Source organism: Rhizobium sp. 62_C5_N11_2, assembly GCF_051811185.1.
Classification (GTDB): Bacteria; Pseudomonadota; Alphaproteobacteria; order Rhizobiales; family Rhizobiaceae; genus Rhizobium; species Rhizobium leguminosarum.
Genome location: NZ_JBPWPW010000001.1, coordinates 2457708 through 2513300 on the forward strand (window position 1 = coordinate 2457708; position 55593 = coordinate 2513300).

Consider the following 55593-nt stretch of genomic DNA (forward strand, 5'->3'; position numbering starts at 1 on the left):
AAACCGATGTCAACAACATTCCGATTTAATCGGATACGATTTGTTTCTCCGACAAACTCATCGCATCAAGGCAATCCTCGACGGCAGCTGCGCGAGCAGACCTACCCGCTGAGCAAAGTCACGTCTTGCCCGGGAACAGAGCCCTCTATAGGTTCTGCCGGCAAGCGCGAGGTGACGTCCATGAAAAGCCCGGAGAGATGACATGTCCTCCATAACAGCAGACAATGCGGGACAGTATGGCGACAGCCGGAAGCTCGCCGCGCGGGCTCGACTGCATAGCCAATACACCATCGCCGAGACGGCCTGGTTTCCATGGGTTGCGGCGCGGTTGTCCCTGAAGCCAGGCGCTCGTGTCCTCGACGTCGGCTGCGGGCCGGCCTGGTTCTGGGCAGCAACGGCAGGTCTGCTGCCGGAGAATCTTGACCTGACGCTCGCCGACCTTTCACAAGGCATGGTCGACGAGGCGGTGGCGCGTTGCAGCGCCCTGCCATTCGGCTCCGTCCGGGGTTGCCAAGCCGACGCAGCCGCACTCCCCTTCGAAGATGGCGTGTTCGATGCCGTGGTCGCGATGCATATGCTCTATCACCTGCCCAACCCGGCCGCCGGCATCACGGACATGTCAAGAGTGCTGAAACCAGGCGGCTTACTCGCGGTCACAACCAACGGCGCCGGCAATATGCGCGAGATCTACGAGCTAACGACGATATTCGGCAGTGCCCCATCCGATCCGGCTGCCGAAGCCTTCGGATATGACGCTGCCGAACGATTGATGCGGTCGCAATTTGGAAACGTGAGCATGTCGCAGCATCCGGCAAGCCTGCGGATCACCGAGCCCGAGGATGTATTCCTGGCGCTCACCTCCTATCCACCCGGCGATGGCGCCGGCGAACTGCAGCTCACCAGGTTCCGTCAAGCCATTGCCGATGCGTTCAGGCAGTGCAACGGCGTGCTTGAGGTCCGCAAGGAAACTGCGCTGTTCTTGAGCAGGAAGACGGCCTGATCCGATCACTGCATCTGCTGCGACGTTACGAGCGCGGCCGGCCGTCGTCGAACAGCGTGGCGAGCCACTGGTAGTATCGCGGCTGCTGCTCTCGCAGCTGGCTGCGCGAATAAGGCGGCCGATCGATGTCACCGAACAGGTAGACGCTGGCCGTGACCGCGAAGAACTCGTGACCATTGCTCATCATGTAGGAATCGCCCGGCCAGACCCGCCGGCCGATATCGAAGAATTGCTTGACATCGGGATTGTCGAATCCGCCCGGAAGCATCCGGTCGTGGTAGGCATGCAGAAGTTCATGCAGGATGATCGGCTTGTCGGGCGCAAGACTTTTGACGCGCAGGTCGATGCCGGTCTTGCTGCTGTAATGGCCGGGCCCGGCTTTTGCGGCGGCTGGGTTGGCCCAGATCCTGATCGTGCGCATGAAGGTGAGAACATCGGGTTTAAGATCGACATGCTCGACAATGTCGAGCTGCCGCTTGACGGCCGCGACCATCTCCCGGTCGGGCTCCGCGCCCTTGGCGTTGGTGAGATCGACCTGCCATCCATGATAGTTGAAAACCAGCGGATCGGCTGACGCCGCCCCCGCTGCCGAGATCATGATGGCGATGGCGGCGCAAAGCGCCAGAATTCTCGAAATCGGTCTCACGGCCCCTCCTCAACATGTCCGACGCGGACTGTTGCACAGGCACCCTGAAGGCACAATCGCGTCATCACGGCGTTGATGTCGCGCGCATAAAGTCGGGAAAATGCCGATGTCGCCGAGCGGCGCTCAGACCTTCTCTCTCTTCCTGATTTTTTCCTTCGGTTCCACCGGCGCATCGGGCGTCGGGGCCAGAAGTTTGCGCAGCGATCCGATCTTGTCCTTCACCAACGGCCGGAAGCGCGTCGCGCGATAGGGCATGTCGGCAGCACCATAACCCTCCGGCCCGTCGTCATTGCCGCGATTGATTTCCGCAAGCTTCACCCCGATGAAGGTGCCGTCGATATAATGGGTATATTCGCCCACCCAGCGGATCGTATAGATCTCGCCTTTGCGGATGAGCTGGTCGATGCTGACATGCTTGAAGGTATCGTTGATGCAGACGACCTTCTGGCCGACGTGGAAATCATAGCTCATGGATCAAACTCTCGAAACGGCAATCCGCCTGGCCGATCTATAGCGTGCCCTGCGGCGGGGATGAACCGTTTTCTGCCAGCCGGCCCAATTGCGGCCGCAACATCAGCATCCGCCGCATGGTTCAGGAGGACATGCATCAGTCGCAATAGGCCTTGCCGCTTTTGCGGGAGCGAAGATCGAAGTGGAAGTGGTTCCAGTGCTCCGGGTTGCTGCCAGGCCCCAGCACGGTGTTGAAATAGCGGCAGCTGTCGCTGCGCACCGCCTTCAGCAGCCGCCCCTCGCGCAGCGAGAACAGGCCCTTCTTGCGCACGTCGATCTCGTGGCCGTTCTTCAGCACGAACTTGCCGACGTCGATGGCGTTGCCGCGGGCGTGTTCCGACATCGGATTGTATTTCTGCCGGCTGTTGTTCATGCGCCGGCAGGAATAGCCGCCGAGCGGCTGGATCGTCTTGATGCCGGACCAGTAACGGTAGCGGGCGGACGGTGCCAGTTCGTTCTTGACCCATTTGGCGAAGGCGAGCGTCACCTGGCAGTTCAGCGTTACAGCCGGGCGGACGCCGATATTGCCGGAAAGCCCCTTCAGCGACACCGGATAAGGCACCTGGCAGGCCGGGCCGTTCGAAATCGGCGGCTTGTCGTCGAAGAGCACGCCCATGCGCTTCAGCTCGCGCCGGCAGGCAAGCTCGGACGATGGCATGACGCTGGGATCGACGGGTGCCGCCGGCTCGCTCATCATCGGATTGTTCGGCCGCAGCATCGCGACCTCTTCGCTCTCGTCCTCTTCGGGAACACGGGTCGGCGCCACCACCGGGCTGCCGTCGTTCCAGGCGGGCGCCCGGCTCATCTGCGTCTGCGCAGCCGGCTGCGGCATTGGTTGCTGCGCGGGCTGGCGCATGGGCTGGTTGAGCTGCGTCGGATTGTCGGTGCCGATGCCGTCGACAACAGGCTCGGTGGCATTGCCCTCGGCGATCTGCTGCTGTTGTTCCTGCGCCAGCCCGACGACCGGCTCGGCTCCGAGCTCATCATCCATGTTGACGCCGCCGGATGGGATCGCAAGATCCTGCGTGCCGCCCCAGTTCTGGTTCTGCTGCGCCAGCGCCTCGTCGCTGTCGATCATCGGCAGCTTGCGCCCCGGTGCGGTTTGCGGCGGAGCGGCTCGTGCAGCGTGGCCGGTACCGGCAAGGTTCGGCGTGTCGAGGTAATCGACGGAGCCCTGGCTATTGCCGACGGGCGCGCTGGAAACTGGATAGGAGGCCTGACTTTCCACAGGTGCCATTCGGACCGAGGGCGCCATGCGCGCCGCTGGCGCCCGCGCGGGCGAGATCGAGCTGACCCTGGTGCCGTTGTCGACATTGGCCGGCGGCACCAGTCCGTCGCTGATCGAACAGGTCGTCAGCGCCGCCGAGAGGATAACGGGCAAAAGGGTTCGCCGAGGAAAGGAAACAAACGCCATACTCTTATCGCTTCCGCAGGCTGGCTGGGCAGTGACCGAAAAAACTCACTCTAATTTTAATTAAAAACGGTGAATGAAAACTTACCGGCACAATCTGAAGGCGACGGAAATGAAAAAGGCCGGTTTCCCGGCCCTTGATCTCTCCGTTTCCTCACGCAGCCCGTGTGTATCGGGTGACTGCTGACTGCTCCCCGCGCAGGCGGAAATTCGCAAGCAGCGTCTTCAGCTGGGTGCTCTCGTCTGCGAGCGTGCGGCTCGCCGCCGTCGTCTGCTCGACCATCGCGGCATTCTGCTGGGTCATCTGGTCCATATGGTTGACGGAACCGTTGATCTCGTTCAGCCCGGTCGACTGCTCGCGTGCCGCAGTGGCGATCGAGGCGACGTGGTCGTTGACCTGATTGACCAGCGCCTCGATTTCCAGCAGCGCTTCGCCCGTCGAGCGCACCAGCGCCACACCGCCCTCGACTTCCGTCGCCGATCGGCTGATCAGTTCCTTGATCTCCTTGGCCGCATTGGCCGAACGCTGGGCGAGTTCGCGTACCTCTTGCGCAACGACCGCAAAGCCGCGGCCCGCTTCGCCGGCGCGTGCGGCCTCGACGCCCGCATTCAGCGCCAGAAGATTCGTCTGGAAGGCGATCTCGTCGATGACCGAGATGATCTGACCAATGCGGTTGGAGGAATCCTCGATCCGGCCCATCGCCGTCACCGCATTGCGGACGATCTCGCCGGATTTTCCGGCACTTGCCTTGGTCTCGGCCACCATCTCGCGCGCCTCGTTCGCCCGTTCGGATGCCGTCTTGACCGTCGCGGTGATCTCGTCGAGCGCTGCCGCCGTCTCTTCGAGTGCGGCCGCCTGCTGCTCCGTGCGCTTCGACAGGTTGCCGGTCGCCTCGCTGATGTCGGAAGCGCTTTCGTTGACCACATGGCTCGATTCGGCGATCGCATGGATCACGCCGTTCAGTGCATCGACAGCGGCGTTGAAATCGCCCCTCAGCTTGGCGTAATCCTCGCCGATATCGCCGATCGCAACCGTCAGGTCACCGCCCGCAAGCTTCTCCAGGCCGACGCCGAGCGCCTGCATCGCTAGAGTTTGCCGCTCGGACGCCGAACGCAGACTTGCCTCGTTGCCGCGACGCTCTTCCTCGATCTGCCGCTGCCTATCGTCTTCCCGCCCGCGCAGCGCGCTACGCTCATCGACGGAGTCGCGCAGCACCAGCAGCACCTTGGCCATCTGGCCGATCTCATCGCGACGGTCACTGCCGGCGATCTCCACCGATGCTTCTTCGGCGGCAATCGCGTTCATCGCTGCCTTCAGCCGGGCGATCGGCGCCGTGACGCTGCGCACGATGGCATAGGCGATCGCGATCGTGGCGGCGGCGCCAAGCAGGCAGAGCACTGCGGCCCACATCGCATTCTGGCGATAGAGCGCGGCAAGATCATCCGCATAGACACCGGTGCCGACGATCCAGCCCCAGGGCTCGAAACCGGCGACATAGGAATACTTCAGCACCGGCTGGTCGGCGCCCGGCTTCGGCCAAAGATAATCGACGAAGCCCTTGCCGTCCTTCTTCACCTTGTTGACGAACTCAACGAACAGGAACTTGCCCGTCGGATCCTTCATCTGGGAGATATCGGTGCCGTTCAGCTGCGGCTTGATCGGGTGCATCACCATGGTGGGACGCATGTCGTTGATCCAGAAATAACCGTCGGCGCCGTAGCGCATCGCGCCGATCACGTCCTTGGCGGCCGCCTGCGCCTGTTCGCGGGTCATCGTGCCCGCCTGTTCCATCTTGTAATATTTGTCGAAGATGCCGAGCGCCGTCGCATCCATTTGCGCCAGCCCCGCCTTCCGCTCCGCTTCCAGCTCGGAATAAGAATAGTTCAGAAAGAAGACCATCGTCGCCGCAAGCACGGCAAGCGTGAATCCGACGAGGCAGTAGAGACGGGTGGAAATCTTGACGTTGCGCATGAGGTTCCCGGCGATTCTTGTATTTGAGATCGATCGCATTCTGAATTGCCGGAATTACTGGAGCGTAAAGCTTAATTAGAAGGCCATTAAATAACGTAAGGTCAGGTGACAGCCGTAAAATTCAACCATTTGAAATCGAATGAAATTTCAATCGGCAAAGGCGGCAACATTTTTCCCGCCGGCTGCCTCTAGCACCCGGCATTGCTGTCTTTTACAGCCCACGGCCTTTGCACTAGGGTGCTCTCCAGTGAATCGCCGGCCCGACGCCGCACCCAGATGGAGAAAACTTGATGACCGATGCCGCCAAGCCGAGAGGCGAACTGACGCTGCGCACACTTGCGATGCCCGGTGATGCCAATCCGGCTGGCGATATCTTCGGCGGCTGGGTCATGGCGCAGATGGACCTTGCCTCCGGCATCCGCGCCACTGAGCGCGCCAGGGGCCGTGTCGTCACTGCCGCCGTCAAGGAGATGGCTTTCGAGCTGCCGGTCAAGATCGGCGATACGCTGTCTGTCTATACCGATATCGAGCGCGTCGGCCGCACCTCGATCACGCTCTGCGTCGAAGCCTGGGCGAACCGCGCCCGTTATGCCAAAATGGAAAAAGTGACGGCCGGCACCTTCATCATGGTGGCGCTCGACGAAGAGGGCAAGCCCAAGCAAGTCCCCGAGGAGTGACAGGCCGGGGATCGACAACATGGAAACGGTCAGTTCGCCGGAGGTCTTCCTTCACATCAAGGTGGTGATGGGCATGGTCATCAGCCTTTCGCTCGCCAGGGTGCTGACCGGCGTTGCCGGCATCGTCCAGCATCCAGCCAAGGCCAAGGTCTACCCCATCCATCTCGGCTGGGCGCTGTCGATGTTCCTGTTCATCATCCATATCTGGTGGTGGGAATATCGCTTGCAGGCCGTGCCGGCCATCGGCTTCGGCATCTATCTCTTCCTGATCTGCTTCTGCAGCCTGTTCTTCCTGCTCTGCGCCCTGCTCTTTCCTGCCTCGCTCGACGAATATGGCGGCTACGAAGAATATTTCATTTCCCGGCGCAAATGGTTCTTCGGCATCCTCGGCCTGACCTACGCCGTCGATATTCTCGATACGGCGATCAAAGGTCATGAACGCATCCTCTCTCTCGGCTGGGAATATCCCGCGCGCAACATTGTCTACATCATCCTCTGCACCATCGCCGCCTGGACTCCCAACCGCCGCTTCCACGCCACCTTCGTCATCGCCAACCTGATCTACCAGATAAGCTTCATCTTCCGCCTCTATGATGTTCTTGGGTGAGACGTGGTCCCGCGAAGCGCGGGGCAATCGATCCAGTGAATCGATTGCAAGGTCGAACGCCCAGAGCCCAAGCGAAGGGCCGGGCAGCCGCAAACTCCATATCCCCACAGCCGTCACAAACATCACTGGCCGGCATCCGTCACCCGACGCATCGCACCTGCCCATCGAAGCCAGACAGCCGCATAGTAAGCAGCACATGCACACGCCCCCAGTATCGCGATGTGATGCAAAAAGAACGCGATCGTGGACTCCTGGAAGTCCCAGAAATCGATCGACGGCCGGGCCATGAGCCGGTCTCCGATTCCCATGACGAATATGCTGTGAATGCCGTATGCCGCAATTGCGCCCGCAACGGCACGAAGGCATGCGGTCCGGATCGCGTTTGGCGGCCCAACCCGTAAGAGCTTCCCAGTGACCACCATGATCATCGACCAGTGAAGGCCAAGATGGACGGCTGCGAGGATGAACGCCCAATAGGCCGCGAGGATGTGAATTTCGCGCGCCGTCGGCCCACCGCTCAAGGGAAGGAAAGCAAATACCGTGCGGGAAATCGGCATGCTGGTCACCAGCAATGCTGATATCGCCAAGGCGATCGAGATATTCGAAGCGATTGTCAGAAAACTCGGCCTGCCGCGCGCCGCCTTCGGAAGCCTCGCCCACCAGCGTCTGTTGAAGACGTTGTGCGAGACGAGAAGAATGAACATACCCGTGCCGATCAATTCATGCGTGGTGTTGTCGAGCCACCAGTAGGCGAGCGCGACAAAAAGTAGTCCGGCCGCGGTGAAGTCGAGCACGAGGCGGATCACGAAAAAAGGACTCACGATGCGACGCCCTCGCCAGGGGTTCGATCCGGCCTAGTCAATGACGGCTCCGTCAAATTCCTTGAGAGCGTCGAGAGTGTAGAGGAAGTCTTCGTCGGCCCTGGACGAATGACAGGACTGACACCGCGCCGTGTTCTCGGCCATGTTGACGCTGCCGTCCGGCTTGAACCATTGGAACTGCCAGTCGCCAGTGCGACGATCTTCGTCATAATCGCCGCCCCAGCCGGAACCCTTTTCCATGACGAAGGTGCGATAGACTTCCCCATCGCGGTAATCGACCAGCACGAAGTGCGTACCGTCTGGAACAGGTTGCCCGTTCTTCACCGCCTGGATCGCTTCATTCGTCGTCATGATGTGCTCGGTCACGTTGCCGCGCCTGACGGTCGTGTAGTGAACAAGGCCTGCCAATTCGGGCAGCGTCGTCCGGTTCGGCTCGGCGTCGACCTTCCAACCGACCAGAACTACGGCGCCGGCCATGGCAAAGAGAATGGAAATGCGCTTGATGAGATGACGCATGGATGTCTTTTCCTGGTTTTGTGCGGAAGATTCGGGCGACCGGCTTCGGCAAAAGCGGAAGGCCGCTCGTCTCATTCACGTCCGAACACGTCTTTCGCGACGGCAACGGCCGAGACCGCATTCGGCCAGCCGGCGTAGAAGGCAAGGTGGGTGATCGTCTCGATCAGCTCGTCCTCGGTCACACCGTTCTGGCGGGCCATGGCAAGATGGGATCTGAGCTGGTCGGGCCGGTTCATAGCGATCAGCGCGGCAACAGTGACCAGGCTGCGATCCCGCTTCGACAGCTGCGGGCGCTCCCATATGTCGCAATAGAGGACGTCGTCGGTCAGTTCAGCCAGCTTCGGCGCGGTCGCGCCCATCAGCTGCTGGGCGCGTGAGCGCCGTGACTTGTCGTCCCCTTCTGCCGGTGTCTGAGCACTGACGGCGCCCGGCAGAACGGCCAGCATCATGCTGGCCGACAGCATCAGGTTTCCCAACAGTTGTTTCATGGTCTTCACCTCATGGTTTCCAGGATCAGACGAGATGCCTCGCGAAGAAATCCTTCACCTTCGCGGCAGCGCGTTCAGTCGAGTTTCTTCTCGCGGAGGAACGTCGAGACCAGATCGGCGATCTCTACGTTGTTCAAGTCGGAGAACGCGAAGTGGGTGTTGCCGCGGATGCCGATCTCGGGAAGGTGCACGACGGTGACATCGCCGCCATGCCTGTTCACCGTGTCGCGCCACAGACGCGCCATTGCCAGGCGCACCCGCCAGCTGTCCTGCGCCGGCATCGTTGTCGGCTGGTCGGGAATGTTGTCGCCGTAGTAGATGACGATCGGGATCTTCGTCAGTTTGAGAAAGTCGTCCATCGGCACCGGCACGCCCTTCAGCGTGTCGAAGGCGCTCGGCATATCGGCAGGGACCTCGCCTGCCGGAAACACAAAGCTGCTGCCGGGTTCGAAGGCGATGATGGCTTTAACCCTGTCGTTCTTGATGGCCGTTAGCCAGCCCGGTCCGCCGCCCTGCGAGTGAGTGAAAAGAATGCCGGGACCGATTTTCTCGAACAGCTTTGCCACCGCATTCGACACGACGTCCATGTCGAACGGCCCGGTGTTCGGCGTCATCGCGCGAAAATACTGGTTCAGCGCTTCCGGATCACGGGAGAATTGCACGCCGTCGAAATAGTTCGGCCAGATGCCGACACGGAACTGGTTGAACCAGAGCTGCTCGTCTGGCGTCGGCTTCACTGTTGTCTCGGCCATGCTCCGTCCCGCCCCGCCCCGGCGCGGCTGGTCGACGAGATAGGTGGAGAAACCTCGACGCAGGAAGATGTTCTGGAAGCCTTCGCGGCCGTCGGGCGTCGTCTCCCAGGTCTTGGAGAATTGTCCGGCACCGTGCCACATCACGATCGGGTACTGACGCGGGTTTGCCGGCACCTGATAGAAGGCAAAGGCATGATCGCCGTGATAGGTCTGCCCTGCGGGATCGAGAGGTTTCAGCGGGTCGAAGGTTCCGGGCGCCGTTGTGCTGGTTCCTCCGACGGCAAAGCTGCCCTGCTCCTGGATGACCAATGGCTCAGGCTTTACCGCATCGGCAGCCGTCGCCAATGGCGCGGCAAGCTGCGCTGAGGCAAGCAGCAATGCGGCCAGGGTGTTGGACAATCCATATCGCATGTAGGCTTCTCGCTTCGTTTCAGATGGCGAGAAGGTAACGGCATCGGACCGAAAGGATTAGACGCCTCGGACAGCTAGGGTCTATTAGGCAGACTAATTAATCACGAGCTGTTGATAAGCCGTGATGGAATAAAATCGGCATTACTTTCCTCTATAACGGAGCGCATCGACGAACAGGGTGAAGGCGGGAGATGCATGCCGCCTGTTCGGATAGTAGAGATGGTATCCAGGGAAGGGTTGGCACCAGTCCTCCAGAACCCGAATCAGCCGCCCGTCTTCAATGTAGGACTGAACCTGGTCCTCGGGCATGTAGGCCAGTCCCAGCCCGTCCAGCACGGCGCCGATCCGCATGGCGATGTTATTGAACACCATTTGGCCCTCGACACGGACGCGCAGTTCACGTCCGTCCTTCTCGAACTCCCAGGGATATATCGTCCCGTGCGTCGGCAGCCGCATATTGATGCAGTTGTGAGCCGTCAAATCTTGCGGGACATCAGGGCGCGGATGGTGGTCGAAATAGGAGGGCGCCCCAACGACTGCCATGCATACCTCGGGACCGATCCGGACCGCGATCATGTCCTTTGCCAAATGCTCGCCGAGCCGGATGCCGGCGTCGTAACGCTCCGCGACGATATCGGTCAGGCCGTAGTCGACGATCACCTCGACATTGATATCGGGATTATCAGGAAGAAATCGCGCCAATGCCGGGGCGAGAACGGAAATCGCAGGATGCTCGCCCGCCGTGAGGCGAATGGTGCCAGCCGGCCGCTCACGCATTTCGCTCAAGGCGGCGATCTCGAACTGGATTTCCTCAAATCTCGGTCCAACCCGTTCCAGCAGACGTTCCCCTGCCTGTGTCGGCGACACGCTTCTGGTCGTGCGGGTCAAGAGGCGAAGCCCCAGCTTCTCTTCGAGGCCACGCACCGTCTGGCTCAACGCCGATTGCGACACGCCGAGCTTGGCGGCGGCCCTGGTGAAGCTCCGTTCCCTGGCGACGGTGAGAAAGGCGACGAGTTCGTTGAAATTGTTGTCCTGGGGCATTCATTAGTCCGCCTTATAGGTCCATGCGCATTACAGCATCTAAACGAAAGCTGACACGAGGACTAAGTTCACGTCAACTCAACTGCGAGACCTGGGGCAGCCGCTGCGTCCGATGACGCTTCTTCGCCTTCGCCTCGCAAAACAAGCGCGGATACGACCATGAAAATACGCAATATCGGCGATCTCCAAGTCTCGGCACTCGGCCTCGGCTGCATGAGCATGAGCGTCGCCTACGGCCCGCCCGCCGACGAAGGCGACATGATCAGATTGATGCGCACCGCCCATGAGCAGGGCGTGACCTTCTTCGACACGGCCGAAGCCTATGGCCCTTTTGCCAATGAAGAGCTTGTCGGCAAGGCCCTCGCACCGATCCGCGACCAGGTGGTCATCGCCACCAAATTTGGCTTCGATATCGATCAGCAAACCGGTGAACGCCGCGGCGGCACGAACAGCCGCCCCGATCATGTCAAGGCGGTTGCCGATGCCTCGCTGCGCCGACTGAAGACGGATCGCATCGACCTGTTCTACCAGCACCGCGTCGATCCCGACGTGCCGATCGAAGACGTGGCGGGCGCCGTCAAGGACCTGATCGCGGCCGGCAAGGTCAAACATTTCGGCCTTTCCGAAGCCGGCGTTCAGACAGTCCGCCGCGCCCATGCCGTTCAGAAAGTGACTGGCGTCCAGAGCGAATATTCGCTCTTCTGGCGCGGCCCCGAAGCGGAACTGCTGCCCGCCCTTCAGGAACTCGGCATCGGTTTCGTGCCCTTCAGCCCGCTCGGCGCAGGCTTCCTGACCGGCAAGATCGACGAGAACACCAAGTTCGATGCGAGCGATTTCCGCAACATCGTGCCACGCTTTTCACCTGAGGCGCGCAAGGCCAATCTTGCGCTCGTCGACCTGATCAGGCGGATCGGCGATCGCAAGGGCGCAACACCCGCACAGATCGCCCTCTCCTGGCTGCTGGCCCAAAAGCCATGGATTGTTCCGATCCCGGGAACAACGAAGCAGCATCGGCTGGAAGAGAATCTCGGGGCGGTAGACGTCGACCTGCTCGCCGACGACCTCGCCGAGATCGACGCAGCCCTCTCCGGCATCGAGGTCCAAGGCGAGCGGCTTCCCGAGGCAGCACTGAAGATGACCGGCCGATAAGGCTTGTCGCCGATGCCGCCCGCCCTTTCGCTTGGGCTCAGGGCGTTCGGCCCTGCGATCGATTCACTGGATCGATCGCTCACGCTTTGCGAGATCGGGCCTCACCCCCGCAGAAACTGCGATCCCTTGTCGAACCCCAGTCCCGGGAAGATCTTCCCCGTCAAATCATCGGCAGACACATCGAACTGCCGGTAGAGCATCGCCGCGGCGAGCTCGCGCACGTCGGCGGTCGGCATCAGGTCGCGGTCGTCGAGCAACTGGCCGTCGCCGATGCCCGGCCAACGGCCGAGGATGCGGCCGCCGTTGATGGCGCCGCCGGCAAGCAGCGCGCAGCCGCCGGTGCCGTGGTCGGTGCCGCCTGAGCCGTTCTGGCGCACGGTGCGGCCGAACTCCGTCATGGCAAGCACCAGCGTCTTTGCCCAGATCTCAGGCCCGAGCGTGGTCTTCAACGTATTGATCGCCTGCGAAAGGTCCTGCACCGGCCGCTTGAACTGGCCGGCCTGGCCGATATGCGTGTCCCAGCCGCTGATCGAGAAGCTGGCGATGCGGTAATCGCCCTTCAGCATGTTGCCGGCGAGCGCCGCCACATCGGCGATCTTGGCGCCGCGCTGCCCCTCCGGCTCGACCATCATCGAGGCGCTGTCGGCCCGCGTCGCCTCGGCAAGCGCTTCGGCGAACGGCGGATCGCCGGCATAGAGCCGCGCCAGGAACTGCATTTCGTCGCGCGCCGGCGCCAGATTGGAATCCGACGCCCAGACATCGACATTGTTGGGTCCGGAGAGGATCAGCTCCGTCGAAGTGTTGATGTCGATCGCCTTGCGCGCATCCGAGCGCGGAATGACGGCGAGCGCCCGGTTCAGCCAGCCGGTCTTTTCCTCGGCGACATGCTCGCCACCGGATTCCAGCATGTCCTGCCCGTCGAAATGGCTGCGCTGGTCGCGGTAGGGCGTCGACACCGCATGCACGAAGGCGAGCTCCCGGATCTTCCACAGGGGCATCAGCTCGGCGGCCGCTGGATTGAGGCCAAAATGGCCATCGAGATCGAGAAGCCCGGTATCGGGCGTCAGCGCCAGTGTCGGCCTGAGCGCCGCAAAGCCGGCATCGCCATAGGGCTGCACAAGATCCAGCCCGTCCATCGCGCCGCGCAGCACGATGGTGACGAAACGGTTGTCACCCGGCATCGCCGCGAAAGTGACCGGCGTGAAGATGGGGGCGGCGGCAAGACAGCAGGCAGAGGTCAGAAAGCCGCGGCGGGACAGCGAAATCCGGTTCGTGGGCAGCGTCATGGGCGGGGCCTCCTAAGCAGGTTCCGGAAAAGTGTCCAACGGTTTTCCGGCCAGAACCTGCGACAAAACCAAAAAGCTAAGCAGACGAAGCGTTGGCTTGCCAACGAAGGTCTGCTTAGCGGCGATTGAATTCGGGCGATGCCAGCACCAGCGTCAGCCCGCTGATCTTGTTCGGCGCCTGCGATACCACGCGGATCGTCTCGTCGCGGGCGGCATCGGCAAGCGTCGACTTCAGGAATTCACGCGGATCCTGGTCGCGACCGAACTGGGCCGCGGCCCGCCTTGCCCAGGCCAGCCGCTCGGCGAGCTGGCTGCCGGTGATCCAGGCGGAGAAGCCTTCCTCGAAACCGGCCGGGCTCGGCGGCAGCCAGGTCGGCTGCCCCATGCGCTTGAGTGCCCCCTGCCCCAGCGCCCGCGCCGTCTGGAAGGCTTTGAGGCGCTTCTCCCTCGCCTCGCCGGCGGGATCCGTCGGCACCGGCGCTCCTGCCATGCCAGGCGTGTTCGCTGCCATGTCGCCCTCGTCGGTACCCTGCTGGTTGGCGGCCAGGAAACTGCCGACAACGCCGTTGACCGGTCCCGCATTCAACGCCCTCAGGCCGGCGACGACGTAGTCGAAAGGCTGGCGCGCCTTGGCGCCCTCGTCGCGCCAGGCGGCGGGATGGTCGAGCATCGCAGTGTAGACGGCGGTGAGGTCGCCATCCGTTTTCTTCCAGGCTTCGGCCATGTCGGACACCATCCCCTCGTCGGGCTGGTCGGAGATGAAATGCACCGCGAGCTTGCGGCTGATATGCGCCGCCGTCTTCGGATGGAGCGCGAGATCGTCGAGCATGTCGAGATAATCGTCGCGCGAGCGCCTGCGCCCGCCATAGCTGACGCCGAGCACCTCATGCGAGCCGGGTTCTGATATATTTGGCCGGAAGGCAATGTCCATCTCCTTGTGGTCGATGGTGAGCCCCGTCAGTACCATGGCAGCCGCCGTGACGTCCGCCTGGCTATAGCCGCTGCCGGCGCCGAGCGTGTGCAGCTCCAGCAGTTCGCGGCCGAGATTTTCGTTCAGCCCCTTGTTGCGTTTCATGCCGCCGGCCGAATCCGGCCCGAGTGAATCCGCCTGGTCGAGATAGATCAGCATGGCCGGATGGGCGGTGGCATTGCGCAGCAGATCGCCGAACTTGCCTGATATGAACGGCCGGACCGCCTCGGCCTCGTAGAGCGGCACGATGAGGCGCATCGGCAGGCTCTTGTTGGCGCTGGTGGAGAAATGATCGGTCCAGAAGGTCGCCAGCCGCTCGTAGAAGCCGTACGGCGACAACACCGCCTGCATCAGCCGCAGGTTCGCATCATGTTGAAACTGCTGCTGCGCCTGATGCTGCACCCCTTTGCGGATCTCGCGCTGCGTCGTATCGTCGGTCACCGTCTTGGCGTCCTGCCGGATCTGCTTGAGCTGCTGCTGCAGGCTGAGAATCGCCTGGTGGCGCATGTCTGGGCCGCCGAGGGGAAAGTCCGGCATCGCCGCCTCCCCCTTGCGCAGCTGGCCGATGAGCTCGTCCTTGCTGCTGGGCGGCGCCTCGCCCGGCCGGAAGCCATAACCGAACCGGATCGCCGCCATGGTTGGGAAAGACAGGCTCATGGCCGTTCACCTCATGATCACCGCTTAAGCAATTCCAACAAAAGTGCGTCGCGTTTTGTGTCCGGAATTGCGTCAAACAAAAGCCAGAGCATTTCCGTGCCCGGAAATGCTTGAGGTGACAGGCTGCCAGCCGATTGCGACGCCAATCTGTAGGAAATGTGGCGATATCTAGACATGGACGATTTGTAATCTGTTGAAAAGGCTAAAGTTTATGCACGGAAGATGAAGGATGCGCCAATTGCGATCAGGGCAAAGCCGATCGCATGGTTCCAGGTCAGGTTCTCGCCGAGCCAGAAAATCGAGAAGCCGGAAAAGACGATCAGCGTGATCACCTCCTGCATCGTCTTCAACTGAGCCGTCGTATAGACCGCCGATCCGATGCGGTTGGCCGGCACCGCCAGGCAATATTCAAAGAAGGCAATGCCCCAGCTGACGATGATGGCGAGGAAGATCGCGCTGCTCTTGTGCTTCAGATGCCCGTACCAGGCAAAGGTCATGAAGATGTTGGAGGCAAACAGCATGACGACGGGCCAGACGGCGGCGGGAGAAAAGGACATGGAGAAACTCGGGGGCTGTGGAGGAAAAACCGATCCGGCAGGGAGATGCCGGCAGCCCTTACCTAGCATGCCGCCGCGCGACGGCAAGTCCCGGAACGCCCGAGGACGGTTGCCATATCGTCACGCCACCGAGACGACCCGGATGGCCCGAGAATCGCGGCGGCTCGCCTTCCAGCATGACCGTGCTGCGACCGGCCAGCTTGGCCGGCTAAAGCGCGAGTCGGAAAAGCAGACGGCGGCCGAGCGTAAAATCGCGTGGGAACAGAGCATACGAGCCTGATGGAGTGCAAAACACTGTATTAAACACCGGGATATTCGTACTTATCGTCGGAACGATTCAAAGCGTCGGATCTACAGGGGCACATGGATAATACAGCTGCGGCGCAGGAACCCATCACGTTAGCGTCGAGCCACTTCTGGCGGCGCTTCGCGGCCTTTGCCGTCGACGTTATCATCTTTCAAGCTGCTATCCTCATAACAGTCCACTACATCTCAACGGTGTTCTCGCTGGACTTCCGTTTCCCCCGTTGGACCTCCATGGAGTGCACAGAGAAGGTGCCCGATCAGCTTGCAAAAAGAGTTGACACAGGTTGGCCGTTGAAGCCGAACGAATTTCGCACCAACCAGATCTGCGAAGTGCGCCAACTTGGTTTCGGAAAGCAGAGATATCTCCAGGTAGCGGTTCAGATCGAACCGTGGGACTACGTGACGCCAGCTCAAGTGCTGACCATGCCTGTAGACGCAGACAACAATCCGGTAACCAAAACCTTACCAGCCTATGCCGGTTTGATATCCGGCATAGGCAACATTGGGCTGATCGTGCTGGCTTTCGCCTGCTTTTCTGCAAATGGCCGTCGCACATTCGGAAAGGCGGTTTTCTTCCTGAGAGTGCAATCGATCGATAGGAAAGATCTCAACCTCGGCTCCGCCCTTAAACGCGAAATTCTGAAATTCGGCCCGAATTTGCTTTTCAGTGCTACCATTTTCGCAAGCTCGCTGTTTCCGATCTATCCGACGCAAGACTTCGACGCATTGCTTGCCATGTTCCACGACGGATACATACCTTCCGACAAGGGTACGACTGGGTTGTACGTCATCTGGACAATAGCGGCCATGGTCTGGTGGCTCTTCCCGTTCATCGTCTGGCGGGGACAGGCATTTTATGATCGAGTCTGCGCCTGCGACGTGGTGAGCGCCTAACGGGCGGCTGCGATCAGATATCAGCCCGCAAGGAAAGGCCGGCGACAAGGGCCGCCGGCCTTCGTAACCGCAGGCAGCGCTAGATTCGCATCGCGCCATGCGGTTCCTCGGCCTCCTCCGTGCCGAAGCGGACATCCTTCTTCTCGTAGCCGAAGCTGGCAAGGGCCGCGACGATGAGCGCCACCACGGCCGCGACGATCAAGAGCGCATAGGCATAGTCGCCGTCCCAGCGGGCGGCCAGCCCCGCCTGCAGCGTTGCATTGCCCGAGGCGAGCAGGTTACCGAGCTGGTAGGCGAAGCCGGGAAAGGTGCCGCGCACCTCGTCCGGGGACAGTTCGTTCAGATGCACCGGCACGATGCCCCAGGCGCCCTGGACGAAGAACTGCATCAGGAAAGCGCCGATGGCGAGCAGCACCGGCCCGGGCGCATAGGCCCAGAGCGGCGCGACGGGCACGGCAATCAGCGCGGCGATGACGATGGCCTTCTTCCGGCCGATCCGCTGCGACAGTGCGCCGAAGAACAGCCCGCCGCAGATCGCCCCGATATTGTAGACGATGGCGATGGCGCCGACCGTATAGCTCGAATAGTTGCGCTGGGTTTCGAGGAAAGTCGGGTAGATATCCTGCGTGCCGTGGCTGAAGAAGTTGAACGCCGTCATCAGGAGCACTGCCCAGATGAACAGCGGAATATTCTCGCGCAGCACCGTCAGGAATGGTCGCCGCCCCTTGGCCTGCCGCTTCAGGAAGGCTGGGCTTTCCTCGACATTGCGCCTGATGTAGAGCACCAGCAGCGCCGGCACCGCGCCGACAAAAAACATGCCGCGCCAGCCGATGGCCGGGAAGAGCAGGAAGAACACGATCGAGGCGATCAAATAGCCCGAGGGATAGCCCGCCTGCAGGATGCCGGAAACGATGCCGCGGCTTTCCTCCGGCACCGTCTCCATAACAAGCGAGGCGCCGACGCCCCATTCGCCGCCCATGGCGATGCCATAGAGCGCCCTGAGCATAAGAAACATCGTGAGCCCCGTGGAAAAGCCCGTCAGGAACTCGAACAGCGAATAGAGCAGCACGTCGGCCATCAGCGTGATGCGTCGCCCGTAGCGGTCGGCGGCCAACCCGAAGATCAATGCGCCGAGCGCCCGCATGGCAAGCGTCAGGAAGATCGCCACCGAGACGGCGGGAACGTCGGTATGGAATTCCTCGGCGATATATTTGAGAACAAAGACGAGAATGAAGAAATCGAAAGCGTCGAGCGTCCAGCCGAGATAACTGGCGATGACGGTATTGCGCTGCTGCGGCGTCAGCCGGCGCAGGCTTTCCAAAGCGGACATCTGATATTCCTCCGTCCGAAAGCGGCGGCGAGGCGGGCAATTCCGGATGCCGTCGGAAGGGGTGCCCGAAACGGGCGGGTGATGCTGTTACGGCTGCGTTTGCAGTCCGAGACAGCGGGCAATAACGTCAGCAATGCTGCCCCTGTTCCATCACGAATGCCGTGATCGGGTGGCGTCCCACGCGGCTCCTTGTCGCAGGCATACGACCGTCCAGCGCCCTCTGGCGTTGGCGCAACGGGCTGCCACGAATCTCTTCTCCCCAGTGGGGAGAAGGTGCCGGCAGGCGGATGAGGGGGTGAGCGGTAACCGCGAATGCACTGAGCGCAAGCGAAGGGCAATCAATTAACCGAGAGAAAGCGACGAAAAATCAATAGGGTAGTGCCGTTCCGCCCCCTCATCCGACCCTTCGGGCCACCTTCCCCCCGCTGGGGAGAAGAGGGAGCAAGCAGCACGCCTCCCGCTCTAAAAGGGGCGGCGCTACCCATCAACCGCAGCCGGTTCACCAGCGCTAACCGCCGCCCGGCACCCTGCCCCGGCACGCCCACGCCACCGATGCGAACGACCGTGGCCCATCGGGCTCGCCGGCCTCGTAAGCGGCCCTGACGGCGCTATCGACCGCTTTTCGCTTCGCCGGGTCGAGCCCCGCGACATATTTGCCGAGCGGTCCCTCGCCTGCGGCGATGGGATCCCAGTAATCCTCGAAGGAAAGATATTCCATCCGGATCAGCAGCGAGGTCTCCTCGACATCGGCCAGGCCCTGCGCGATGAAGCTCTCCTGCATTTCCCCCGGCCGCATCATCGGCTGGAAACAATATTTGCGCCGCAGGGGCAGAGCGTTTTCGTCGAGCATCGCCACCGTATCCCACATCATCCGCATGCCGGACATGCCGCCATAATGGTCCCAGACGGCGGCGGCGACCACGCCGCCCGGGCGCACCACACGGCGCATCTCGGATATCGCCTTTCCCGCCTCTGGCACGAAATGCAGCACGAGCAGCGACATCGCTCTGTCGAAGCGATTATCTTCGAACGGCAGTGCACAGGCATCGGCCTGCCGGATCGTGATCCGCGGATCGGTGTTCCGCCGCGTTGCGGCCTCGACGAAAACCGGCGAATAGTCGATGGCGACGATCTCCTGCAGACCCGGCGTTTCCGCCAGCGTGAACGCCAGGCTGCCGGTGCCGCAGCCGACATCGAGCACGCGATCGCCATCCGCGAGACCGGCGAAATCGACCAGCATCGGCGCCAGCTTCCTGCTCCAGCGCCCCATCAGCCGTTCATAACCATCGGCACTTTCGACATTGAAACTCGACGGCATTGAAGTCTCCCCTTCAAGGACGATGGTCTGCCGACGGACAATAGGATTCCCCAGCAACCCTCGCAAGCGGAACAGCCTTCTCACCCGACCTTCGCGTCCGACCAGTAGCGCTTCGGTGCGCGCCCGAACACACGCTTGAACGCGTTTCCGAAGGCGCTTTCGGAGGAATATCCGAGTGCCGCGGCAAGGCCGGCGACCGAGACATCCTCCCGGCGCAGGGCTTCGCGGGCGCGATGCATGCGCCAGCGCGTGACATAGTCGAGGGGTGCAACGCCGACCAGTTCCTTGAAACGTTGCGCAAAGGCGGAGCGCGACATGCCGATCCGGGTCGCCAGCGCCTCGACCGTCCAGCGATGGCCGGGGCTGTTGTGGATCAGGCTGATCGCCGCGCCGATCTGCGGATTTGTCAGCGCGCCGATCCATCCTGTTTCGGCAGCACCCTCCCGGCCCACATAGGCCCGCAGCGCCTGCACGAGCAGGATGTCGCCCATGCGCCGCGTCATCAGCGTCGAGCCCATCTGCCCGGCCTCGAGTTCGTCGTCGAGGGTTGCGAGCGTAATACCGAGGAGCGCGGCAGCGCGGTCGCTCGCCGGGATATGAATGAACGGCGGCAGCGCGTCGAGCAGCAGCCGGGCGTTGCCGCCTCCGATGCCGAAGCTGCCGCCGATCAGCGCGGTCTCGCCACCGCCGTGCCGGGCGATGTTGGAATGCTCCCAGTCGAAGAAGGCAATCCCGTCCTCCGGCTCCCTATCGAGATCGTTGGCAATCACATAGGCGGGCGCATTGGCAAGCAGGAAGGTGTCGCCCGCGACAAGCGAAAATGGCGGCTCACCCGGCAGAACGATCGAGCACGCGCCGCGCAGGACTGCAACGAACTTGAGCGCGGGCTTGGCCGGAAAACGAAACGCCCATTGCCCTCCGACCTCGAAACGTGTGCAGCGCGCACTCTCTACATCGAGCAGCGAAAAGACATCGGACAAGGGATCGATCATGGGTTCTGGACGATCTCGACGAAATCATGGAGCAACCAGCATAGATTCTCCAGGCGGCACCTGCAATCCTCAAAAGCACAAAGGAGAACGAAGATGCCTGATATCAAAGACAAGGTTGTTGCAATCACGGGCGCCAGCAGCGGCATCGGCGAAGCCACGGCGCTGCTGCTGGCCGGGCGCGGCGCAAAGCTCGTGCTTGGAGCCCGCCGCGCCGACCGGCTGCAGGCCGTGGCGCGACGTATCACCGAAAACGGCGGCGAGGCCGTTAGCCTCTCCGTGGACGTGAAGAAGCGCGAGGACCTCACAGCTCTCGTGGCGCTTGCCTGCAACAGCTATGGCAGGATCGACGTGATGATCAACAATGCCGGCATCGGGCCGATCTCCCTTCTTGATGAACTGCGGGTCGAGGATTGGGAGGAGATGATCGACGTCAACATCAAGGGCCTGCTCTATGGCATCGCCGCAGCCTTGCCGGTGTTCCGCCGGCAGGGTTCCGGCCACTTCGTCAACACACTCTCGACCGCCGGCCTCATCATCAAGCCGACCATGGCCGTCTATGCCGGCACGAAAAACGCCATGCGCACCATCGCTGAAGGCCTGCGGCTGGAGGCCGGCCCGCATCTGCGCGTCACCAACATCTCGCCGGGATTTATAAGAACCGATTTCACCGGCTCCATGACCAGCCCAGAGATCAAGGCCGAGATGGCAAAGCGCATGGACGAGATGGCAATTTCACCCGATGCCATCGGCCGCGCCATAGCCTTCGCCATCGAGCAACCCGCCGATGTCGATATCAGCGACATCGTTGTTAGGCCGACCGCTCAGGCCTGAGGTATCGTTGGCAGCGGCGACTCCCGTCTATCTTGAACAGCAGGACAACCGCCATGCGCCGTGGGACGGTCGATCTGCCAGTCCAGCGCTAAATTCTGCGATGTAGAGTTCGGACATGCCTTTGCTCTCCGTCATGCCCGGGCTTGACCCGAGCATCCACGCGGCACCCGTGAGCGGCCATGGCGTTGATCCGCGGCTTAAGTGTATAGCTCAAGGATGACGGAGAGTGTGGCCAAGGCCATCATCACCTGTCGGTGACACCGGTCAGATCACCGGTGTCACAGCGAACTCACCCAGCCGCCTTATCGAGCACACTCCAGTCAAAACCGCGTGCCCAGTCGGCGTAGCTGTGCCAGCCGACATCGGGGAAGTCGCGGCGCAGGGCGGCGATATCGGCGTCGTAGCCGGTACGGTCGAACCATTCGAACATCAGCGCCGTATCCTCGCTCTGCTGCCGTATCGCCGCGATCGGCAATTCCCGGTAAGTGATTGGGCGGCCGAGCACCTCGGACAGGATCTTCGCCTGCTGCGCGCCGGACAATTCGTCGCTGGCAATATCGAAACGCTTGCCGAACACCTGCTCGCGCCTCTCGGCCAAGGTCGCGACGAAAGCGCCGATGTCATCGATGGTGACCTGTTGCAGCACGCGGGCGGGCGGCAGCGCTGCGGCATAGACGCCTTGGCGCAGCCCGTCGATCGCCCAGGGCGCCACGGTGTTCTCCATGAAGGCGACGGGCGCGCTGATCGTGTAGGGAATGCCGAGGCCTGCAACGTGCTTCTCGACGAGATGCTTGCTGTCGAAATGCGGTATGCCGGTCTTCTTGTGCGCATCGGCGACGGACGAATAGATCAGGTGGCCGATGCCGGCGGCCTTTGCCGCATCGGCGGCGGCAATGCCCTGACGGGTTTCCGCGTCCGTTCCGGCTTCGTAGCTGTTGCCCATCAGGAACATCGCGTCGACGCCCTCTGCTGCCGCCGCCACGGATGCCCCGTCATCGAGATTGCCGGCGACGACCTCGACCCCTGCCGCAGCCAGCCGCTTTGCGCCATCGCTCTCCGGCCGGCGGCTGATTGCCTTGACGCGGTGGCCTCGCGCGATCAGCGCACGCACGACCGCGCCGCCTTGCTGGCCGGTGGCGCCTGTGACCAGTACGCTTCGTGTATTGCTCATCTGTCTTCTCCTTGTTGTGACTGATGCAGCAGAGGTAAGGCCTGTCGTATTGAACCATAATGGCCTATAATTGGAAAACATCGTACCAAACCAGGATACAATGCTCGATCTCAACGATATCATGATTTTCGCCCGCGTCGTCGAATCGGGCAGCTTCACCGCCGCCGCGCGCTTGCTCGGCATGCCGAAGACGACGGTCAGCCGCCGTATCGCCGCACTCGAGCGCGAACTCGGCATCCGGCTTCTGCAGCGCACGACCCGCAGCCTCAACCTGACGGCTTCAGGGCGTCTCTACTACGAAGAAAGCAGCCAGGCGCTGCGCACGATCGAGGGCGCCAACCAGCGGCTTGCCGAAGCGCGTTCGGAGCCTGCTGGCACGATCCGTATATCGGCGCCGGTCGGCTTCGGTGGCCACTTCCTCCAGGATGCGATCTTCGAATTTCTTTCGAGCTACCCGAAGACGAGCGTCGAGCTGCGCCTGACCGACGACAGGCTGAACCTCGTCGAAAGCGGTATAGACCTCGCCTTCCGCACCGGCGTCCTCGAAGATTCTACCTTGGTGGCCCGCAAACTCGGTTCGATGCACCGCCTTCTCTGCGCAAACCCGGACTATCTCGCCCGCTGCGGCCCACCTGGTGTGCCTGAAGATCTCGCCCGCCACGACTGCGTCATCGCCGGCCAGGCCACACATGCGCAATGGTTGCTGGAAGGGCCGCACGGTCAGGAAACGGTCGCGGTTTCGGGCCGCTTCGCCGCCAACGAGATGCAGGCGGTGATGGCCGCCGCGATCGCCGGCCATGGCATCGCCCAATTGCCGCACCGATTCGCCGAAGCCTGCATCAAGGACGGGCGGCTGCGCCGCGTTCTCGACGGCTATACGACCCCGGCCGGCGGCTTGCATGTCGTCTATCCCAGCAGCCGACACCTGCCGCCTTTGGTCAAGGCATTCATCGAACTGGCCGTCAGACGGCTGAACGCCACGGGAATCGGCGGCGGCGATGATTTCGCGATCGTCTCGCGCTAGAACAGGATGTCGTCCGAAAACCGCTCACACTTTTCGGCATCATGCTCTAGGAAATCCGCCCGCTCTCGCGCCGTCACACCTCTTTCAGCACCACCTTGCTGTCGAGGCTTCCGATCAAGGTCGCGCTCGCCTGGTTGAGGCCCACGACCTCCACGGCGATGCCGTGCACCCTGAACCGTTGAACGACCTTGTCGAGTGCGGCAACGGCGGTGATGTCCCAGAAATGTGCCTCGGACACGTCGATCAGCACAGACCTGCCGATCGCATCCTGAACGTCGAAGGCTTCGACGAAGACGTCGGCGGAGGCAAAGAACACTTGGCCGGACACGCGATAGGTCAACCGCCCGGCAGCTTGGTCGGGCGCCACGTCAACGCGCAGCAGGCCGGCAACCTTGAAGGTGAAGAACACGCCGCTGAGCAGCACGCCGACCGTCACCCCGAGCGCCAGATTGGCGGTGAAGACGGTGACGACAACGGTTGCCACCATGACGGCGCTCGACATCCTGGGATGAACCACAACGGATCTAAGCGACGACCAGTCGAACGTGTCGATCGACACCATGACCATGATCGCCACCAGCGCGGCGACCGGAACCTCGGAGACCCACGGCTTCAGGAGCACCATCAGGATCAGCAGGAACGCGCCGGCAAATAGCGTCGAGAGCCGGCCGCGCCCACCATATTTCACGTTGCTCACCGTCTGGCCGATCATGCCGCAGCCGGCGATACCTCCGAACAGGCTCGCGGCCGCGTTGGCGAGGCCGAGACCAGTGCATTCACGGTTCTTCGAGCTTGGCGTATCCGTGAGATCGTCGACGACGCTCGCCGTCATCATCGATTCCAGCAACCCGACCATGGCGATGGCAAATGCAGGTCCGGCGATGATCCGAAACGTTTCAACCGTCAGCGGCACCGCCGGCCAGCCGAAAACAGGCAGCGAATCCGGCAGCTTGCCGAGGTCGGCGACGGTGAGAACGGGAAGTCCGAGCGCCATCGAAGCGACGGTCAGGATCAGGATGCAGATCAGCGGCGACGGGATCGCGGTGGTGATCCGCGGCGTCAGGTAAATGATGACAAGCCCGGCAATCAGCACGGCATATTCCATCCAGCCGGCGCCGACAATATGCGGCATCTGCGCGGCAAAGATCAGAATAGCCAGCGCATTGACGAAGCCGGTGCGGACGGATTTCGACACGAAGCGCATCAACACGCCAAGCCGCAGCAGGCCGAAGGCGATCTGGATTAACCCCGCCACCAGCCCGGCCGCAAAGAGATAGGGCAAGCCGTGGGCATGCACCAGCGGTGCCGCGACCAGCGCCACCGATCCGGCGGCGGCCGAAATCATCGCCGGGCGTCCGCCGGTAAAGGCGATGACGATGCCGATCACGAAAGAGGCGAACAGCCCGACCTCGGGATCGACCCCGGCCACGAACGAGAAAGCGATCACCTCGGGGATCAGAGCGAAGGTCGCCACCGCTCCGGCAAGCATTTCGCGCATGGGATTGGCGGACCAATCACGACGGATGGAGGAAAACAGCATAGGATGGATTCTCGCAAAGCACGGCCGGACCCGCTCTGCCGAGCGGTCGCGTAATGGCATGCAGGTTTTGCGTTGTCTGGCGGATCGGCGGCCAGAAGAGCCACCCGGGGTCTCACCGGGTCCGTGGTGAATGCCTGTTGTATAGACGAGATTTTTATCGCAGTGCAACATTCAATTGCGCTGAAATGAAAAGCACAGAAGTCGACGAGCACCCTCAGACACCCGAAGCGCGCGCTGCTTGCGCCCCTCTGGATTGTGGAGCCCTCACTGCCAGAGGAAGTCCGGCCCGGTGCTCTGCGACGTCAGCTTGAGCGTCCCGTCCGGCTGAACGACATAGGTCTCGAACACACGGTAACCGAAATCGCCAAGAAAGGTATTCTTGACCACCGTTCCCGGACGATAGGGCGAATGGAGGACCTTTCCGCCATAGGTGAGGCTGCCCGGAAGCGGCTGCGGATCCCCTGCGCTGGCGCAGGCCGAGAGGGCGAAAAGAACGCCAATGAGCGCGTATTTCATCCGGACTATCTCCTCGGGCAGGCAGTAGCGGCCTGAACGACGTCGATCTCCTTCTTATCACAACGCAGCTTGCTGCTGTTCACAAAGCAGCCTTGCTGCTGTCGAAGTTTTTGCGTCGCTCCTCCGCCCGCGAGAGTGCGCTGGCGATCCTCTCATCGGTGAAGGGCTTGGAGATCACATCAAGCGCGCCTTCGATACCGTGACCGACATTCTCGGGACTACCGGTCACGAAGATGACGTCAACCCGATGTCGGTCGATCAACCGGCGCGCGAGCTGAGCGCCGCTCAGCCCGTCGGAGAGACTGAGATCGACGAGCGCGACGTCACTTCTTTGAGCGTGGGCGAGAGCCTGCTCCACCGTCGAAACCGGGCCGATGGTCTGGTGTCCAGCCTCTTGCGCAATGCGTTCGAGTTCCAGAGCGATAAAATTCTCGTCTTCAACAATCATGACTTTCATGAATAAGCCTCCTCATAGACGGGCTGTTAGGCGCACTACCGGTAGCGGGTACAACGCAACCGTCCCCGGAATGTTTCCACTTTGAGAAGAAAAATTTGGCGATCGGCGGTCAGCGCCGCGTTACCGGTTCTGCTATTGGTCCTTGTGGAGGAACCAGCCGATAGCGCGGTCGCTCCGGCATCGGGAAAGCGGCAATTGCCGCACGGAATGAATCCGGGTGATCGCTCCTTCGTCATCCGTATCGACATTCATGCAGGCGCAGGCATAGCCGTGACCGGCATTCGTGTAGACATATTCGCCGTTCGTCAGGTCGGGAATCTCGTCCATTCCCTCAGCCGTGGGACCGCCTGTATTGTCCATGATGCTCCAGCCGCCATCGGCATCGTTCAGCGACCAGGTTCGTGTGGCGGGATTGTCCAGCCAGCCGCAGCGCTGCTCGGCTTGCGCCGCAGCGGGCGTCAGAATCATCATCAGAACAAGCACATGCAATCTTCTCATCGGCCCCTCCGCGTCGCCGGCCACTATGCATGGGCCGTGAGCGGCAAGGCAACGGCTCTATGGCGGGCGACGCGAAGATTCGGCGGCGCGGCACGACGGATCGGAGCTCCCCGGCCGTAATCCGCCGCGCTCACGATTTCTCGTTTGCGCTCTCGGCCCGAAACGCCGCCTCTCCTGCATCTGACACCTCGACCCATTTCTTATCGGGCTCGGCGTCCGGCATATAGCTGTCGTGCCAGTTCCACCACTTGTAGGTCGGGGTCTGGGGATAGCCCTTCGGCGAATCCTCCCAGACCTCCTGGCGTCCGAGCGGCGTGATGTCGAGGTAGTTCCAGGTGCCACCCATCTGCTCGTCGCCGCGGTTGTTGATGAAATAGGTGCGGAAGATGCGCTCGCCGTCGCGGTAGAACACGTTGGTGCCGTGCCACTCGTCGACGCCGAAGTCCTTGTCGAAGCTGTCGGTGATCGTGACCCACGGCATCGTCCAGCCCATCCGCGCCTTCAGCCGTGCAATGTCGGCCTGCGGCGCGCGCGAGGCGAAGACCAGCGTCGTGTCGCGGGCGTTGAGATGGGCGACATGGGCAACCTGGTCGGCTACCATCGAGCAGCCGCGGCAGGCATGTTCGGGCCAGCCGAACACGCCGGGCTCGTAGAAGGCGCGGTAGAGGATGAGCTGGTGTCTGTTGTCGAACAGGTCGAGCAGGCTGACCTTGCCCTGAGGTCCCTCAAACGCATAGCCCTTCTCGACAGCCATCCACGGCATGCGTCGGCGCTCGGCGGCCAGCGCGTCGCGGGCGCGGGTCTCAGCCTTTTCCTTCACGAGCAGTTGCTCGCGCGCCGCCTCCCAAGCCTGCGGCGACACGACCGGTGGTTTATGCATGGTTTGTCCGCCTTTTCCATTCTCGGCTGAAACAGTCATGGCTTTCAATCTCCTCATTAGGGCGATTTCCCGGGCTTGGAAGCCGGTTCATCACGCATTGGTCTGAGATAGTTTCGCATCGGAAATCGAACAGGGGGAGTAACAAGTGTGACCGTATTCCCTGGAGCCGTCGGTCATAGCCGTGGCGCGTGCGTGGTGCTGGCCGGGAGCGCGTCCATTAGCGTAATCTTGTTTACGAATGGGCCGCGTGCTAGAACGCAACACGGCGCATACGAACCCTGATCAAACCGAGATCGTGCCCGTGAATGTTTTAATCGCGACTGTTGCTGCGCTTATCATTGGCGTTATGCCCTCATGGGCAGGTCCTTTGCACGACGCGGCCAAGGACGGCGATATCGCCCGCGTCACACAGTTGCTGAGCCAGAGCTCCGATCTGTCGGAGCCCGATGAGGCGGGCGAGCCGGCGCTGATTATCGCGTCATTGGCGGGCCGTGCCGATGTCGTCGCTCTTTTGCTGGATCGCGGCGCCGACATCGAAGTTCGCAACAAGGGTGGGCTGACGGCACTGCATGCGGCAGCCTATGGAGGAAATCTGGAGGTGGTGAAACTGCTTGTCGCAGAGGGAGCTGATGTCAACGACAGGAAGAATTTCTATCAGATGTCGCCGCTGCACGGCGCCGCCGAAGAAGGCCGTACCGAGATAGTGGCTTTTCTCTTGACCAATAATGCGGATGTCGAAGCGACGGAAAGAAACGGGTACACGCCTCTCACTCAAGCCGGGTGGCGGGCGCATTGGGATACGGCCAAATTACTCATGGAAGCCGGTGCTGTTTGCCAGAAAGCCGAGCTTGTGGGCGAACCGCTCTACAAGGAATGCACCAAACGGCAATAGCATTTCGCTGAGGTAACAGACCGCGTCCGGGAACGGAGCTTGTTATGTCTTATCATGTGCAAAAATGCGGCCATGTGCAAAAATACGGAAAGCGCATGGGCGTGGCTGTTGGCGCTGCGGCCATGCTGCTTTCCTTCCTTCAGCCCCCCTTCACTCAGGTTATGGCGGCGGAAGATCTCGTCAATACCGGCTATTTCGGCGATGTCGCGATCAAGGGCTATGACCCGGTCGCCTATTTCACTGAAAACCAGGCCATCGAAGGATCCGAGACATATTCCTACCACTGGCTTGGCGCGACCTGGTATTTCGCCAGCGCTAGAAATCGCGATCTCTTCAAGGGCGATCCGTCCAGATATGCGCCGCAATATGGCGGCTATTGCGCCGACGGCGTGTCTTTCGGGACAGTGACCACCAATATCGATCCCAAGGCCTGGCGGATCATCGATGGCAAACTGTATCTGAGCTATGATCCCGGGGCTGCAGAAGGCATGGAGAAGAACCCGACCAAGGTGACCGACTCGAAGAAACATTGGTCCGAGGTTCAGCAGACACTGATTTCGGAGAAGATGCATACCGTCTGGCAGCAACCGGCTACGAAATGAAGCCGCCATGCCTGGCCCCTCAGGGTGCGGGTGAAAAGAACGTCAGGGCGCGCGGCGTCACATGTATGTACTGCCTGTCGCCCTGCTCGCCCGACGTGTTGCGGTAAACATATCCGCACACCATCCGGTCGAGGAAATAGCCGTCGAATTTTTCGCAGAGACTGTCGCCCCGCACCTCGACAATGCCGGTGATGTTGGTATTCGCGCTGCGATAGGCGGTATTTCCGGCCTTGTCGAAATACTGGATGAAATCCGTGCCGTTCTTGTGTTTGCCGGTCCAGCTCTTGCCGTCGACGAGATTGCGCAGCTCTGCCTCGCCGAGCCTGTCGGCTTGATTGCCTGTAAAACCGAAGGGCCATTCGGGAATGCCGGCCTTGCGCAATGCGGCCAGATGGCGCTGCAGATCGCCGTCCCGCCAGTAATCATAGAGATAACCGTAATAGGTGAGATTGCTTTCCGGGAAGAGTTCCAGCAGCTTTGCCGTCTCCGCCGCTGCCTTGGTTTCATTGCCCTGATCCGCATAGGCCGCCGCCAGATATTCGCGTGCTGGCTCGACCTTCGGCAGGCCGTCGATCGTCGGCTCTATCAGGGAGATCGCCCGCCGATCGTCACCCGCGGTGTAAAAGACGATCCCCGCCAGCAGTTGAAAGCTCGACGCCGGCGAAGGGTCGAGCCGCAAAGCTTTTTCCATCTCGGTGACCGCCTGCCCGCTGCTTCCGGTATGGACCAGGATGAGAGCGAGGTTGGCGGCGGCCTCCGCATCGTTCGGCTCCATCGCAACCGCCATGTTGGCGGAATTCCTGGCCTCAGTCTCACGCCCGTCCACCCATTGCAGCAGGGCAAGCACGGTGTGCGCCCTGGCATTGTTGGGATCCAGCTTAAGGGCCTGCCCGGCGGCGTCGTAGGCAATCTTGCGAGCGACGGCGGCCGACCAGAGGTAATTATAGTCGTTGCGCCAGACATCGACGGCCACGCGGGCGATTCCCGCATGGGCATTGGCAAAGCCCGGATCGAGATCGATCGCTTTCTGATAGAACGACAGGGTCCGGCGATAGGTATCGACATCCCTGAAAATGAAGCCTTCCTGCTCGGCCCGCATGTAATAATCATAGGCTTCGAGATTTTCCGTCGGGATCCGGGCCAGTTGATCGCGCTCGCGGGCGCTGAGCTTGACCGACAGTGCCGAGATGATCTTGCCGATCACATCGTCCTGAACGGCGAAGAGGTCGGCATATTGGCGATCATAGCGCTCGGCCCAGAGCGACAAGCCGGTGACCGCGTCGATCAGTTTGACATTGATCCGCAGCCGCGGCCCGGCGCGCTGCAAGGTTCCTTCGAGCACATATTTCACGCCGAGTTCGGCGGCCACGTCCTGGATCTTGCCGACGGAGCCCTGGATGGCGAAGACCGAGTGGCGGGCGATAACGAAGAGACCTGATACCTTGGACAATTCGGTGATCAGATCGTCCGTCAACCCCTCTGCGAGATGGTCGTGCTCGGTGTCGCCGCTGACATTGATGAAGGGCAGAACCGCGACCGAGGGCCTGTCCGGCAGCGGATAGGCAAAACGTTCGCCAGGCCCCGGCGGTTTTGCCGGCATCCATGGCTGCCACCAGAGTGCTGCGCCCACAAGCGCGAGGACGACGGCCGCTGCGATGCCCGCAAAGAGGCGGCGTCTCGGCAGGCGCCTGCGGGTCTTGACGGTCTTGCCGGCGGCAGTGGGGTCAAGCAGGACGCGATAGACCCGGACCGGTTCGGTGATGCTCTTTAACCGCTGTTCGCCGAGCGAAGCGAAACCGACCGGGATTTTCGATTTCACCTGGTCGTATGTCGTGCCTGATATCGAGATGCCGCCCGGTTCCGCCAGCGCCTGTATTCGATCGGCGATATTGACGCCGTCACCCTGGATATCTTCGCCCTCGACAATGATATCGCCGAGATTGATGCCGATCCGGAACTCGAGCCTGTGCTCAGGCAGCGCCGCGGCACGCTGCTTGGTTTTCAGTTGCTGAACCTCCACCGCGCAGCGCAAGGCATCGACGACACTCTGGAATTCGACCAGCAGACCATCGCCCATGGTTTTGACCAGCCGGCCGTGATGACGCTCGATCGCCGGCTCGAAGACATCATTCTGGTCCGCCTGAAAACGCACGCGGGTGCCCTCTTCGTCGATCTGGCTCAATCGACTGTAACCGACGACATCAGCGATCAGGATTGCTGCAAGACGGCGCTCCATCCCCGGTCTTTCCTGGAGAGCGAATGTATTACTAAAAATATTCTACAGTATGTCCTGCCGCGATGCTATCGTCGGTGCTGGCGATATTCAACTTAGCGATGATATCGGATCACACAGACAAAGCAGACGTCTGCCGCCTACCACGGCGGTGTGATCGATACTGGCGAATTCATCAGCCTTTTCCCGATCCCGGTCGGTTTCGGGCCTGAGCGGACACAAAATTATTGCACACCGAGGCTGTTCAATTCACCCTTCGCGCCGTCATATTCCATGTATGTCGTGGGGCAGGAGGACAAGGCAGCCTCGAAACGTTGGCGCGCCTCCTGGGTGTTGCCACTCAACAGATACCATTCGCCATTGTAAAATGTGGCCTCGCAACGCTGGTTGCTGTCGGCCGCCTTCGCCATCAGTTCATCCGGTTTCAACTCGCCAAGAAAGAGACTGAAAACGGGATAGGGCCATGTTCCCTGGTCCGTTTTACTGGCCGCGATTTTGAGATCGGCGATTGCTTTTGTATCATTGCCCCGCCTTTGAGCCATGAAACGCCAGAGATGATAATAGGGAGCCGTCGGGGGATTCTCGGTTGTCCTAAGGGCAAACCCGGTCGCGGCTTGCTGGTACTTGCCTGCGAAATAGTTCGCCATGGGGTCATTGACAATGAATTGACGTGTGTTGCTGATCGGCCAAAGCGACGCCGCCGCTATCATAACGAATAGAGTGCTGAAGGCTGTCGCCGCCGCGCCGAAACGAGGCGTCGGGCGTTCTCTCGGCCAGAAAGCCAACAGCAGGGACGATAGCGCGGCCCCGGTCAAGGCGCCGCCGAAATGTCCAGCATAATCGATGTTCTCACCGCCTCTTGCTGCCGAAAGGAATGGCAGCAGGGAGGGAATGAGAATTTGCGCTGCCCCGATCCGCAGGGTATCTGCAATCGGCCCTGAGCGGAAACGGAAGCTGGCAGCGATCACGGCTGCAAAAAGTCCGACAATCCCGCCGGAGGCGCCGACCCCGATCGTGTTCGGCGCATTGATCCACACCGATGCGACAGACCCACCAAGGGCACTTGCGAAAAAAATCGCCGCAAACCAGCGCCAGCCGATCAGCCGTTCAAAGAGCCCTCCTGCCAACCACAAGGAAACGCAATTGAACGCGAGATGGAGGATACCTCCATGCATGAAGGGTGCGGTAAACAGCCGCCACCATTGACCCTGCTCGACAATGCTTTGACGAAACGTCCCACCAAGGACGAAGAGAGTCCAATTGGTGGGAGTGCCGGCGACGGGCGGCTCGAGACCGAAGGCCAGTTCGCCGACATAGACCGCAATCAGAACGGCGAGAAGAACGTAGGTGAATACCGGATAACCGCCGCTGTTGAGAGCGGGTTCCAGCGCTTCGTCTTCGTCGTCCGGAGCGGTCGAGCCAACTTCCTGCATGGTTTGGCGTTCGGCTTCGTAAGCTTCGGACAGCAATTCGACGAACTCATCGAATATCCTGTCCGAATTGCCCCGCAAGAGCTTCAGAGCAATCCCGACCTTGGCGCGTGAACCGACGAACCATTCCGGCAGCCGGCTCGCCAGCCCCCGTCTGATCAAGGTCCTGGCGGCAGTGGCATCAAGGTGAAGAATGATGTTATCCGCATACTTGGTCTGGACTCTGCCAAAGCTTTGAATGGCGGACCACGGCAGTATCTGGCCAGGGAAATTCGGCAAACGGATTCCGGCCGTCGACATGACGAGTCCCGGCTCCACAGAGAAGAGCTTGGGCAACAGCAGCAATGCTAGTATCCCAAAAAACGCTGCGCCCGGCACCACGAAGAACCAAGCCACACGAGGATCCTTATCCCTAGGTGGATGGAAGCCTAGCCAAATTATTCCTGCCGTGATGGCAACTATAACCAGGAAAATCAGAAGCAATTTGCCTCGGTTGTTGGCGTATTCCGATCTGCGCAATTCTTCAGGGTTCATCCAAAATTCTCGCTAAAAAATATCGACCGCACGCGTGGCTCTTCAACGGCGCAAACGTGGCTCCCTGTAAGCACGGAGATGACACTGGATTGAATTTATCTACCTGGAATAGCGCTTTGCAAGGCGCGTTTCGGAGTGCTCAAAAAATTGCGCATGATAATTCAATATGAAATACTCCAATCCATCATCACCCCGGAGCATCAGCAGAGTTGCCAAAAGCAGGCGAGTGTCGGAAGCTTGTTTTCAGCTATCAGGCGATGGATTGCGAGATATGACGACAGCCTCCTCTACGGAGCCAACCAGGCACGGCAGCGCCAGGATCTGTCGCGGCTGTTGGGACCAGATGCATATGCCGATCCCGATCGGCGGTGCGCTTGCCTTGCCCTTCCGCGCCCTCGGCATCACCCGCAGCAAGATGAACCCGGATATTTGCACGATCTGCGAGCGCTCCTTCCAATATGTCAAGAAGCAGCGCCAGATCACCGTCGACGCCACCATCCTGTTTGCCGATATCAGGCGCTTCACGGATCTTTCGGAGCGCATCGAGGCGGTGCAGCTGAGCGAGATTGTCAGCTTGTTCCAGGATCGCTGCGCGCAAGCGATCTGGGCGCATGACGGCATCGTCAACAAGCAGATGGGCGACGGCCTGATGGCGATCTTCAATTTTCCGATTGTCAGAAAGGATCACGCGGGCGCGGCGATCCTGGCTGCGCAGGAGATCCAGCAAAACTGCGCCGCCGCGCTGAACAGTCTGGCGCTCGAGGCATTGCCCGACCGCACTCTCGGCGTCGGCGTCGGCATCCATTCCGGTGAGGTCCAGATCGGCGAATTCTCAAGCTTCCGAAGCGATTTCACCGCGATCGGCGGCGTCGTCAATCAGGCCGCAAGGCTGGAATCCCGGGCCGCCGCCGGCGAGATCCTGATCTCGGCCGAAACGGCGGCAAAGGCTGCCGATCTCGCCGCGGGCGCCGAAACGCGCATGCTTGTGCTGAAGGGCATCGAGCAGCCGGTGCAGGCGCGTGTGTTGGTCAAACGCTGAACTGCCAACCTCTTCCAAGCGTCTATACTGTCCTCAACGTGGCAGCCGCCGCTTCTCACGCTGTGATTGCCGAAGGCGTCAGATTGCAAGCCAATTAATCTTCCGGCAACGAACATTGCTTATCTCTATGCCATTCAAATCGTTGGGGTATCTCATGGGTAGTTTTTCTCTCTTTCACTGGCTGGTCGTCTTGATCCCGCTAACCTTGCCGTTGTTCTTCATTTTCAGAAACCCACCCGCCGGGCCGAACCGCTTCGGCGGCCTGCCGCAGGCAATGGGTTTCGGCCAGGCGATCAGCAGCTACTTCAAGAAATATGTGGATTTCACCGGCAGAGCCAGCCGATCGGAATTCTGGTTTTCGGCGCTCTTTGTCGCACTCGTCAGCATCGCTTTGTACCTTGTTGATCGAACCGCAACATTGAACTGGATCTGGTCGCTGGCGACGTTTCTTCCCTCAATCGCGATGGCCGCTCGGCGTTTTCACGACATCAACCGAAGCGGATGGCACCAGCTTCTTGGGATACTGTTTCCCATTGGAACGATTGCCGTCATCGTGTGGTATTGCAGAGCGCCGGCTGCGGATCACTCCAGGGCGTCCGTCTTTTGAAAATATGGTGTGCCTGCGAGCGTGGGAAAGGTTCCACGGTTTGAGCAGGACCGCCGCCGGAAGGTGATAGCGAGGCTGCCAGGCGCCTCGCCTCTCTATCAGTATTTCATGTTACGCAATTCCGGAAAATCATAGTAACGCAGCCGTTCGTCGTGGCAGCGATAGTCATTCTTTTTCAGATACAGTATCATGTTGTGCTGCAGGCCCAGGCCGATATAGGACCAGTTTGGGTAGGCACGTTCCGTCGTGCGCGTGCAATAAGCATATATCTGCTTTTTCGGATCAAGCAGAACCACACTGGAAATCTCGGCCTTTACGAAGTTCCCCGCTTTAATGGTTCCCCGCAGAGCGTCGACATACTCGCGTCGAACCGCGTTGGAGGGCGGACGCTGCGAATCTGCAACGGACTGCGGCGCCGGAGTTTGGCAGCCGGCCAGTGCCAGCAGGGCAACGCAAGCAAGGAATTTGATCTTCATTCAGTTGAATCTCCTATTTCGACGTCGATAGATCGGCCTTTTCCAAAAGGCGATGGCTTCAAGCAGCAACGTCACATCCCGTACTTCGAGGCTCCGCCCTGCGGCTAAGCACCTCCGCATGAGGAAGGTTGGAGGATGCCGCGCATTCGGGACGCTGGAAGCATGTCGCGCCGCCGCTCAACAAAGCCTCGAACGGCGACGCGGCCGGAGCCTTCGCCCCTGCGTCAGGTCTTCATGCCGGTCAACTCGGTAAACGGATAATAGCGCAGCCGCTTGTCGCGGCAGCGATCGTCATTCGCCGTCGCGCCTAATATTTTGCCATCCGTGAAGGAGACGCCGAGATAGGCCCAGTCTCCCCAGCTGCGCTTGGGCACCACCCGCACACAGTAAGCATAAATCTTCTTCTCGGGCTCAAGCAGAACCACGCTGGAAATGCGGGCCCATACGACTTCTCCTGCTTCGTGCCTGTAGCTTCTCTTGAACACGATGTTAATGAAATTCTGCCGGACGTCACTTGAGGGAGGACGCTGGGAATCCGCAACGGATTGCGACACCGGCGCATTGCAGCCGGCGAGAGCCAGCAGAGTGACGCAAACAAGGACTTTCATTTTCATTCAGCTGAATCCCTACAAGAATCTGAGCGCAAATAAACGCTGCGTATTCCCACAAACACAGCGAGAATAATATTTGCAATACATCATAGGAATATTGTCGCGGCTGCAGGATGTCGGCCGCGTGACGTGGATATCAGTGCCGGCACCTACACTAAAGGGTTCCCAACAGAGCTTCCGGCCCCATCATAATCGTTGATCGCCACCCCGGCTTCCAGCGCCGCCAGGGTAAAGGCCTGCCGCACCGTCTCGGCCGGCATCCGCCCGGCAAGCCAGGCGCGGCAGAAATCGATCGCCCTTTGCTGGTGGACGCCGGCATTGACCGGCCAGTCCGAGACGAGTGCATAAAGCGCATCCTGCGGTGAGCGCAGAACCAGCCGTTCGCCGGTATCAAGGTCGATCGATATGGGGGTTTCCCAGAAGGCAGAATGATCGCTAATGGCAGTAGCACCTAGAGGTGAAGTGACTAGAAACTAACTGCGCGAGGCCGATCTCGGTTCCAGTAGGGGCCGCCGGATGATCGCCGTCGGACATCACGGGCGCCGGTAATCCATCAAGGCTAAAGCAATGGCTGCCGGCAGCCACGCTGCGGCGCGTGCTTCGAGGCTTCGCCCTGCGGGCTGCGCACCTCAGCATAAGGCGCGTTGGAGCATGCCGCGCCAACGCTCAGGGAGCCTCACCCTGAGGTGCCCCACAGGGGCCTCGAAGGACTGGGGCGGTGCGCCGGCTTCGCAGCGCCATAAATTTGAAAACTATTCACGCGTTCGAACAAACAGTTCGTTTCCCCTTTGTACTCTTTCCCTCTTCCCCTTCGCGCTGACGCTCTCCCCATTCCCGCCATGGCCAGATCTCCGAAGAAATCCCCCGCCCCGAATGGCTTCGAGGAAGCCCCTCAATCGTCTTTTGAGGGCGCGCCGCTTTTCGGCTCGGTTTGCCGGCTTCGTAAGCGACCGTAACCAATTCGTCCTCAGCCTGTGTCAGGTCAATCCGACGGGTCGTCCGGAGCTTCACCACCTTTGCGATTCCCGCAGTGGCGCTAGCGGAGATCCGCTCTTGACCACGACGGCGACCGGACGCCCGGCGGTCGTCGGAATTCACCTGGGCAATGGCGAACAAGGGAAACGCGCTTTCCGTGCAGATATCATCCGACAGAGCGCGGCAGTCAAAGCTGCGGTCGGAGATCTTCGTACAATTGATATCCGGAAGTTTGCATGATAGCCGGCACGCCTACCGCCCCGTTAGTTTCCGCGCTTGACCTCCGCGCACGGCCTCTACCTAAAAGCCCGACTGCTATGCAAAGGAGGCTCCGGTGTCGGTACCCATTGAGGACTACGCGCTCATCGGCGATTGCGAAACCGCCGCACTCGTCTCGAAGAACGGCTCGATCGACTGGCTCTGTTTTCCGCGCTTCGATTCCCCCGCCTGTTTTGCCGCTCTGCTCGGCGCCGAGGATAACGGCTTCTGGTCGCTGTCACCGTCAGGTGAAAATGTCCGCGTCACGCGCCGCTACCGCAACGATACGCTCATTCTCGAAACCGAGTTTCAGACCGAGACCGGCACCGCCGTTCTCATCGACTTCATGCCGCTTCGCGATGGCACGAGCGATCTGATGCGCATCGTCGAGGGCAAGAGCGGCACTGTCGCCTTCGATATGGAGCTCAACCTTCGCTTCGATTACGGCCGAACCGTTCCCTGGGTCACGCATGGCGAGGATGGCGGCATCACCGCCATTGCCGGCCCGGACAGGCTAACCCTGAATTGCGCCGTCCCGCTCGAAGGCCGCGGCCTGAGCACGGTCGGCTCCTTCCAGGTTGCCGCTGGCGAGAGCCAGATCTTCACCCTGACCTGGTCCCCCTCGCATATGCCGCAGCCGGCTCAGCGGCAGGTGGAATATGCGCTGCCGGACACGGAGGAATTCTGGCAATCCTTTGCCGCGGCCTGCCCGAAAGTGGGCCGGTGGACGGAACAGGTCAAACGCTCGCTCATCACGCTCAAGGCACTGACCTACATGCCGACGGGCGGCATCGTCGCCGCGGCGACAACCTCCCTGCCGGAAAAGATCGGCGGGCCGCGCAACTGGGACTACCGCTATTGCTGGCTGCGCGACGCGACGCTGACCCTGCTCGCCCTGATGAAACTCGGCTATTACGAGGAAGCCAGCGCCTGGCGCAAGTGGTTGCTGCGGGCGGTCGCCGGCGCCCCGGCGCAGATGCAGATCATGTATGGCGTCGCTGGCGAGCGCAATCTGCTGGAATGGCAGGTTCCCTGGCTGAGTGGCTACGAGGGCTCGACACCCGTACGCATCGGCAATGCCGCTGCCGAACAGGTGCAGCTCGATGTCTATGGCGAGGTGGCCGACGCCATACTGCAGGCCCGCAAGGGCGGGCTTCCGCCGCATCACCGCGAACGCGAACTGGCGGCGGCCATTCTGCCCTTTCTCGAAAAAATCTGGGTGGAGCCCGATGAAGGCATCTGGGAGGTGCGCGGCCAGCGCCAGCATTTCACCTATTCGAAGGTCATGGCCTGGGTGGCCTTCGACCGCGCCGTCCAGATTGCCGAGGCGGACGGCGAGCCCGAGGCCGCCGCACGTTGGCGCACGCTCGCAGATCACATCCATGCCGAGGTTTGCGAGAAGGCTTTCGATCCCGAACTCGGCTGTTTCGTGCAGGCCTACGGCTCCAAGGCGCTTGATGCCAGCCTGTTGCATCTCGGCATGGTCGGCTTCATCCCGCCTGATGATCCGCGCTATGTCGCGACAGTCGAGGCGATCGAGCGCAAGCTGCTGCGCGATGGCCTGCTGCTGCGCTACGAGACGCAGGAGGTGGACGACGGCCTACCGCCAGGCGAAGGCGCGTTCCTCGCTTGCAGCTTCTGGCTCGTCGACGCCCTCGGCATGATCGGCCGCCGCGACGATGCGCTGCGCCTGTTCGAGCGGCTGCTTTCTATCTGCAACGATGTCGGGCTTCTGGCGGAAGAATATGATCCCGCCGCCCGCCGCATGCTCGGCAACTTCCCGCAGGCCTTCAGCCATGTCGGGTTGATCAACAGTGCGTTGAACCTCGCGCGGCTGGAGGGGCCGGCGGACCAGCGTTCGGCTTGATGATATGCTCTGCTTGGTTATTGGGAGACCGGCGGAAGAACACTTGGCGTAGTGGTGAGGCAGCGGCGGCGACGGCAGCTTCCCCCATTCCTGTACTTTGTCACAGGAATGGGGGAAGCTGCCGTCGCCGTCACTGCCCAAGGCAAGGTTAGCGCCCTTAAGAGACACCACCCCACTGTTCAAAAATCCGAACGATTCATTCGTTTCCCTTTTGTACTCTTTCCCTCTTCACTTTCGCGCTGACTCTCTCCATATTCGCGCCATGGCCAAATCTCCGAAGAAATCCCCCGCCCCGAATGGCTTCGAGGAAGCCCCTCAATCGTCTTTTGAGGGAGCCCCCCTCTCAGGCTCGGTTGCCGATTGGGTGAAGCAGCTGGAGGCCGATGCCGAAACCTCGGGCGTCGAGACCCAGCGCCAGATTGCCTCCAAGGCCGGCAAACATCGCAAGAAGGTGGAAATCGCCGCCAGGACGAAAACCAGCGACGGCGGCGTCAGCGCGTCCAAATCGGCGCGCGGCACCTCCATGGGCGGCTCGACCGATCCGAAGACGCGCGCGGCCGCCGGCCTCAATCCCGTCTCCGGCATGGATACGACGCTGGAGGAGGCCTCGTCGCTGCAGGCCGGCACCGCCGTCACCGCCACGGTCGAGGCGCTGTCGGCGCTGATCGAGAGTGGCAATCCGCTGCACAAGAACGGCAAGATCTGGACCCCGCATCGCCCTGCCCGGCCCGACAAATCCGAAGGCGGCATCGCCATCCGCATGCAGTCGGATTATGAGCCGGCCGGCGACCAGCCAACCGCCATCCGCGACCTCGTCGAGGGGCTGGAGAATGGCGACCGCAGCCAGGTGCTGCTCGGTGTCACCGGCTCCGGCAAGACTTTCACCATGGCCAAGGTGATCGAGGCGACGCAGCGCCCGGCCGTCATCCTGGCGCCGAACAAGACGCTGGCCGCCCAGCTCTATTCCGAATTCAAGAATTTCTTCCCCGACAATGCGGTGGAATATTTCGTTTCCTACTACGATTATTACCAGCCGGAAGCCTATGTGCCGCGCTCCGACACCTATATCGAGAAGGAGAGCTCGATCAACGAGCAGATCGACCGCATGCGCCACTCGGCGACGCGCTCGCTGCTCGAACGCGACGACTGCATCATCGTCGCCTCGGTCTCCTGCATCTATGGTATCGGTTCAGTCGAGACCTATACGGCGATGACCTTCCAGATGTCGGTCGGCGACCGGCTCGACCAGCGCCAGCTGCTGGCCGACCTCGTCGCCCAGCAATACAAGCGCCGCGACATGGATTTCACGCGCGGCTCCTTCCGGGTGCGCGGCGATACGATCGAACTCTTCCCCGCCCACCTTGAGGATGCCGCCTGGCGGATCTCGATGTTCGGCGACGAGATCGACGCCATCACCGAGTTTGATCCGCTCACCGGCCAGAAGGTCGGCGACCTGAAATCGGTGAAGATCTACGCCAATTCGCACTATGTCACCCCGCGCCCGACGCTGAACGGCGCCATCAAGTCGATCAAGGAGGAGCTCAGGCTGCGCCTGGCCGAGCTGGAGAAGGCCGGCCGCCTGCTGGAGGCCCAGCGCCTGGAGCAGCGCACCCGCTACGATATCGAAATGCTCGAGGCGACCGGCTCCTGCCAGGGCATCGAGAACTATTCGCGTTACCTCACCGGCCGCGACCCCGGCGATCCGCCGCCGACGCTGTTCGAATATATCCCCGACAACGCCCTCGTCTTCATCGACGAAAGCCATGTCACCGTGCCGCAGATCGGCGGCATGTACCGGGGCGACTTCAGGCGCAAGGCAACGCTGGCCGAATATGGCTTCCGCCTGCCCTCCTGCATGGACAACCGGCCACTGCGCTTCGAGGAATGGGACGCCATGCGCCCCGACACCATCGCCGTCTCCGCCACCCCCGGCGGCTGGGAGATGGAACAATCAGGCGGCGTCTTCGCCGAACAGGTGATCCGACCGACCGGCCTGATCGACCCGCCGGTCGAGGTCCGCTCGGCCCGCACCCAGGTCGACGACGTGCTCGGCGAGATCCGCGAGACCGCGGCCAAGGGCTACCGCACCCTCTGCACCGTGCTGACCAAGCGCATGGCCGAGGACCTGACCGAATATCTGCATGAGCAGGGCGTGCGCGTCCGCTACATGCACTCCGACATCGACACGCTTGAACGTATCGAGATCCTCCGCGATCTCCGCCTCGGCGCTTTCGACGTGCTCGTTGGCATCAACCTTTTGCGCGAAGGCCTCGACATTCCCGAATGCGGCTTCGTCGCCATTCTCGACGCCGACAAGGAAGGCTTCCTGCGCTCGGAAACCTCGCTGATCCAGACGATCGGCCGCGCCGCGCGCAACGTCGACGGCAAGGTCATCCTCTATGCCGACCAGGTCACCGGCTCGATGAAGCGGGCGATGGAGGAAACCAGCCGCCGCCGCGAAAAGCAGATGGTCTATAACCAGGAGCACGGCATCACGCCGGAATCGGTCAAGGCCAGGATCTCCGACATCCTCGACTCCGTCTACGAACGCGACCACGTCCGCGCCGATATCTCAGGTGTCTCGGGCAAGGGCTTCGCCGATGGCGGCAACCTCGTCGGCAACAACCTGCAGACCCATCTCAACGCGCTCGAAAAAAGCATGCGCGACGCCGCCGCCGACCTCGACTTCGAAAAAGCCGCCCGCCTCCGCGACGAAATCAAACGCCTCAAGGCCGTGGAACTCGCCGCCATGGACGACCCGATGGCACGCGAAGAAGCGAAGGCGATGGAAGGGAAAGCGCGCAGATCCTCCGCTCCTCCGTCATCCCAGGGCTCGACCCCGGGATCCAAGCCGGCAACCGAGATGCAGACCTCCTATTTCGCCAAACCCTCCATCGACGACATGGGGCCAGGCACCGACACCACCACCCCCCTCTTCCGCAAGCCCGCCTTGGACGAGATGGGCCGCGACATCGCCGAACCCGCAAAGAAGACTCTCTTCCGCAAAAACGACCTCGACGAAATGACCGTCGGCCGAACGGAAAAGCCGGTCACCGGGGCGCTGCCGGAAAAGCCGGATGCCGCCAAGAGCACGAAGCGGTTTTCACCGTTGCTTGAAGGGCAGCCGGACCGCGATGACGTGCGGCCGGTCGTGCGCGGGAAGACGGGTGTGGGCAGCTATGAGGACCCGGGCGAGCAGAAGCGCAAGGGGCGGACGAAGGGGAAGACCGGGCGGCCGGGACGGTGAGGCTGCCAAACGTCTGCCACTCAGTTGGTCGTCGATCAAATGGTTCATCGTATCGGCCGGTCAGCAGCGCATTGTAAGGAGCAGCTTCGTAGCGACAGATGAAGTTCGCCACCGGCCTATGACAAGACGGACATGGCCCTCCACGAGCTCCAGCCCAGCGCGGCATCGACTTTCTCTGCGACAGGATATTCGAGCGACGCGACGGCCGGCTCGTCACTGTGACGGAATGAGCTCGCGACGCCGACGTGGCCCGTTATCGGGAAGGCCTCCGCGCCATGCTCCGCTGAATGAAGGGAACCGCCAATGCCAGAACTCCGCATCGACCCCTTCCCCTCCGCTGGCGAATTCAACGCCCTCTGGTCCGCCGCCTGGGGCGCGCCCGCCCCGCGCGAATTCACCCCCATCCTGTCCCGCAGCCTCGCCCATATCGGCGCCTACCACGACAACCAGCTCGTCGGCTTCGTCAACGTCGCATGGGACGGCGGCATCCATGCCTTCATCCTCGACACCTCGGTTCACCCTGATATGCGAAGGCAGGGGATCGCGACGCGGCTGGTCAGGGAAGCGACGAGGGTTGCGCGGGAGCGCGGCGCTGCGTGGCTGCATGTCGATTTCGAACCGCACCTGACCGGCTTCTACCGCGCCTGCGGATTTGCCCCGACCGAGGCGGGCCTCATCAAGCTCGCGTAATGCTTCCGCAGCGAAGGCGGCGAATCTTTGGCTAGCGCCCGACCGGGCGTGACGCTGACAGCCTATAACCTATGTGACAACACGCTCTCGATAAAAGCGAAAGCATCGACGTTCCGACCGAGTCCACTCTTCACGTCTGGATGGGCGCGTGGCTCGATAGCGGAGAGGATGGTCGACGGATCGGTCCCGATCCGTCGCGCGGCATAGATATACTCGGCAGCTCGCATCGCTCCGTGCGAGGTAATCCAGGGTAGCCAAGGCTCGTCTTTCAATATCTGATCTGCGAAGGCCTCAAGGCTGGTAACGGCCTTCGCTTTCGGCAAGATCATATCCCTGATGTCCCGCAGGGCTCGATCAGAAATATTGTGCATTTCGCTCTTGTTGAGCTTCAAAGAGCTTCTCGGACCCCACCCGCAGAACCGACCGACTTGACACCAAACACCGAAGACGCGCGGCACCCAGTTCTCCCATGAGTAACTAACGCCGCCATATAATTTCAGGCACTCCACGGCAAAGCGATGCCCATCCGCGCTTGCCATGCCGAAATCGCATAAAACATAGTTCAGCGGGCCGCCCCACAATTGGAACTCCAGGAAATGTTGAATGGCGCCGTGGCCATCCGACCGATACAGGAACTTTTCAACCCTGTGAAAACCGAGATCCGCCAGCCCTGGTTCCAGCGTGCTCCTGAACGTTATTTTGGCCACCTGTGAAACCTGCCTTGCCGCATAGGCGGTCGAATTGTCAAATATTGCTGTACTCAAAAAGCTTGGCGAATCCCTTTACCGGGCTGACGGATTTACCCCACCGAGGCGAGCCTCATCAAGCTCGTCTGAGACCGGCCGCGCCGAAGCGCGCAGCCCTCAAACGCAAGCCCGAAACCTGTCATCGAGTGGGGAGTTATAGCGCCGATGGCCGCGCTTAATGGCAACGCTGAAGAATCTCGCCGGGAACACAATTTTCCCGCGGCTTTATACCCAGGGCGCGTCATATCGGCAAACGAAACGATATATATTTAGAAAACCAAAAATCGACTTTGAGTTCTCAAATTCAAACTGGTCTCTCATCAATTAAATCTTATTTTTCCATTAAAAATCCATCGAAAATACACAATTCTGCATTGAAAAATTGGTTAGCAATTGGCAAAGGTAAGCAATATTCCCCACGCGGTTGTCGTTGATTGAACCAGCAACAACCGTTCCCACCGGGGATTTTTGGTTTTTACAGAATACAACGCATCTATTGGAAAGTTTAATATGGCCCTGAATATTCTGGACACGAACGGCGCCACAGTTACTAAGCCTGGCGCTGAATTCGAAGCCTACGACGTCATCCGCCACTCTGAAGCCACTCCCCTCGCCGCCGTCACCCTCGCCGTCTCAGATTCAGGCGTGGCAGATCTGGCCGACGAGTTGGGCTCGGTGTCGGCAAACTTGACGGGCTCCAGCGGCGACAACACGATCACGACGGGCGCAGGCAACGACAACATCAATGGCGGTGACGGCGCAGACACGCTGAACGGCGGTGCTGGAAACGATCTGATCCAGGGCGGAGTTGGTAATGACACGCTGAATGGCGGGGACGGCAATGACATGCTTTGGGGCGACGTCGGAAATGACGTCATCAGAGGCGGCGCAGGCAACGATACGATCTCCGATGATGACCGCTTCAGCTTTACCCCTGCGGTCTATAACATCGATGCGGGCGACGGCGACGATGCCATAACCGTGGATACATTCGTTTCACTGTCCGGAACGATCGATGGCGGCGCCGGGATCGATACGCTGCGTGCCCCGTCGCTGCAGGGTCTGACGATTAAGAACATCGAAATCCTTGAAACGGCGGGCGTTTGGGTTGCCGGTTCAAGCGCGCAGCTCGAAAGCTTTGACAAGATCGTCTGGTCGACCGATCCGTTCCCCAATTTTAACCCTTCATTGGCAGTGACGGACAGTGCCCACCTCGATCTTTCCGACGAGTTGGGAGATCGCGGATCTTTCATCCATGGCTATGCCTCCGGCATTGACGTCAAGACCGGCGGCGGCGACGACGAGTTTTTTGGCACCGACGGCAACGACATTTTCGACGGCAATGGCGGCAACGACATTATCAATGGCGAGGCCGGCAACGACAAATTGACCGGCGGCGCCGGCAACGACGCCATCAATGGCGGCGCCGGCATCGATACCGCGATCTTCTCCGGCAATTTCGCCAAATACTCCTTCGCATTGAACAATGGCGATCACATCCTGACAAGCGCCGCGGAAGGGACGGATACGCTGACAGACGTCGAATTCGCCCGTTTTGCCGATGGCGTCTACGATTTCGCCACGGAAAAGTTCACGCCCGACGGCAGCAATAGCGCGCCCACCAATATACAGCTGTCGAAAACCGCCCTCTCCGAGGACACGCCGATCTGGACCACGGTCGGCCTGCTCAGCGCCAAGGACGCCGATGGCGACGCGCTCACCTATACGCTGATTGACGGGGCGAACGACCACTTCCGGATCAATGGCAACCGCATCGTCACCTCGAAGGCGCTGGACTACGAGACCGACAAGTCGCACACGATCAAGGTGGCTGCTTCGGACGGCAAGGTTACGGTCGAAAAGGACATCACGATCAGCGTCCTCGACGTCAACGAAGCCCCTGTCAACAAGGCGCCGACCAATCTCGCCTTCTCGCGCACCTCAGTCTCCGAGAATGTCGCGATCGGCACCTCGGTCGGCCTGCTCACGGCAAAGGATCCGGAAGGCGATACGGTGAAATGGCGGCTAACGGACGATGCCGACGGCATCTTCAAGCTCGTCGGCAACAAGATCCAGACAAAGGCGGCAATTGACTACGAAAGCACCCACAGCCTGACCTTCACCGCCGAAGCCTATGACGCGGCCGGAAACGTCACCAGCCACAATTTCACGCTTGCCGTGAAGGACGTCTTCGAGCCGTCGGTTTCGAGCCTGTTGCACGACGCTTTGATCTAGCCGCGACCGGATTGCCTGCGACGCAGGTTGCGTCGGCTTAACATCGAGATGGGGCTTGCGGTCAACGCAAGCCCCATCTCGATGCTTTTCTCCGCTAGTAAAAGCTTCGGCGGACAGAATCTTGCCGGGATGCTCGGACAATTGCGCCAGCTCGATATGCAGCCAATCAAGATCGACCCCGGCTCATCTTCAAATAGTGCCGCGATGCCGCCAAGTAGGTGTCGAACTTTGCCGACCGCGAAGAATCCGGCAAGTGCTTCGTTCCGGCGCCTGTGATAGCTGATCGCCGGGGCAAGGGCGGCGCGCAACGAAGTGGCCGGTTGGGGATGTCAGCGCTACGGCCAGCGCCTGAAAATGCCGCTCCACCTCAGCGCTCGATTCCGCTATGATTCACCGCTCATCCGAGGAGAGCCCGCATGCGCCTGCCCACATTCATCCTCGCCCTGGCCATGGCGGCGCTCGCAGCCTTGCCCGCATCGGCGGCAACCTACAAGACGCCGAAGGCGCTGCTCAAGGCGCTCTATAGCTACGACACCGACAACAGCGACGCCGAGGCGCCCTCGCCCTATTCCGCCTTCTTCTCCGACCACCTGAACAAACTCCTCCAGACCGATCTCGACAACACGCCGGAGGGCGATGTCGGCGCGATCGATTTCGATCCCGTCATCGCAGGCCAGGACGGCGCCGCCAGCGACGTCAGGATCGGCCAACCGATCCTGCTGGATGATAAGGCCGAGGTGGAGGTGCAGTTCGAAAACGGCGAAGAGGTGACGCTCTTCTACACCCTGGTGCGTGAACATGGCGGCTGGAAGGTCGACGACATCGCCAACCAGAAGGGTGATAATCCATGGAGCCTGAGCGCGTTGCTGGGTGACGCGCAGTAGGCGGGCGGCCCAGTCACTTGCCCTTGTGGTTCGAGGCGACCCTGCGTTTGTCACTGCAATCGATTGCTCCGTTCCTCACCCACCATGAGGGCTGATCGGTGTGCCTGTCGACCCGACCGCCCCACGAACAAATCCATGCCGGCTATCGAATCCGCCCGTCATCCCGTTTCGGCACGGAATCCCACGATGGCACAGCCGGGCAAGAATCCGTTAACCCACCGTCAAGTATCTGAATCTTCGGCATTTCCCGACATCGATGCAGGTATGCCAAAAGAATCCCGCTTGCTTTTTGCCCGAAATGCTGGCACGAATTGACTTACTCGGGCATTTGCATGCCGGTGACTGGACTGATGTGGTAATCCCTTCCGTTTGGAAGGCGGCGCGGGAATACCCGCCTACGTAGACGTTCTTTCCCCGTACGTGACTTCTCCGACTGACCCTTCGTCCCAATCGATCGGGGCGAAAGCTAAAGCCGTCCGCTTCCTCTCGGGGGCGCGGATACTACACAGACTAAGGGAAAAGGACGATCCCAATGGCCACCAAGGGCACCGTAAAATTCTTCAACCAGGACAAGGGTTTTGGTTTCATCACGCCGGATGGCGGCGCAAAGGACGTTTTCGTCCATATCTCTGCGCTGCAGGCTTCTGGCATCCAGTCGCTGCGCGAAGGCCAGCAGGTTACTTTCGACACCGAGCCGGACCGCATGGGCAAGGGCCCGAAGGCCGTCAACATCTCGGCTTCGTAAGTCAGACTTCCGCTCACGCGGCATGAACGGCGCTCCGCAAGGGGCGCTGTTTCTGTTTTTGGCGCTCGATTTGTCGATCGCATCGGCAAATGTTATATGCGCGCTTATGGATGATCCCGCCATACGGCGCTGCATTGAGGCAGCGGGGCACCGCAGTGCGGCGCCCGGGAACAACGAACGATGGAACATCTATGACGCAGAAGAGGCCAATTTTTGCGGTCGCCCCAATGATCGATTGGACGGATCGGCATTGCCGCTATTTCCACCGGCAGATCAGCCGCGAGGCGCTGCTCTATACCGAGATGGTGGTGGCCGATGCGATCATCCACGGCCCGCGCGAGCGGCTGCTCGGTCATGACGCCGCCGAGCATCCGCTGGCGCTGCAACTCGGCGGATCGGACCCGGCAAAGCTTGCCGACGCGGTGCAGATCGCCGAACCCTATGGCTATGACGAGATCAACCTCAATGTCGGCTGCCCCTCCGACCGTGTGCAGTCGGGCACCTTCGGCGCCTGCCTGATGTTGACGCCGGAGACAGTGGCCGAATGCATCGCGGCGATGAAGAGGGTTGCGACCGTGCCGGTGACGGTGAAATGCCGGATCGGCGTCGACGAGCAGGAGCCGGAACAGGCGCTGCCCGAGCTGATCACCCGCGTTCTCGATGCCGGCGCCGATGCGATCTGGATCCATGCGCGCAAGGCCTGGCTGAAGGGCCTGAGCCCCAAGGAAAACCGCGAAATCCCCCCCCTCGACTACGACATCGTCTACCGAATGAAACAACGCTGGCCCGATGTCTTCATCGGCATCAATGGCGGCATCCGCACGCTCGACGAGGCAGCAACCCACCTAACCCATGTCGATGGCGTCATGCTCGGCCGCGCCGCCTATCAGAATGCCGCGATCCTTGCCGACATCGACCAGCGCTTCTTCGGTGCGCCTGCGGCCGAACCGGACTGGGAAGCGTTGCGCGATCGGATGATGGCCTATGCCGAACGCCACATCGCCAGCGGCGGCCGGCTGCAGCACGTGGCGCGCCACATGGTTGGCCTCTTCACCGGCCTGCCGGGCGCAAGGCGCTACCGCCAGATCCTGTCGACCGACGCGGCCAAAACCGGCGCAGGACCGGAAGTGCTGGCGGCCGCCTTTGCGGCGGTGGATTTTTCGGGAACAGATCAGGAGGCGGTCAGCGCCTGACGCGAAGCGGCGTCACAACCGCGCCATCGGTAGCAAGATCTTCTTCTCGATCCGGCCGGCCACCGAGAACACCAGGATCTCCGTATCCCTGCCGATCCTGCTGCCATCCATCAATCGGACGATATCGTCGACGCCGCCGACCGGGCTGCCGTCGATGGCGAGGATATAATCGCCCTCCTGCAGCCCTCCCTTTGCCGCAGGCCCATCGGCTTCGACGCGCCGGATGCGAACGGAGGTCGTTTTTGCTGTGCCCGCGGCGAGTGCCACCCGGCGCGGCAGCACAATCGTATCGCCTGATATGCCGATGAAGGCGCGCCTGACCTGGCCATAACGGAGAATCTCCGAAACCACGAAATTGGCCGTATTCGACGCCACGGCAAAGGCGATGCTCTGCGCACCTTGGATCACGGCGGTATTGACGCCGATGACCTCTCCGCCCGAAGACACCAGCGGCCCGCCGGAGTTGCCGGGATTGAGCGCCGCGTCGGTCTGGATGACGTCCTCCATCAGCCGGCCGCTTGCTGCCCGCATCGACCGGCCGAGCGCCGAGACGATACCGGCGGTAACCGTCCATTCGAAGCCGAGCGGGTTTCCGATCGCGATTGCGATATGCCCCCTGCGCAGGCGCTGGGAATCTCCGAGCTTCGCCCAGGCGCCGGTGCTTGTATTGGCGCGAATGAGGGCGATATCGGTATCCACATCCCGGCCAAGCACACGGCCCTCGGTAACGAAGCCGTCGGGCGTGGTGATGCGAACCACCTTGGCGTCGTCGACGACATGGTTGTTGGTGACGATCAGACCGTCAGGCGAGACGGCGAAGCCCGACCCGTGCCCTTGCCGGCCACCCACCCTCTCAATCCGGCTGACTGCCGGCCCGACGATATCGACTGCTGCAGCGATCGATTGCGAATAGGCATCGATCAGCGCCCCATCATTCTGAGGCGCTATGTCCTTATCCATGTAACCCATTATTTGATCCTCAGGCGGCAATAACGGCCGTCCCGCCGCCGGCGAAGCGGTCGCGATTGCGAAGGTTCGCCATTGTGGTGTTGTGTGAGGATTAGATGGTTGGGCATAGACCCGCGTTCAAGTGAGCGCCGGCGGCGGTCTGCAATGCGCGCAACGCAGAGAATGCCAACACGCCTACCCGGAAAGATATGCTGAACTACCCGAACAGATATCTTGAACGCACGGCCAAAAATTGGCTCATTGCAGACATTCGCCCGTCAAATCAGCTGCCTTCGCTACCCATGACGAACCTGCCTGAGGAGTGGAACAGGCCGACATACCGCGGATCAAAAGAATGTTCGCAGCACGAAGCAGCCAGGCGAGGATCGCCAAATCCCCGTCCCTTCATACGAGATGGGCGGTGCTGTGCGCCCGTCGCGCAGAGACATACAAACTTCTGTCATATCAATAGAATAGAAAGAGCCATTTAATTAGCACATCAGCATATTCAGAGCCGACTTATCCCCTAAGGCGCGACCTACTTGCCCCAAGCCTTCGGCGCAACGGCGCTCGTGGCCTTGCCAATTCTGCCGGCAACGGCGCAAACTTCTGACCGCATGAATCCAACCCCAACTAATGGAGCCGAAAGATGAGCACAGTCACAACCAAGGACGGCGTCGAGATCTTCTACAAGGATTGGGGGCCGAAGACCGCCCAGCCGATCATGTTCCATCACGGCTGGCCGCTATGCTCCGACGACTGGGATACCCAGATGCTGTTCTTCCTTGAGAAGGGCTACCGCGTCGTCGCCCATGACCGGCGCGGCCACGGCCGCTCCACCCAGGTGGGCGACGGTCACGACATGGATCACTACGCCGCCGATGCCGCAACCGTCGTCGAGCATCTCGATCTTAGGAACACCGTCCATGTCGGCCACTCCACCGGCGGCGGCGAAGCGACCCATTATGTCGCCCGCCACGGCCAGCCGCAGGGCCGTGTCGCCAAGCTCGTCATCATCGGCGCCGTGCCGCCCATCATGGTGAAGACGGATGCCAATCCCGGCGGCCTGCCGATCGAAGTCTTCGATGGCCTGCGCAAGCAACTCGCCGCGAATCGCGCGCAGTTTTATTACGATCTGCCGGCCGGCCCGTTCTACAGCTTCAACCGCCCGGGCGCGAAGGTCCTGGAACCGGTCATCAACAATTGGTGGCGCCAGGGCATGATCGGCGGCGCCAAAGCGCATTACGACGGCATCAAGGCCTTTTCGGAAACCGACTTCACAGAAGACCTGAAGATCATCACCGTACCGACCCTCGTCATGCACGGCGACGACGATCAGATCGTGCCGATCGCCGACTCCGCCCTGCTCTCGGCCAAGCTGCTGCAGAACGCCACGCTGAAGGTCTACGAGAAATTCCCGCACGGCATGTGCACCACCCATGCCGACATCATAAATCCCGACATCCTTGCCTTCATCAAAGGTTGATCCGTGATGTTACCGGGCGCCGACGAGGCGCCCGGTTACCATGAGCGGCTTGACATCGGCATGACCAAATTTAATCTCCACGCGGCTAAACTGGGTGAATTCCGATGCTCCGTATCAACCTGCTTGCGGCAATCGCCATCGCCATGATCTCCGCCAACCCCGCCTCCGCCGCACCCTGCAGGAACGCAGCTGGCCACGCCGTCAAATGCCCGGCCAAATCGGTGCAGCAGAGGTCGATCGGCCAAAACAGCAAGCTGCAGCGGGGGAAGGTGCGAACGCACGTGACGGATACGACCGGCAGAGTGAATTATAAATGGTGACTGGCTGTTTGCCATCCCACACCCAGTCCGCCGGGCCACGTCGATCGATTGACGGCCAGTTACGCATTTCCCATGAAACCGTTTTCGCCGCTTTGCGTTTAGCGGCCATGAAAAGAGAACGTGAACCCTCATCAAAGGCTTACCGGCAGGATCGTTTCGAAAACACCGAGCGAGCCGCCAAGGAAACCATCGAGGCGGAGCAGCGAGCCCGCCGGGAAAAAACCAAGCGGCTGAAAGAGCTGCGCCTGTCACAGCAGGGCGCCAAGGACCCCGCAACCAAGTAGATCCCACACTCGCACTATCCGATCGGCACGCCGATCGATCTCATATCCATGCCCTGCCGCCCACGCCCGCGTCTTTCGGTGCGTGCCCCGAATTCTTTTTGAATTTCGGACCTTCGCCCATCTTGCAGAGCAAACATCGCGAAATTATCTTTTTTTCACGAAAGCGATTCACGGCATCCAAAAAGGGCAAATTGCGATGTCAGACAAGCTGTTCAGCACACGGGACGAACCGCTCGCCTCCGAAGATCTGGATGTGTGCAGGCGTGTTCATGAAGCTCTCTGTAGCGGGTCAAAGATCGACAGATCAAGCAAGGAAGCCGACCGTCTGGGCGCCCTCATCATCGAGCTTTACCGCCAGGGTGTGCACGACGAAAGCCAGCTCCGATTGCTGGCCGGCGGAACGTGAGCCTGATAGCGCGAGACGTCGAGCTAGCTGCGAGTCCGACACCGCCTTTTCCCGGGCGCGGACCGAGGTCGCCTGCACGCGATCGAAGAGCGGAACCCATTTGCCGATATCTCCGGCCGTCTTGGTGCGTCTGCGTGTCGGTATTGGCCGTCCATCTCCAGCGTCGCCTCATTCCAGCAGGACATCGCCCATGAGGGCCGATTTGCCGATGCCGTGGCCGGATGCGACCGCAATCTGCAGCGGCTGAAACCGCGTTGCGGGATCGCGAATGATTGTAAAAATATCCCGTCGTTATAGAGCGAGTGATGCCGCGCCAGCATATCCAGCGCCCGCAACCGGTCCGCCCGCTTGATCTTCGCCGCATGCACCACCTCCCCCTTGCCCTTGGCCGAGGTGCCGATCTCCAGCCCCACAACGCTTGCCGCCGTCCGCTCATCCCACTCCGAAGGCGCCTTCAGCGGCCCCTGGTCATCGAACACGTCACGGATATCACCAAACGCGACGTAGGCAATGGCGACAAGCACCCACTCGGCGGAAGTCTCCATCTCGGCAAGACGTGGCGCTAATGCTCTCTCAATCTCCGCCCGCACAGCCTCATTCGCATCAAGCGATTGCCATTGGCACGCGACTTTCCGCTATACCCCGTCCGCATCGCCGCGTGCTTCGCATTCAAATCCTTCAGATATTCCGCCACATACAGGCGCTGCTTCGGCGTCAGTTCTGCCATTGGTGATCGTACCCTCGAAGAGAGGGCGATGGGAGCGGGCGATGGTGGCAAGGTGAAAAGCGCGCCGCGGGGAAGGCCCTACGAAGCCAGACCTCTGTCCCTGTTGTAAATCTCCCCCGGAGTCGGCTCTCTGGTCACAATCGTGCCGTCGGAAAGCCGGCGACGCATGACATTGCCGTGCCACTGCCATTCTCCGGATACGCCAGCGAAAAACAGCGCACGAAGCGCCTCGACCACGCGGCTCCACACCGATGGCTTCGGACGTTGAAAACTGATCGTTGTCATTTTGTCTTTGCTCCCCTTCAAAATTATTCTCTGCCGATCGCGCACGTCACGTTTCTCTCTTCCCGGAGGGTGCCCGATCAACATGGATTGGAATGATCCAGCCGCGCCAATATGCGCAATGCCTCAATTCGATCCGGCTCCCAGAAGGTCAGCCTGAGCCGGCCTACATCCGAATCCAGGGAGAACGCCTCGCGGGCCAGCCCGATCTCGGCAAGCCTCATGCGTATGGAGTCGAGATCGGTCATGCCACCCAGCGGCTCCATGATGATGTATTGCGTCGGTTGCGCCATGTGGAAGACCCTTATCTCACAGTATTTGCCGGCGTACGAAAACAGAAACAGCAACACGGCTCAAGGAAAGTCTTAATATCTGGTTACCAAACGAAGTTAAGACTTCGTTACACATGAGGTCGACCGCCGTATTAATATTGAACATCGGAAACCGCTCTATGATTTCAAGAGAGATTGCTATGGCGTCAACGTCCTTCGATGACATCCAATGACGATATCCCTGGCACCCGTGTCAGACCCCGGCCCGCGCCAGCCTCTCGCTCAGCGCCTCCCAGCCCGTTGATTTCCCCTGTCGTTATAGAGCGAGTAGTGCTGCGCCAGCGGCCTGCTGTGTAGCTCTAGCAAATCAGCCGGTAGCGATGCGCTGCAGGAGTAATTTGACATTGCAATTTTCGAAGAGCTTTATTATCGCCACCAAGGAAACGTCCTGTATCTTTTGTGAGATTTTAAGCATCGGGGTGTCGATTGCGGGAGCCTCAGCTAGACGGATTACGAGCGATTGCACTTCTGTCAGTGTTTTATTCTCATTTCTGGCAAGAAAGCTCGAACCTTGGCCACCTCGGAGTTCGGTTCTTCTTTGTGTTAAGCGGATTCCTCATCACAAACATTCTGTTAGACGTCAAGGGACACGATAATCACACGGCTGGTATAACTGTGTTCTTCGCGCGAAGAGCAGCGAGAATTTGGCCACCCTACTTCCTGACGCTGGGATTTTGTTGGCTGGCAGCAGGCCCGTTACGTCTCCCGATGATGCAGGAGTCGTTGCCGTGGCATGCATTGTTCCTCTCCAACATCTGGTATGCAACGCACGGGTCCGAGCCTTGGGCGCTAGGGCACCTTTGGACACTTGCAGTCGAAGAGCAATTCTACCTGATTTGGCCTTTTGTGATCCTGGCGTTGCCGTCCCGTCATTTTCTGAAAATATGCGGCGCACTTGTTTCCTGCACCGTACTCTACCGCGTTTGCGCATTTGCCCTCGGCAAGGTTGATGAAGCCAATGCGCTGCCTTTCGATTCAATCGATGCTTTGGCGGCCGGTGCCGCTTTGTCGTTCCTGTCTGCAGAAGGGTGGAGCGCTCCGCGATGGCTCCTCTGGTTGTCAGTACCGGTCGGTTTGGCTGGATCTATCATGCAAATCGCTTTTGACTTGGGAAACCTCGTTCAATGGGTCGTCCTCGAGGCCGCCCTCGTCTTGCCGCTGGCCGCAATCGTGGCAGTGGCCTCAAAAGGGCAGTTTCTCAAAATCCTTGCGAACAGATCTCTCAGCGGCTTGGGCCGGATCAGCTACGGCGCCTATCTCTTCCATCTTCCGGTCTGGGCGGTTCTTTTTGCATTGAGCGCCCGTTTTGGCGTCGGTGACTTCTTCTCGCGCGGCCCGCTTACGATGCTCGTCGCTGGATCGTTATCCGTACTCACCGCTTTGGTATCGTGGATCATGGTGGAGCGCCCAGTGATGGCTTGGTCGAAAAGGCTGACGAGCCGGCTGGCTGCCGCATGATCGGATAGCCGAAGGGCCAGGCGTATGCCCGACGGATGGTGTCGCACGCTGGTGCCATCAATGTCGCGCTTTCGACGCACATGCCGCCCCCCGAACGAGCCGCCCGACATTGAGCTCCGATAAGAGTAAAGTTCGTCTGCGCCGCGTCGTCGGTGCGATCTTCTCAGACATTCCCGCCCATTGGCGGTGGCGAAGCTGTCCAGCGTTTTAGGACCGGTCGGTTCCTGACGTCCGGTAGTGGTGCACAGGCCTATTATGTTAGCAAAAACGCACATACGCCGCCTCATTCCATCCCAAAATGAAACCTATTCCCTTCCGCTGCGTTACCCCCTCGATACATCCGTTGACCCAAGGTGAGTAAAATGAACAGATTCGCCATCATTGCCCTGTCGATAGCGACGGCCTTCTCCGGAATGCCGGCCTCGGCAGGCCCGGCCTTCGTGCCGAGCCCGGTCCAATCGGCGGCGCAGCCGGTACCGGGAAATACCGGTGCCCGCATCATGACCGTCGGCTGCAATAACTTCACAAACTGCCCGGGTCAGTTCGGTAATAATCGCAGGTGGTATCGCAACCGTCACCACTATCGCGACCGGGATTATTATCGCGACGACCGTTATGGCTCGTATCGACGCTACGATCGCGGCTGGCGCCATAATGACAACACCGGCGCCATCATAGGCGGTCTGGCGGCCGGCGCCCTCATCGGCGGCATCATTGCCTCACAGCCGCGGGCCTATACCTCGCAAGGGTACAGCTCACATGCCGATTATTGCTACTCCCGCTATCGGTCCTACCGCGCCTATGACAATACCTACCAGCCGAACTACGGCCCGCGCCGCCAGTGCCGCTAGTCCGACC

The 55593-nt window shown here is 60.9% G+C and carries 55 protein-coding genes, 1 pseudogene and 1 other annotated feature; of the genes and pseudogenes, 25 read left to right on the plus strand and 31 right to left on the minus strand.

All coding sequences use genetic code 11. The features are described 5' to 3' along the window. The first annotated feature begins 202 nt into the window (after positions 1-202). Entirely contained in the window at positions 203-1000 is a 798-nt protein-coding gene (locus tag AB8B31_RS12400; RefSeq protein ID WP_130652605.1) for a class I SAM-dependent methyltransferase, read from the plus strand. A gap of 25 nt (positions 1001-1025) precedes the next feature. Here AB8B31_RS12400 and AB8B31_RS12405 read toward each other — a convergent pair whose 3' ends face one another. From AB8B31_RS12405 to AB8B31_RS12420, 4 genes are all read right to left on the minus strand, one after another. Beyond that, positions 1026-1646: a hypothetical protein gene (locus AB8B31_RS12405; protein ID WP_018242479.1), complete on the minus strand. Its 621-nt coding sequence runs from the start codon at positions 1644-1646 to the stop codon at positions 1026-1028. Positions 1647-1769: 123 nt separating this feature from the next. Beyond that, positions 1770-2117 carry a CAP-Gly domain protein gene (locus AB8B31_RS12410; RefSeq protein WP_130652606.1) on the minus strand — a complete coding sequence of 116 codons (348 nt, stop codon included), beginning with the start codon at positions 2115-2117 and terminating at the stop codon, positions 1770-1772. A gap of 136 nt (positions 2118-2253) precedes the next feature. After that, positions 2254-3570 carry an extensin-like domain-containing protein gene (locus AB8B31_RS12415; protein ID WP_027684088.1) on the minus strand — a complete coding sequence of 439 codons (1317 nt, stop codon included), beginning with the start codon at positions 3568-3570 and terminating at the stop codon, positions 2254-2256. Between the two features lie 151 nt (positions 3571-3721). Further along, positions 3722-5539, minus strand: coding sequence for a methyl-accepting chemotaxis protein (locus AB8B31_RS12420; RefSeq protein ID WP_130652607.1), 1818 nt, complete (start codon positions 5537-5539; stop codon positions 3722-3724). 290 nt (positions 5540-5829) lie between these two features. Here AB8B31_RS12420 and AB8B31_RS12425 point away from each other — a divergent pair, with 290 nt between their 5' ends. After that, a complete protein-coding gene (locus tag AB8B31_RS12425) occupies positions 5830-6216 on the plus strand; it encodes an acyl-CoA thioesterase (RefSeq protein WP_003560314.1) in 387 nt (128 codons plus the stop codon). A 19-nt stretch (positions 6217-6235) separates the two neighbouring features. After that, positions 6236-6823 (plus strand): hypothetical protein, encoded by a 588-nt coding sequence (locus tag AB8B31_RS12430; protein WP_018447223.1) that lies wholly within the window; start codon positions 6236-6238, stop codon positions 6821-6823. Positions 6824-6945: 122 nt separating this feature from the next. Here the strand turns inward: AB8B31_RS12430 and AB8B31_RS12435 are convergent, their stop codons facing one another. The 5 genes from AB8B31_RS12435 to AB8B31_RS12455 form a co-directional block, all read right to left on the minus strand. Then, positions 6946-7644, minus strand: a complete 699-nt coding sequence (locus AB8B31_RS12435; protein WP_131604858.1) for a DUF4405 domain-containing protein — start codon at positions 7642-7644, stop codon at positions 6946-6948. 33 nt (positions 7645-7677) lie between these two features. Beyond that, positions 7678-8160 (minus strand): cytochrome P460 family protein, encoded by a 483-nt coding sequence (locus tag AB8B31_RS12440; protein WP_113541966.1) that lies wholly within the window; start codon positions 8158-8160, stop codon positions 7678-7680. 71 nt (positions 8161-8231) lie between these two features. After that, positions 8232-8648: a carboxymuconolactone decarboxylase family protein gene (locus tag AB8B31_RS12445; protein WP_197728261.1), complete on the minus strand. Its 417-nt coding sequence runs from the start codon at positions 8646-8648 to the stop codon at positions 8232-8234. Between the two features lie 74 nt (positions 8649-8722). Continuing rightward, the gene (locus tag AB8B31_RS12450; protein WP_047621039.1) at positions 8723-9811 is read right to left on the minus strand and encodes an alpha/beta hydrolase; all 1089 of its coding nucleotides are present in this window, start codon (positions 9809-9811) and stop codon (positions 8723-8725) included. 141 nt (positions 9812-9952) lie between these two features. Then, complete coding sequence (locus tag AB8B31_RS12455) at positions 9953-10852, minus strand: LysR family transcriptional regulator (RefSeq protein ID WP_018447217.1); 900 nt, start codon at positions 10850-10852, stop codon at positions 9953-9955. A 159-nt stretch (positions 10853-11011) separates the two neighbouring features. Between AB8B31_RS12455 and AB8B31_RS12460 the strand changes: the two genes are divergently transcribed. Beyond that, entirely contained in the window at positions 11012-12001 is a 990-nt protein-coding gene (locus tag AB8B31_RS12460; protein ID WP_047621041.1) for an aldo/keto reductase, read from the plus strand. 101 nt (positions 12002-12102) lie between these two features. Here the strand turns inward: AB8B31_RS12460 and AB8B31_RS12465 are convergent, their stop codons facing one another. The 3 genes from AB8B31_RS12465 to AB8B31_RS12475 form a co-directional block, all read right to left on the minus strand. Then, positions 12103-13287: a DUF1501 domain-containing protein gene (locus AB8B31_RS12465; RefSeq protein ID WP_018447215.1), complete on the minus strand. Its 1185-nt coding sequence runs from the start codon at positions 13285-13287 to the stop codon at positions 12103-12105. 115 nt (positions 13288-13402) lie between these two features. Further along, positions 13403-14914 carry a DUF1800 domain-containing protein gene (locus AB8B31_RS12470; protein WP_130652610.1) on the minus strand — a complete coding sequence of 504 codons (1512 nt, stop codon included), beginning with the start codon at positions 14912-14914 and terminating at the stop codon, positions 13403-13405. Positions 14915-15123: 209 nt separating this feature from the next. Then, a complete protein-coding gene (locus AB8B31_RS12475; RefSeq protein WP_003560330.1) occupies positions 15124-15471 on the minus strand; it encodes a DMT family protein in 348 nt (115 codons plus the stop codon). Positions 15472-15834: 363 nt separating this feature from the next. Between AB8B31_RS12475 and AB8B31_RS12480 the strand changes: the two genes are divergently transcribed. Continuing rightward, positions 15835-16671, plus strand: a complete 837-nt coding sequence (locus tag AB8B31_RS12480) for an RDD family protein (protein ID WP_003560332.1) — start codon at positions 15835-15837, stop codon at positions 16669-16671. Positions 16672-16750: 79 nt separating this feature from the next. Here the strand turns inward: AB8B31_RS12480 and AB8B31_RS12485 are convergent, their stop codons facing one another. The 3 genes from AB8B31_RS12485 to AB8B31_RS12495 all read right to left on the minus strand — a co-directional run bounded on the left by AB8B31_RS12485 (position 16751) and on the right by AB8B31_RS12495 (position 20311). Then, positions 16751-18001: an MFS transporter gene (locus AB8B31_RS12485; RefSeq protein WP_018447212.1), complete on the minus strand. Its 1251-nt coding sequence runs from the start codon at positions 17999-18001 to the stop codon at positions 16751-16753. 508 nt (positions 18002-18509) lie between these two features. Further along, complete coding sequence (locus tag AB8B31_RS12490; protein ID WP_047621043.1) at positions 18510-19319, minus strand: class I SAM-dependent methyltransferase; 810 nt, start codon at positions 19317-19319, stop codon at positions 18510-18512. A gap of 80 nt (positions 19320-19399) precedes the next feature. Further along, positions 19400-20311, minus strand: a complete 912-nt coding sequence (locus AB8B31_RS12495) for an AraC family transcriptional regulator (protein ID WP_130652612.1) — start codon at positions 20309-20311, stop codon at positions 19400-19402. A 93-nt stretch (positions 20312-20404) separates the two neighbouring features. On the opposite strand from AB8B31_RS12495, the gene AB8B31_RS12500 reads away from it, so the two are divergent. Then, a complete protein-coding gene (locus AB8B31_RS12500; protein ID WP_047621044.1) occupies positions 20405-21142 on the plus strand; it encodes an SDR family oxidoreductase in 738 nt (245 codons plus the stop codon). A 289-nt stretch (positions 21143-21431) separates the two neighbouring features. Here the strand turns inward: AB8B31_RS12500 and AB8B31_RS12505 are convergent, their stop codons facing one another. Continuing rightward, positions 21432-22313 carry an NmrA/HSCARG family protein gene (locus tag AB8B31_RS12505; protein ID WP_047621046.1) on the minus strand — a complete coding sequence of 294 codons (882 nt, stop codon included), beginning with the start codon at positions 22311-22313 and terminating at the stop codon, positions 21432-21434. A gap of 100 nt (positions 22314-22413) precedes the next feature. On the opposite strand from AB8B31_RS12505, the gene AB8B31_RS12510 reads away from it, so the two are divergent. After that, positions 22414-23337 (plus strand): LysR family transcriptional regulator, encoded by a 924-nt coding sequence (locus AB8B31_RS12510; RefSeq protein ID WP_130652613.1) that lies wholly within the window; start codon positions 22414-22416, stop codon positions 23335-23337. Positions 23338-23410: 73 nt separating this feature from the next. On the opposite strand, the gene AB8B31_RS12515 is transcribed toward AB8B31_RS12510, so the two are convergent. From AB8B31_RS12515 to AB8B31_RS12535, 5 genes are all read right to left on the minus strand, one after another. Continuing rightward, complete coding sequence (locus tag AB8B31_RS12515; protein WP_130652614.1) at positions 23411-24877, minus strand: SulP family inorganic anion transporter; 1467 nt, start codon at positions 24875-24877, stop codon at positions 23411-23413. Positions 24878-24947: 70 nt separating this feature from the next. Beyond that, positions 24948-25003, minus strand: a sequence feature (sul1 is cis-regulatory element that is thought to sense ions involved in sulfur or methionine metabolism; They are found in Alphaproteobacteria). 138 nt (positions 25004-25141) lie between these two features. Continuing rightward, positions 25142-25393, minus strand: coding sequence for a hypothetical protein (locus tag AB8B31_RS12520; protein ID WP_018242499.1), 252 nt, complete (start codon positions 25391-25393; stop codon positions 25142-25144). Positions 25394-25472: 79 nt separating this feature from the next. Continuing rightward, positions 25473-25850, minus strand: coding sequence for a response regulator (locus AB8B31_RS12525; protein WP_018074478.1), 378 nt, complete (start codon positions 25848-25850; stop codon positions 25473-25475). A gap of 132 nt (positions 25851-25982) precedes the next feature. Then, on the minus strand, positions 25983-26348 hold the full coding sequence (locus AB8B31_RS12530; RefSeq protein ID WP_028733171.1) for a DUF4087 domain-containing protein: 366 nt from the start codon (positions 26346-26348) through the stop codon (positions 25983-25985). A gap of 130 nt (positions 26349-26478) precedes the next feature. Continuing rightward, the gene (locus AB8B31_RS12535; RefSeq protein ID WP_130652615.1) at positions 26479-27267 is read right to left on the minus strand and encodes a DUF899 domain-containing protein; all 789 of its coding nucleotides are present in this window, start codon (positions 27265-27267) and stop codon (positions 26479-26481) included. A 208-nt stretch (positions 27268-27475) separates the two neighbouring features. On the opposite strand from AB8B31_RS12535, the gene AB8B31_RS12540 reads away from it, so the two are divergent. After that, on the plus strand, positions 27476-28120 hold the full coding sequence (locus AB8B31_RS12540; RefSeq protein ID WP_026188431.1) for an ankyrin repeat domain-containing protein: 645 nt from the start codon (positions 27476-27478) through the stop codon (positions 28118-28120). Positions 28121-28215: 95 nt separating this feature from the next. Next, positions 28216-28722: a YHS domain-containing (seleno)protein gene (locus AB8B31_RS12545; protein ID WP_028733173.1), complete on the plus strand. Its 507-nt coding sequence runs from the start codon at positions 28216-28218 to the stop codon at positions 28720-28722. Between the two features lie 19 nt (positions 28723-28741). Here the strand turns inward: AB8B31_RS12545 and AB8B31_RS12550 are convergent, their stop codons facing one another. Next, the gene (locus tag AB8B31_RS12550; protein ID WP_130652616.1) at positions 28742-30958 is read right to left on the minus strand and encodes an adenylate/guanylate cyclase domain-containing protein; all 2217 of its coding nucleotides are present in this window, start codon (positions 30956-30958) and stop codon (positions 28742-28744) included. A 221-nt stretch (positions 30959-31179) separates the two neighbouring features. Then, positions 31180-32919 carry a rhomboid family intramembrane serine protease gene (locus AB8B31_RS12555; RefSeq protein WP_047621051.1) on the minus strand — a complete coding sequence of 580 codons (1740 nt, stop codon included), beginning with the start codon at positions 32917-32919 and terminating at the stop codon, positions 31180-31182. Between the two features lie 271 nt (positions 32920-33190). On the opposite strand from AB8B31_RS12555, the gene AB8B31_RS12560 reads away from it, so the two are divergent. Together AB8B31_RS12560 and AB8B31_RS12565 are read left to right on the plus strand one after the other, a co-directional pair. Then, the gene (locus tag AB8B31_RS12560) at positions 33191-33958 is read left to right on the plus strand and encodes an adenylate/guanylate cyclase domain-containing protein (protein ID WP_130652617.1); all 768 of its coding nucleotides are present in this window, start codon (positions 33191-33193) and stop codon (positions 33956-33958) included. A gap of 154 nt (positions 33959-34112) precedes the next feature. Next, on the plus strand, positions 34113-34565 hold the full coding sequence (locus tag AB8B31_RS12565) for a DUF805 domain-containing protein (protein ID WP_026230793.1): 453 nt from the start codon (positions 34113-34115) through the stop codon (positions 34563-34565). A gap of 98 nt (positions 34566-34663) precedes the next feature. Here the strand turns inward: AB8B31_RS12565 and AB8B31_RS12570 are convergent, their stop codons facing one another. From AB8B31_RS12570 to AB8B31_RS12580, 3 genes are all read right to left on the minus strand, one after another. Further along, positions 34664-35041 (minus strand): hypothetical protein, encoded by a 378-nt coding sequence (locus tag AB8B31_RS12570; RefSeq protein WP_115157360.1) that lies wholly within the window; start codon positions 35039-35041, stop codon positions 34664-34666. Between the two features lie 224 nt (positions 35042-35265). Next, positions 35266-35655 (minus strand): hypothetical protein, encoded by a 390-nt coding sequence (locus tag AB8B31_RS12575; RefSeq protein WP_130652618.1) that lies wholly within the window; start codon positions 35653-35655, stop codon positions 35266-35268. Positions 35656-35801: 146 nt separating this feature from the next. Further along, positions 35802-36092, minus strand: a complete 291-nt coding sequence (locus AB8B31_RS12580; RefSeq protein ID WP_312867011.1) for a DUF982 domain-containing protein — start codon at positions 36090-36092, stop codon at positions 35802-35804. Between the two features lie 869 nt (positions 36093-36961). Between AB8B31_RS12580 and AB8B31_RS12585 the strand changes: the two genes are divergently transcribed. The 3 genes from AB8B31_RS12585 to AB8B31_RS12595 all read left to right on the plus strand — a co-directional run bounded on the left by AB8B31_RS12585 (position 36962) and on the right by AB8B31_RS12595 (position 42689). Continuing rightward, positions 36962-38752, plus strand: a complete 1791-nt coding sequence (locus tag AB8B31_RS12585) for a glycoside hydrolase family 15 protein (protein WP_130652619.1) — start codon at positions 36962-36964, stop codon at positions 38750-38752. A gap of 262 nt (positions 38753-39014) precedes the next feature. Next, positions 39015-41999 carry an excinuclease ABC subunit UvrB gene (gene uvrB, locus AB8B31_RS12590; RefSeq protein ID WP_130652620.1) on the plus strand — a complete coding sequence of 995 codons (2985 nt, stop codon included), beginning with the start codon at positions 39015-39017 and terminating at the stop codon, positions 41997-41999. 303 nt (positions 42000-42302) lie between these two features. Next, the gene (locus tag AB8B31_RS12595; protein WP_130652621.1) at positions 42303-42689 is read left to right on the plus strand and encodes a GNAT family N-acetyltransferase; all 387 of its coding nucleotides are present in this window, start codon (positions 42303-42305) and stop codon (positions 42687-42689) included. Positions 42690-42751: 62 nt separating this feature from the next. Here AB8B31_RS12595 and AB8B31_RS12600 read toward each other — a convergent pair whose 3' ends face one another. Next, a complete protein-coding gene (locus tag AB8B31_RS12600; protein WP_130652622.1) occupies positions 42752-43453 on the minus strand; it encodes a hypothetical protein in 702 nt (233 codons plus the stop codon). Positions 43454-43945: 492 nt separating this feature from the next. Between AB8B31_RS12600 and AB8B31_RS12605 the strand changes: the two genes are divergently transcribed. From AB8B31_RS12605 to dusA, 5 genes are all read left to right on the plus strand, one after another. After that, entirely contained in the window at positions 43946-45670 is a 1725-nt protein-coding gene (locus tag AB8B31_RS12605) for a cadherin domain-containing protein (protein ID WP_130652623.1), read from the plus strand. 416 nt (positions 45671-46086) lie between these two features. After that, entirely contained in the window at positions 46087-46554 is a 468-nt protein-coding gene (locus tag AB8B31_RS12610; protein WP_018242519.1) for a DUF3828 domain-containing protein, read from the plus strand. A gap of 186 nt (positions 46555-46740) precedes the next feature. Next, entirely contained in the window at positions 46741-46869 is a 129-nt protein-coding gene (locus AB8B31_RS12615; RefSeq protein ID WP_261320200.1) for a hypothetical protein, read from the plus strand. Positions 46870-47086: 217 nt separating this feature from the next. Further along, entirely contained in the window at positions 47087-47299 is a 213-nt protein-coding gene (locus tag AB8B31_RS12620) for a cold-shock protein (protein ID WP_003540801.1), read from the plus strand. Between the two features lie 191 nt (positions 47300-47490). Beyond that, positions 47491-48492 (plus strand): tRNA dihydrouridine(20/20a) synthase DusA, encoded by a 1002-nt coding sequence (gene dusA, locus AB8B31_RS12625; RefSeq protein ID WP_018447189.1) that lies wholly within the window; start codon positions 47491-47493, stop codon positions 48490-48492. A gap of 12 nt (positions 48493-48504) precedes the next feature. Here dusA and AB8B31_RS12630 read toward each other — a convergent pair whose 3' ends face one another. After that, complete coding sequence (locus tag AB8B31_RS12630; RefSeq protein WP_130652624.1) at positions 48505-49461, minus strand: S1C family serine protease; 957 nt, start codon at positions 49459-49461, stop codon at positions 48505-48507. Between the two features lie 628 nt (positions 49462-50089). Between AB8B31_RS12630 and AB8B31_RS12635 the strand changes: the two genes are divergently transcribed. The 4 genes from AB8B31_RS12635 (at position 50090) to AB8B31_RS12650 (ending at position 51936) form a co-directional block, all read left to right on the plus strand. Further along, positions 50090-50926 carry an alpha/beta fold hydrolase gene (locus AB8B31_RS12635; RefSeq protein ID WP_113543610.1) on the plus strand — a complete coding sequence of 279 codons (837 nt, stop codon included), beginning with the start codon at positions 50090-50092 and terminating at the stop codon, positions 50924-50926. A 104-nt stretch (positions 50927-51030) separates the two neighbouring features. After that, entirely contained in the window at positions 51031-51246 is a 216-nt protein-coding gene (locus tag AB8B31_RS12640; protein ID WP_115157348.1) for a hypothetical protein, read from the plus strand. Further along, entirely contained in the window at positions 51240-51530 is a 291-nt protein-coding gene (locus AB8B31_RS12645; RefSeq protein ID WP_183619336.1) for a hypothetical protein, read from the plus strand. The genes AB8B31_RS12640 and AB8B31_RS12645 overlap by 7 nt, the downstream gene beginning before the upstream one ends. A 196-nt stretch (positions 51531-51726) precedes the next feature. Then, positions 51727-51936, plus strand: a complete 210-nt coding sequence (locus tag AB8B31_RS12650; protein WP_018242541.1) for a hypothetical protein — start codon at positions 51727-51729, stop codon at positions 51934-51936. A gap of 23 nt (positions 51937-51959) precedes the next feature. On the opposite strand, the pseudogene AB8B31_RS12655 reads toward AB8B31_RS12650, so the two are convergent. From AB8B31_RS12655 to AB8B31_RS12665, 3 genes and pseudogenes are all read right to left on the minus strand, one after another. Beyond that, a pseudogene (locus AB8B31_RS12655) lies at positions 51960-52663 on the minus strand (terminase small subunit). Positions 52664-52741: 78 nt separating this feature from the next. Beyond that, positions 52742-52948, minus strand: a complete 207-nt coding sequence (locus AB8B31_RS12660) for a hypothetical protein (protein ID WP_130652626.1) — start codon at positions 52946-52948, stop codon at positions 52742-52744. Positions 52949-53025: 77 nt separating this feature from the next. Then, the gene (locus AB8B31_RS12665; protein WP_018447183.1) at positions 53026-53238 is read right to left on the minus strand and encodes a hypothetical protein; all 213 of its coding nucleotides are present in this window, start codon (positions 53236-53238) and stop codon (positions 53026-53028) included. Positions 53239-53703: 465 nt separating this feature from the next. Between AB8B31_RS12665 and AB8B31_RS12670 the strand changes: the two genes are divergently transcribed. Continuing rightward, positions 53704-54735 (plus strand): acyltransferase family protein, encoded by a 1032-nt coding sequence (locus AB8B31_RS12670; RefSeq protein ID WP_130652627.1) that lies wholly within the window; start codon positions 53704-53706, stop codon positions 54733-54735. Positions 54736-55097: 362 nt separating this feature from the next. Continuing rightward, positions 55098-55586, plus strand: a complete 489-nt coding sequence (locus tag AB8B31_RS12675; protein WP_018242545.1) for a BA14K family protein — start codon at positions 55098-55100, stop codon at positions 55584-55586. The last annotated feature ends 7 nt before the right edge of the window (positions 55587-55593 follow it).

Bases quoted from the DNA above. Each gene is read 5' to 3' on its own strand.
- AB8B31_RS12480 (WP_003560332.1), top strand. From the start codon at position 15,835: ATGGATAATACAGCTGCGGCGCAGGAACCCATCACGTTAGCGTCGAGC.
- AB8B31_RS12550 (WP_130652616.1), bottom strand. From the start codon at position 30,958: ATGGAGCGCCGTCTTGCAGCAATCCTGATCGCTGATGTCGTCGGTTAC.
- AB8B31_RS12520 (WP_018242499.1), bottom strand. From the start codon at position 25,393: ATGAAATACGCGCTCATTGGCGTTCTTTTCGCCCTCTCGGCCTGCGCC.
- AB8B31_RS12410 (WP_130652606.1), bottom strand. From the start codon at position 2,117: ATGAGCTATGATTTCCACGTCGGCCAGAAGGTCGTCTGCATCAACGAT.
- AB8B31_RS12610 (WP_018242519.1), top strand. From the start codon at position 46,087: ATGCGCCTGCCCACATTCATCCTCGCCCTGGCCATGGCGGCGCTCGCA.
- AB8B31_RS12605 (WP_130652623.1), top strand. From the start codon at position 43,946: ATGGCCCTGAATATTCTGGACACGAACGGCGCCACAGTTACTAAGCCT.
- AB8B31_RS12630 (WP_130652624.1), bottom strand. From the start codon at position 49,461: ATGGGTTACATGGATAAGGACATAGCGCCTCAGAATGATGGGGCGCTG.
- AB8B31_RS12420 (WP_130652607.1), bottom strand. From the start codon at position 5,539: ATGCGCAACGTCAAGATTTCCACCCGTCTCTACTGCCTCGTCGGATTC.
- AB8B31_RS12675 (WP_018242545.1), top strand. From the start codon at position 55,098: ATGAACAGATTCGCCATCATTGCCCTGTCGATAGCGACGGCCTTCTCC.
- AB8B31_RS12615 (WP_261320200.1), top strand. From the start codon at position 46,741: ATGGCACAGCCGGGCAAGAATCCGTTAACCCACCGTCAAGTATCTGAA.
- AB8B31_RS12470 (WP_130652610.1), bottom strand. From the start codon at position 14,914: ATGAGCCTGTCTTTCCCAACCATGGCGGCGATCCGGTTCGGTTATGGC.
- AB8B31_RS12570 (WP_115157360.1), bottom strand. From the start codon at position 35,041: ATGAAGATCAAATTCCTTGCTTGCGTTGCCCTGCTGGCACTGGCCGGC.
- AB8B31_RS12500 (WP_047621044.1), top strand. From the start codon at position 20,405: ATGCCTGATATCAAAGACAAGGTTGTTGCAATCACGGGCGCCAGCAGC.
- AB8B31_RS12430 (WP_018447223.1), top strand. From the start codon at position 6,236: ATGGAAACGGTCAGTTCGCCGGAGGTCTTCCTTCACATCAAGGTGGTG.
- AB8B31_RS12425 (WP_003560314.1), top strand. From the start codon at position 5,830: ATGACCGATGCCGCCAAGCCGAGAGGCGAACTGACGCTGCGCACACTT.
- AB8B31_RS12530 (WP_028733171.1), bottom strand. From the start codon at position 26,348: ATGAGAAGATTGCATGTGCTTGTTCTGATGATGATTCTGACGCCCGCT.
- AB8B31_RS12525 (WP_018074478.1), bottom strand. From the start codon at position 25,850: ATGAAAGTCATGATTGTTGAAGACGAGAATTTTATCGCTCTGGAACTC.
- AB8B31_RS12485 (WP_018447212.1), bottom strand. From the start codon at position 18,001: ATGTCCGCTTTGGAAAGCCTGCGCCGGCTGACGCCGCAGCAGCGCAAT.
- AB8B31_RS12460 (WP_047621041.1), top strand. From the start codon at position 11,012: ATGAAAATACGCAATATCGGCGATCTCCAAGTCTCGGCACTCGGCCTC.
- AB8B31_RS12440 (WP_113541966.1), bottom strand. From the start codon at position 8,160: ATGCGTCATCTCATCAAGCGCATTTCCATTCTCTTTGCCATGGCCGGC.
- AB8B31_RS12505 (WP_047621046.1), bottom strand. From the start codon at position 22,313: ATGAGCAATACACGAAGCGTACTGGTCACAGGCGCCACCGGCCAGCAA.
- AB8B31_RS12660 (WP_130652626.1), bottom strand. From the start codon at position 52,948: ATGACAACGATCAGTTTTCAACGTCCGAAGCCATCGGTGTGGAGCCGC.
- AB8B31_RS12665 (WP_018447183.1), bottom strand. From the start codon at position 53,238: ATGGCGCAACCGACGCAATACATCATCATGGAGCCGCTGGGTGGCATG.
- AB8B31_RS12565 (WP_026230793.1), top strand. From the start codon at position 34,113: ATGGGTAGTTTTTCTCTCTTTCACTGGCTGGTCGTCTTGATCCCGCTA.
- AB8B31_RS12575 (WP_130652618.1), bottom strand. From the start codon at position 35,655: ATGAAAATGAAAGTCCTTGTTTGCGTCACTCTGCTGGCTCTCGCCGGC.
- AB8B31_RS12535 (WP_130652615.1), bottom strand. From the start codon at position 27,267: ATGACTGTTTCAGCCGAGAATGGAAAAGGCGGACAAACCATGCATAAA.
- dusA (WP_018447189.1), top strand. From the start codon at position 47,491: ATGACGCAGAAGAGGCCAATTTTTGCGGTCGCCCCAATGATCGATTGG.
- AB8B31_RS12465 (WP_018447215.1), bottom strand. From the start codon at position 13,287: ATGACGCTGCCCACGAACCGGATTTCGCTGTCCCGCCGCGGCTTTCTG.
- AB8B31_RS12415 (WP_027684088.1), bottom strand. From the start codon at position 3,570: ATGGCGTTTGTTTCCTTTCCTCGGCGAACCCTTTTGCCCGTTATCCTC.
- AB8B31_RS12620 (WP_003540801.1), top strand. From the start codon at position 47,087: ATGGCCACCAAGGGCACCGTAAAATTCTTCAACCAGGACAAGGGTTTT.
- AB8B31_RS12510 (WP_130652613.1), top strand. From the start codon at position 22,414: ATGCTCGATCTCAACGATATCATGATTTTCGCCCGCGTCGTCGAATCG.
- AB8B31_RS12495 (WP_130652612.1), bottom strand. From the start codon at position 20,311: ATGATCGATCCCTTGTCCGATGTCTTTTCGCTGCTCGATGTAGAGAGT.
- AB8B31_RS12455 (WP_018447217.1), bottom strand. From the start codon at position 10,852: ATGCCCCAGGACAACAATTTCAACGAACTCGTCGCCTTTCTCACCGTC.
- AB8B31_RS12640 (WP_115157348.1), top strand. From the start codon at position 51,031: ATGCTCCGTATCAACCTGCTTGCGGCAATCGCCATCGCCATGATCTCC.
- AB8B31_RS12445 (WP_197728261.1), bottom strand. From the start codon at position 8,648: ATGAAACAACTGTTGGGAAACCTGATGCTGTCGGCCAGCATGATGCTG.
- AB8B31_RS12450 (WP_047621039.1), bottom strand. From the start codon at position 9,811: ATGCGATATGGATTGTCCAACACCCTGGCCGCATTGCTGCTTGCCTCA.
- AB8B31_RS12635 (WP_113543610.1), top strand. From the start codon at position 50,090: ATGAGCACAGTCACAACCAAGGACGGCGTCGAGATCTTCTACAAGGAT.
- AB8B31_RS12545 (WP_028733173.1), top strand. From the start codon at position 28,216: ATGGGCGTGGCTGTTGGCGCTGCGGCCATGCTGCTTTCCTTCCTTCAG.
- AB8B31_RS12515 (WP_130652614.1), bottom strand. From the start codon at position 24,877: ATGCTGTTTTCCTCCATCCGTCGTGATTGGTCCGCCAATCCCATGCGC.
- uvrB (WP_130652620.1), top strand. From the start codon at position 39,015: ATGGCCAAATCTCCGAAGAAATCCCCCGCCCCGAATGGCTTCGAGGAA.
- AB8B31_RS12555 (WP_047621051.1), bottom strand. From the start codon at position 32,919: ATGAACCCTGAAGAATTGCGCAGATCGGAATACGCCAACAACCGAGGC.
- AB8B31_RS12475 (WP_003560330.1), bottom strand. From the start codon at position 15,471: ATGTCCTTTTCTCCCGCCGCCGTCTGGCCCGTCGTCATGCTGTTTGCC.
- AB8B31_RS12400 (WP_130652605.1), top strand. From the start codon at position 203: ATGTCCTCCATAACAGCAGACAATGCGGGACAGTATGGCGACAGCCGG.
- AB8B31_RS12595 (WP_130652621.1), top strand. From the start codon at position 42,303: ATGCCAGAACTCCGCATCGACCCCTTCCCCTCCGCTGGCGAATTCAAC.
- AB8B31_RS12490 (WP_047621043.1), bottom strand. From the start codon at position 19,319: ATGCCGTCGAGTTTCAATGTCGAAAGTGCCGATGGTTATGAACGGCTG.
- AB8B31_RS12560 (WP_130652617.1), top strand. From the start codon at position 33,191: ATGACGACAGCCTCCTCTACGGAGCCAACCAGGCACGGCAGCGCCAGG.
- AB8B31_RS12645 (WP_183619336.1), top strand. From the start codon at position 51,240: ATGGTGACTGGCTGTTTGCCATCCCACACCCAGTCCGCCGGGCCACGT.
- AB8B31_RS12650 (WP_018242541.1), top strand. From the start codon at position 51,727: ATGTCAGACAAGCTGTTCAGCACACGGGACGAACCGCTCGCCTCCGAA.